Raw genomic sequence first — 57,671 nt, forward strand, 5'->3', positions numbered from 1 at the left:
CGGCATTGCCGGCATCGCGGACGCCGCATGCACCTGCACCTGCCAGTCGCCGCCGAAAACATGTGTCATCGCCGCGTTGATCACGTCCACCGCGTGCTGCGAACTCAACCGCTGAACGAGCGGCTGCGAGTCGTGACTCAGGATCAGGGTGCTGCCGTCGACCCCACGGACCGAGGCACCCGAGAGCATCACCTCGGTCACCTTGTTGGCGGCTCGAACCGCAGACCGAACCTCTTGCCACTTCGCCTGCACCGCAGCCAGATCGAGACCAGCGGTTACGACCTTGGGCTCCGGTTCGACCTGTGGCGCGGGCTCACCGTGATGATCGGGCTCCGGCTCGAAATCAGGTTCGGGTGGCGGGGGGACATCATCGAACGGCGATGCCGACTCGAGCTCCTGAACGGGCTCCGAGTCCGGTTCCGGAGCCGTTTCTGGCGCGGGCGCTTTCGATGGTTCAGGCGCGGTCGCTGGTTCAGGCGCGGTCGCTGGTTCCGACGCCGCCTCCGGCTCCGCCGCGACCGAAACCGGCTGCGGCACAGGCATGAGCGCTGGCTCGAGTTCGAGCACTGGCTCGGTTTCTGGCTCGAGTTCGAGCGCGGGCTCGAGATCGAGCACTGGCTCGGTTTCTGGCTCGAGTTCGAGCACCGGCTCTGGCTCGGGCTCAGGCTCAGGCTCGGGCTCGGGCTCGGGCTCGGGTTCGGGCTCCGGAACCGGTGCAGGTTCTACGACCGGTGCAGGTTCTACGACCGGTGCAGGTTCCGCGACGGGTGCGGGTTCAGGTTCCGGCTGCGGCGCGGGAGTCGGTTCGGGCTCCGGGGTGGGGGCCGGCACCGGTTCCGGGGTGGGCACCGGAGTCGGTGCAGGCGCCTGCGCGGCCTCCGGCTCCGATTCGGTGACGTCGTCCTGCGGTTTACGCTGCGACGGTCGGACAAACTTTGAGGGTGCCGCGTCGATCGGGGCCGCCGCCGGAGCCGCCGACGATACCGGCGAAGGCCCGGACACCGCGGACGCACCATCGGCCGGAGCGGCGATCACGCCACTGGCGAGCTGGGACTCGATGCGCTCGATCCGTTGCAGCACACCGGATTCCGAATCCGAGGAGGCCGGCAGCAGCATCCGGGCGCACATCACTTCCAGGAGCAGCCTCGGGGATGTGGTCCCGCGCATCTCCCCCAGTGCGTCATGGACGGTCTCGGCGAACCGGGTCAGTGTGCCCGCTTCGAGCCGGGCGACCTGGGCGACCATCTGCTCGACCTGATCGTCCGGGGCCTCGACGAGTCCTCGCTGCGCGGCATCGGGGACGGCGTTCATCAGGATCAGGTCCCGCAGTCGTTCGAGCAGGTCGACCGCGAACCGGCGGGGATCGTGTCCGGCGTCCACCACGGCCTCGACCGTCCCGAACAGCGCCGCGCCGTCGTGGTCGGCCAGTGCGTTGATGGCGTCGTCGATCAACGCCACATCGGTGACACCCAGCAGAGTCAGCGCCCGTTGATAAGTGACACCTTCTGGGCCGGCACCGGCAAGCAATTGGTCGAGAACACTGAGCGAGTCACGCGGAGAGCCGCCGCCCGCCCGGATCACCAGCGGGAACACCGCCGGTTCGACGGTGACGTGCTCGCTCGTGCAGATGCGTTCGAGCAGTCCGCGCATGGTCGCCGGAGCCAGCAACCGGAACGGGTAGTGATGGGTCCGCGACCGGATGGTCGGCAAGACCTTCTCGGGCTCGGTGGTCGCGAAGATGAAGATCAGATGCTCTGGTGGCTCTTCCACGATCTTGAGCAGCGCGTTGAAACCCGCGTTGCTGACCATGTGGGCCTCGTCGATGATGAACACCCGGTAGCGCGACTCGGCAGGCGCATAGAACGCCTGATCGCGCAGTTCACGGGTGTCGTCGACACCACCGTGGCTGGCGGCGTCGAGTTCGATCACGTCCATGTTGCCCGGGCCACCCGGACCCAGCGCGATGCACGACGAGCAGACGCCACATGGTGTCGATGTGGGCCCCTCCACGCAGTTCAGCGAACGGGCAAGGATGCGAGCCGACGACGTCTTGCCACAACCACGAGGACCCGAGAACAGGTAGGCATGGTTGATCCGGCCGGAGTTCAGGGCCACACCCAAGGGCTCGGTGACATGCTCCTGCCCGACAACTTCGGCGAAGGTCGCGGGGCGATAAGTCCGGTAAAGAGCCACGGTGCGAGACTACCGGCGAGGTACGACGGCCGCGGGGTCGGCCAGTTGTTGCCTGACCCGACTCGTGTGCTGATTACTCAGACCGACCACCGGTGTCCAGATCAGAAGCCGTCGCTAGTCGCGCAAACTGTCCCGGACCGCGACTTCGACCGGTTCAGGGGCAGGTTTCGGTGTCCGCAGCCTCCGGAACTCTGCAGGCCCCCAAAGAACCAGTGTCGCCAAAGCCGTGACCCCGAAGACCCACAGATACGGCTCGGATGAGAACCACCGCAGCCAGTCCGGGAACGGTGTCATGAACATGCCCGTCCCGTAGAACGGTGTGAATCCCATTGCGCCTGCGGGCAGGTGGTTGCGCCAGGTGAAGGCTGTGGTGAACAGCGCCGCCGGGAGCAACAGCGTCACCGGCAACATCCAGGTCCTCCCGGAGCGCCACGCCGCGATGGGCAGGTGGACCAGGTAGACGAGCAAGGGCACGAACCAGACCCAGTGGTGTCCCCAACTGAACGGGGAGACCGCGGTCGCCGTCATGCCGGTCAGGCACAGCGCCAGGAGTTCCTGCCCATGCCGATGCGCGAGGTAGGCCGCGCCCATCCCGACAACAACCGCGACGACCACCAGCACCGCCCACAACACCTGGTTTGGATTGACGGTTTTGAACGCCGTGGCGAGCGCGCCCTTGATCGACTGATTGCTTGGTGCATCGATCGGACCGACGCGTTCGGAGTTGATCACCCGATCGGTCCAGTACTTCCACGATTGCCCAGGTGTCACCAGGAACCCGAGAACAATCGTGCACACGATGGTGACGGCGGCAACCACAATCGCGCGCCAGCGTCGGGTGACCGCGAGGTACAGGACGAAGAAGCCCGGGGTGAGTTTGATGCCAGCCGCGAGACCGACGCCGAGCCCCTTGAGCCGACTGCCATCTGGCCGCAGCAGATCCCACAGCACGATCGCCATCAAGAAGACGTTGATCTGTCCGTACCAAATGGTGGTCCGAACCGGTTCGAGCAACGTCGAGCAGCACACCAGCGCCGCGGAGACCACCAGCAGCCGCCAGTCGACGCGGTAACCGAGGCTCCGAAATGACGCGACGATCACGTAGAACAGGGCCGCGAAGATCAGTGCGGTCCACACCAACTCGGCCATGGAAACGTCCAGCCAGGCAAACGGCTGGAAGACGATGGTCGAGAACGGGGTGTAGGTGTACAGCAGCCCGTTCGGCAGCATCGGGGCCTCGTACAGCGGTTGCCCGTGCATCAGGTGCAGTGCGCCCTGACGGTAGACATGCAGGTCGACCTGGTTTTCGAAGAGGCCGAAGACCTTGGTGTCCAGTGGGATGAAGGTGACCTGGACGTAGACCGCAAGCAGAGCAGCGACCACAAACCCGGCGAGCAACCAGGAACTGGTCGGGAAACGAAGACGCGTCGAAGAAGGCGTGGCGTCGTCAGTGGGCACTTCTCCGCCTTCCCCCAGCAGTGACTTCGCCAGAGATATTAGCCCGGCAGCACCCGTTCGGCCCTGCGGCTTGCCGTGAGGCAGATCACGCTGACGACAGCGACCACCAGGAACATCCAGTTGTAAGGGTCGTAGGTGAACCACCGGAGCCAAGTGATCCCGAACTTGTGGAACAGTCCGGTGAAGTAGCCGTCGGGTAGAACCCGCTCGATCTGCAGCACCGGATGGTCCCGGTAGGTACGCCAGACGAAGGTGGTGAGCAGCATCGCCAGCGCACCTACCGCGGCGAGGATCCGGAGCGCAGGCGTCCGCGCCGACAGCACCAGATGCACCACGATCACCAGCATCGGAACCACCCACACCCAGTGATGACCCCACGACATCGGCGACACCACCGTGCCCGTCATCCCGACCAGTGTGATCGCCAGCAGCTCGTGGCCGGCGCGATGGGCAAGTGAGGCCCCGACCATGCCGAGCACCAGCGCCGCCAGCGCCAGCGTGCCCCATACGAGGATGTTCGGGCTGTCCGTCTGCCCCAGGTTCGCCAGGGCGCCGCGGATGGACTGATTGCCGACGGTGTTGGGAGCTCCCACCCGCTCGGAGTCGATGAACGTCCCACTCCAGTACTTCCACGAGTCCCGCGGCATCACGAGAAAACCGAGGACCACGGTTCCGACGAGTCCGGCACAGGCAACGACCACCGACCGCCAGTTCCGGTTGATCGCCAGATAGAAAACGAAGATCAACGGCGTCAGTTTGATGCCTGCCGCGATCCCGACACCCAGACCGCGCAGCCGACTGTCCTTTTCGCGCAACAGGTCCCACAAGATCAACAGCATCAGGAACACGTTGATCTGGCCGTACCACATCGTCGTGCGCACCGGCTCCATCAACGTGGAGATCAACACCAGCGACATCGCCATCGTCCGCACCGACCAGGTGATCCGATAGCCGAGATTCTTGAAGCTGAGCGTCATCACGAAGTACAGCGCGATGAAGATGCCCGCCATCCACACGACTCGGGCCATCTCCACGGTCATCAACGCAAACGGAACGAAGACGAACACCGACGCCGGGGCATACGTGTAGTCCATGACACCGACGAGCTTTGCCTCGTACAGCCGGTGCCCATCGATGACGGCCTGGGCACCCTGCCGGTAGACCTCGAGGTCGAGCTGGTTACCGAACAGACCCCAATAGGGTTCGTCCAGCGGGACCGCGAGGTGCTGTAGCCAGATCGCCAGCAGTCCGAGGACCACGGAGACCACCACGACGGCGGCGGGCCACGGCACGGTCCGCTCCGGACGGGGTTCTCCTGCGGTTTTCTCCGTGTGCGACCCTGCGGTGACGGACTCGGGGTCCATCGGATTGCGCTCGCTCAACGACCTGTCCGGTCACCACACGCGTGCATGGTCAGCTCTGCTGTTCGAGTAACTGCTCCGCCGACGCGAGCAGGACACAGGTCGCCACGCCGTCCATGGCCGCACGAAGCTCCTCGAGGCCGGGGAACGTCGGGGCCAAGCGGATGTTGCGGTCGTTCGGGTCTTTTTTGTACGGGAACGCCGAGCCGGCACCCGTCAGCGAGATCCCGGCTTCCTTGGCCAGCGTGATGACCCGGGCAGCGGTGCCGTCGATGACGTCGAGGCTGATGAAGTAGCCACCTTCGGGTTCGGTCCAGGACGCGACCTTGGCGCCGCCGAGCCGTTCTTCCAGGATCTGCAACACCATCGCGAACTTCGGCACCAGCAACTCACGATGCTTGGCCATGTGGGCCCGGACGCCATCGGCATCGATGAAGAAGCGAAGGTGACGCAGTTGGTTCAGCTTGTCCGGACCGATCGTCTTGATCGATACGTGGCGCTGGTACCAGCCCAGGTTCTCGGCGGACGAACCGAAGAACGAGACACCGGCTCCGGCAAAGGTGATCTTGGACGTCGAGGCAAGGACCAACGGCCGGTTCGGGTTACCCGCAGCGGCCGCGAGTCCGAGAACATCGATCGGGGCCGGGGGCTCGTCGACGAGGGTGTGCACGGCGTAGGCGTTGTCCCAGATGATGCGGAAGTCGGGAGCCGCGCTCTTCATCGACATCAGGCCGCGGGCGACCTCGGGGCTGTAGGTGGCGCCGGTCGGGTTCGAGTACGTCGGCACGCACCACATGCCCTTGATCTGGGGGTCCGATGCGACCAGGTCCGCGCAGAACGCGACGTCGGGACCGTCGTCGTTCATCGGCACGGTGATCATCTCGATCCCGTAGGACTCGGTGATCGCGAAATGACGGTCGTAGCCGGGCGACGGGCACAGGAACTTGATCGGGCCGTGCCCCCACGGCTCAGCGGAATCGGGGGTGCCGTGCAGAAGGCCGAACACGACCAGGTCGTGCATGATCTCCAGGCTGGCATTGCCGCCTGCCAGGAGATTGTCGGTGGGGATACCGAGCAGTTCGCCGAAGATCGCGCGCAGCTCGGGCAGACCGGTGACGCCGCCGTAGTTGCGGGTGTCGGTTCCGTTGCCGTCGCGGTAGTCGTCGGCACCGGGCAGTGACAGCAGTTCGGCCGACAGGTCGAGTTGCGCGGGGGACGGCTTGCCTCGGGTGAGGTCCAACTTGAGGCCGGCATCGACGAGCGCTTGATACTTCGCACGCAGCTCGGATTGGGTGGCGGTCAGCTGGTCAGCACTCATCGAGTGGAAATTCACTACGGCCTTTCCCGGAACGGCCCCGCCCCGGAACTGTGGTTGCGCGGAGGTACGCGCAGAACAGCGGATCTTCTCGGTAACAAAGTAGGGGACCCCGCGCACCCGGCAGAGCCCGCTGACCCTTGCTGCCTTCCGGCCCTGGGGGAGTTCACAGGATGCTCGCCGCGCGGGATCCAGAAACGAGTGTAGCGGGCCGACCGCAGAGAGCGAAAACTTACCCACTGAGCAGCCCGTTTTTGGTGAGTCCGCCTGTAGCCGGTAAGCTGCCGGACGGAGGATTCGCCTAGTGGCCTATGGCGCTCGCCTGGAACGCGGGTTGGGTTAATAGCCCTCAGGGGTTCGAATCCCCTATCCTCCGCCAGAAGGTCGAAACATCGAGATCGCCCCGCATTTCCATGCGGGGCGATCTTGCTTTTCAGGGGGCCTCGACCGTCCCGGCAAACGGATGGGTCAGGTGTCGTTCCTGGCGCGTGATGGCTGCACCCGTTTGGGTTCACCCGGCATCTTCGGATAGCTCGGCGGATACGGCATGTCCCCCAATCCATCTCGTTCATCTCGCGCCACCAGTTCGAGGAGTGGTTCGAGACTGCTGCGATGAGAGTCGATGTCGGACATCGGATCACCGCGCTTGGCCAACAAGGCCGGGACAGTGGCGATGGTGCAATCCAGCGGATCGACGTCAGAGAGCTCATCCCAGGTGACCGGTGTCGAGACCGTTGCCGTTGGGGTGCGGCGGGCCGAGTAGCCGGCCGCCATGGTCCGGTCGCGCGCATTCTGGTTGAAGTCGACGAAGATCTGTTCCCCGCGCTCTTCCTTCCACCACGACGTGGTGATCGCCGAACTGTCACGGCGTTCGAGCTCCCGGGCCAGCGCGATGACGGCCCGCCGGGTCGAGATGAAGTCCCATTTCGGTTCGATCGGCACGAACACGTGCAGACCGCGACCACCCGAGGTCTTCGGATAGCCGTGCAACCCCAGCTCGTCGAGTAGCGGACGCAGTACGTCGATCGCCACCCGGCGCGCGTCCGAGAAATCGGTTCCGGGTTGCGGGTCCAGGTCGATGCGAAGCTGATCGGGGTGATCGTTGTCCGGTGCGATGGTGGGCCATGGATGGAACGTGATCGTTCCGAGGTTGGCGGCCCAGACGATGTCCGGTGCGCTGGTTGTCCGGATGGCATCGGCCTTACGCCCCGACGGGAATGTGATCGAGGTCGACTGCACGTGCTCGGGACGTTTGGCCGCGACCCGCTTCTGGTAGATCTCCTCGCCCTCGATCCCATCGGGGAAGCGCTGCAGGAACGTCGGGCGATCACGCAGTGCGGTCAACAGCGCACCCTGCAGTGCAACGGCGCGGTAGTACCCGACGAGATCGCGTTTGCGGCCACCGTTCTCACCGAGTTGCGGAAAGTAGATCTTGTCCGGATTCGACAGTCGCACAGGCGTTCCGTCGACATCGAGTTCCTCAGCCGGTGATCTGGCCATCAGTTCCGTCCCTCCAGTACGTCGAACAGGTCGTAGGTCAACGGCACCTCGAGTTGGTCGTAGCCGCAGCTCCCCGGCTCGCGATCCGGACGCCAGCGCACGAACTGGACCGTGTGGCGAAACCTTTGCCCTTCCATCTGGTCATAGCCGACCTCGACCACAAGCTCCGGACGGATCGGAAACCATTGTGCGGAACCCTTTTCCTTCCACCGGCTGGGTTCACCTTCGGCGACGTTGTCCGGGTCCAGGCGCATCGGTTCGAGCAGTTGCTGCAACTCGATCCGTTTGGCGTCGGAGAACGCTCCGGCCCCGCCGACCATCCGCAATTCCCCCTCGTCGTACAGGCCGAGCAACATCGAGCCGAGTCCCGTTCCACTCTTGTGGACGCGATAGCCGATCACCACGCAGTCGGCGCTGCGCTTGTGTTTGACCTTGACCATCTCGCGTTTGCCCGGGACATAGCGGCCATCAAGACGTTTACTGACCACTCCGTCGAGGCCGGCGCCCTCGAACTCGGAGAACCATTGGCGCGCCAGCTCGGCATCGGTGGTCACCCGGCTGACCCGGCAACGACCGGCGCCGGGTATCGCCTCGAGCAGCGCCGCCCGACGGACCGAGAACGCCTCGCTCGTCAGGTCCCGGTCCCCCACCGCCAGCGCATCGAAGCCGATGAACATCGCCGGGGTCTGCTCGGCGAGCATCGTCACGCGGGACTTGGCGGGGTGGATCCGGATCGACAACGCATCCCAGCTGAGGCGCCGGACGCCGCCCAGATCCGCCTGGACACCGATCTCGCCGTCGACAACAACCTTGTCGGGCAACTCATCTCGGGCCGCCTCGATCAGCTCCGGAAAGTAGCGGCCCAGGTCTTTGCCACCGCGCGACCCGATGACGACCTCATCGCCGTCACGGAAGATGATGGCACGAAATCCGTCCCACTTGGGCTCGTGCGACCACACCTCGGCGCCGGGTTCGTCAGGAATCTTTACCGCAGCCTTGGCCAGCATCGGCACCACCGGCGGCATCACAGGGAGGTCCATGACGGTCCATACTTCCACTTGTAGGCTCGTGGGGTGGACTATCGCGGCGGTGGACGGTACGCGCCGTCACCGTCAGGTGACCTGCACGTCGGTAATCTTCGAACCGCGCTGTTGGCCTGGATGTTTGCCCGAACCACCGGCCGGACATTTCGGATGCGGATGGAAGACCTCGATCGGGTGGCGGCCGGATCCGCGGAACGGCAACTCGCTGACCTCGCCGAACTCGGCATCGACTGGGATCCGCCGATCATGTGGCAGTCCCAGCGGCTCGCCAACTACAACAAGGCGATCGCTGAACTGCAGAGCCGCGGCCTCACCTACAACTGCTACTGCACCCGGCGCGAGATCCTGGAAGCGCCGTCGGCGCCGCACGGCCCCGCGGGCGCGTACCCCGGGATCTGCCGGAATCTGACAACCGCTGCGGAGCAGGCCCACCTCGACGCCGGACGACGACCGGCGATCCGACTGCGCGCCGACGTCACCGAGTTCACCGTGTCCGATGTGCTCAAAGGTCGGTTCACCGGCCCGGTCGACGATTTTGTGTTGCGCCGCGGCGACGGGATCCCGGCCTACAACCTCGCGGTGGTCATCGACGACAACGCGCAGGCCGTCGATCAGGTTGTCCGCGGCGACGACCTACTGAGTTCGGCGCCCCGGCAGAGTTATCTGGCAACAATGCTCGGGCTGACCCCTCCCTCGTACGCACATGTCCCGATGGTCTTGAACACCGAGCACAAACGGCTGGCCAAACGCGACGGCGCCGTCACCCTGGCCGATCTGGAGGTCGGCGGCGTGGACACTCAGCGTGTCCTGTCGCTGATCGCGAACTCGTTGAATCTCGCGGATCCCGGCGAGGCGGTCTCCGCCGACCTGATGCTCGCCCGGTTCGTTCCGGCAAGCCTGCCATCCGAACCGTGGATTCTCGATCCTGCAGACCTACTGCGCCGCTGACGCATAGGCGCTGGTCGACGGTCATTCAATCGGGATATCTATCGGTTCGGCTCTCGTTTCAGCCGACACTCCCGGCTTAAGGTCACTCATCAAATCGACAACCGACGGGGGCATACCCCGCGAGAGGACGTTCCCATGAGTGGCCCCCAGTACCCCGGATCCGAGCCGCATCCAGGCCCGAGCGCCAACCCTCCCCCGCTACAAAAACCGGGTTCCTACCCGCCACCGTCGAACGGCGGATCTCCCTACGGGCAACCGGCAGCCCCCTACGGCGGACCAGGTCCCCAGTACGGTCAGCCGGGGCCGCAACCCGGCCCCCAGTCCGGCCCCGGCACCGCGGCCGATGTGGGAATCCGCCTGGCCGCCAGGGTCATCGACTGGTTCATCGTCGCGATTCCGATGAACATCATCTACACGGTGCTGTTCTGGGTGGCCCCGTGGTTCATCGCACTGGCCGTGGGTTTCGTGCTGTCGTTCGCGGCGTTCGCGTATTTCGTCTACTTCGAGACCCGGCAAGAAGGCGCGACCGTTGCCAAAAAGCTACTGAAGCTCAAAGTTGTTGGTGCGCACGGCGGAATTCCGACAATCGACGAATCCGCCAAGCGCAACGCCTGGATGCTCGTCGGCGTCCTGGCCTGGTTGCCGGTGTTCTTCCTGCCGCTGTTCCTCGGCTTCATCTGGATCGGGCTGGCCGTCTCCATCGCCGTCACGATCAACAGCGACCCGCGCAATCAGGGGTGGCACGACAAGTTCGCAGGCGGCACCTCGGTCGTCAAGACCGCCTGATCACTTGGCCGCGGCGCCCGCGTAGTACCGGCCGAGGAACTCGTCCCGGAACTCGAAATAGTTGCCGTCGATGATGGCCTGGCGCGCCCGCTCCACCAGCGTCACGATGAAGTGTTCATTGTGAATGGTGCAGAGTGTGGCCGCCAGGCCTTCTTTGGCCTTGAACAGGTGATGAATGTACGCACGCGTGTATTGCGTTGTGTAGTTCTGCATTTCAGGGTCCAGCGGCGTGAAGTCGCGGCGGAACCGACTGTTGGTCACGTTGTAGCGACCATCGAGTGAATAGATCGCACCGTTGCGTGCCACGCGGGACGGCGAGACGCAGTCGAACGTGTCGATACCGCTTTCGATCGCGGTGAAGATGTCGTCGGGTTCGCTGATACCGAGCAGGTGCCGGGCCTTGTCGACCGGCAATTCCTCGTTGACCCACCGGACGATGGTGCCGAGATTCTGCTTCTCGAGTGCGCCGCCGATGCCGTAGCCACCAAAACCGCGGCCACCTTCGGCGACATCTTTTTCACTCATCGTCACCAGGTCGCGAGCCGCTTTGCGCCGCAAATCCTCGTACTGCGCGCCCTGGATGACACCCCACAGCGACTGCAACGGACGATGGCTGCGCTCAGAGGTGAGCCGATTGTGTTCGGCCAGACAGCGAATCGCCCACAGTCGGGTCCGCTCGAGTGAAGTCTCTTGGTAGGCGCGGGTATTCATCAATGTGGTGAGTTCGTCGAACCCGAAGATGATGTCGGCGCCGAGCTGATGCTGGATCTGCATCGAGACCTCCGGCGTGAACCGGTGGGTCGAACCATCGAGATGCGACTTGAACGTCACACCGTCATCGTCGACGCGGGCCAGTCGTTCCTTGCCCTCGGCGATGACGTCATCGTTCTGCATTCCGGTGAGGTCCATCGCGATGACCTTTTTGAACCCGGCTCCCAGCGACATGACCTGGAAACCACCGCTGTCGGTGAATGTCGGTCCGGGCCAGTTCATGAACTTTCCGAGACCACCGGCCTCGTCGATGATGTCCGGGCCCGGCTGCAGGTACAGGTGATAGGCGTTCGCGAGAACCGCCTGCGCACCGAGGTCACGGACGGCTTCCGGCACAACCGTTTTGACGGTCGCCTTGGTGCCTACCGGAACAAAGGCCGGCGTCTGGATGTCCCCGTGTGGGGTGCTGATCACACCGGTGCGGCCGAGGGTGCCGGGCAGGGTGGCCCCGACCGTGAAAGTACGGTCGGGGCCTTCGTCGATATCGCTCACCGCTGCATCCTCGCAGCCGGTGACCCTGCCCGGCAAAACAGACGCCTGCGCCGGGATCTGACGCGGGTCAGATCTTCACCTCGGCATCCGCCTCGCGGGACGCCTCCTCGGCAGCCAGCGTCTTGTTCAGCTTTTCGCCTTCGATGTCGACGTCGGGCAGAATCTTGTCCAGCCACTTCGGCAGCGACCATGCCTTGTCACCGAGTAGTGCGAGCACTGCCGGGATCACGGTCATGCGGATGACAAAGGCATCGAAGAAGACCGCTGCGGCCAGCGCGAAACCCATCGCCTTGATGAAGACCATGTCTTGCAACATGAATGCGGCAAACACCGAGATCATGATCGCGGCTGCCGCAGCCACCACCCGGGCGCTGTGACTGAAGCCGTCGACGATGGAGTCCTTGGCAGACTTCCCGTGCACGTAGGCCTCCCGCATACGACTGACCAGGAACACCTGATAGTCCATCGCCAGGCCGAACACGATGCCGATCAGGATGATCGGCAAGAAGCTGACCAGCGGTTGCGGATTGCCCACCAGCCCCAGGTCACCGTTGGTGAAGATCGCCACCGTGGCACCGAAGGTGGCACCGATGCTGAGAAGGAAGCCCAACGCGGCGGTCAACGGCACCAGGATCGACCTGAAGACGATCATCAGCAAGATGAACGCCAAGCCGACGACCACGATCAGATACGGGACGAGCGCCGACGAGAGCTTGTCGGAGACATCGATCTCGATGGCGGTCTGGCCGGTGACGCCGTAGGTCAGCCCGGCACTGTCGGTAACCCCGGATTCCATCCCTCGCAGTTCCTTGACCAGGTCCGTGGTTGCGTCGTCTCCGGCAGCACTGTCCGGGATCACCGAGATGATGGCGGTTTCGGTGTTGCTGCTGATGTCTCCGGGGCTGATCACGGCAGCCGAGACATCGTCTACCCCGCGGATCTGGTCGACCAGACCGTCGAAAGCCTCGATCCGCTGCGATTCACCCTCGACACCGCTGCCGTCGACGACCACCACAAACGGATTGTTCACGCCCGGCCCGAAGCCTTCGGAGACCATGTCGTAGGCCTGGCGCTGTGTGGTGCTCGGATCACCGTTGCCATCGTTCGGCAACCCCAGTTTGAGTCCGGTCATCGGGATCGTGATCAGCGCCAGCAGCACGATGCCACCGATGGCGAAGACAGCCGGGCGCCGGACGACCTGATTGATCCAGCGCTGACCGTTGTGGCGGCGAGCCGGGTCGTGCGGTGTCACATCCGGCGGGTTGAGCGACTTGATGCGTCCGCCGAACACCTTCTCGCCGAAGATGCCGAGGATGGCGGGCAGGAGGGTCAACGCGACGAGAACGGCGACCAGGACGGTGCCTGCCGCGGCCAGACCCATGGCTGTCAGGAACGGGATGTTGACGATGAACAGAGCCGCCAGGGCGATGAACACGGTGGCACCGGCGAACACCACTGCCGAACCGGCCGTGCCGACAGCTTTACCGGCAGCTTCGGCGCGGGTCTTGGACCGATGCACTTCATGCCGATACCGCGACAGAATGAACAGTGCGTAGTCGATACCCACCGCCAGGCCGATCATCGTGGCCAAGATCGGGGTCTCGGAGCTCAGGTCGAAGAAGAACGTCGCTGCGGTGACGCCCATCATGCCGATGCCCACACCGATGATCGCGGTGATCAGAGGCATGCCCCACGCCACCAGCGATGCGAAGGTCAGGATCATCACGATGGCACCCACGGCGACACCGATCAGCTCGGACGTCATACCCATTGCCGCCTGGGGCAATGCGGTGCCTGACATCTCGACGGTCAGACCACTGGCACGAGCCTGGTCGGCAATCTCATCCATCTGGGTCTGGGCGGTTTCACTGACGTCGGCTGCTGCCTCGACATCAAACGCGGCGCCCAACTGGACCATCGTGGCGTCGGCATTGATCGGCGAGGTGACCTGCGCGTCGGCCTGCGCCTCCTCCGGCGAGGTACCAAAGGTCTGCTCGTTGAACTGCACCACCGCATCGCGACCCGAACCCGGGTTCTGCTGCGTTCCGTAGGTGTCGAACGGATTCGCGATCGACTCAGGCGCCTTGACCCCGTCGAACTGCTTCATCTGATCGACCATCGTGTTGATGGCGGCCTGATACTGCGGGTCGGTCAGTTTGGCACCTTCGGGTGCCTGCACCACGTAGCTGATCGCGATGTTCTCAGAGAATTTCGGCTTCTCCGGGAAGGCCTCGACCATCTTGTCCTGGGCCTCGACCGAAGAGACACCGGGAATGGTGAAACTCTCCGAGGTCGGCTTCGACAGGGTCGCGGCGGCCACGCCCATCCCGACAAGCACCAGCAGCCAGATCGCCACCATCTTGAATTTGTTCAGATAGGCCCATCTGCCTATCCGGTAAAGATATGTAGCCACGTGCGGGGCTTCCTTCCATCGGGATTTTCGTTCAGGAGGTTTTGGGGTCAGGGATGGGCGGGGCCCGGCGCCGGTCCGGAAAAACCGGCCTTGGTCACCGCGAACGCCTCACCGAGGAACTGCCGCAGATCGTCGTGCGGAGCGGTTCCGTCGGTCCACATCTCCAGAGCCACGCGCAGAGTGCAGAGTGCGTTGGTGAAGACGAGCCGTTCGAAAAGCCCAAGCGCAGTTGTCGGGCCGCGCGCGGAGACGACCTCGGTGAACCGTTCCTTCTGCACATCGGTCATGTCGCTGTGCTCCTTGTGCGCGACCAAGGTCGGCTCGGTCTCGAGCAGTCGGATCAGCGTGGCGAACTGGCCCGGTACCGCGTCCGTGTCGCAGGCAATCTCAGTCAGCCCGTATTCGACTGCATCCCAAAGGGATTCGTCAGCCGGTCGGGATTCGATGTGGTCGGCCATCCGGCCGAGGACAACGCCGACAAAGTAGATGAGCGCATCCTCTTTGCCGGTGAAGTAGTTGTGAAAGGTCCGCGCCGAGACGCCGACCTCAGCCGCCACGGTGTCGACTGAAACCGACTCCAAACCACCATCAGCGGCATGACGGAGCACCGCGGTCGCCAAGGCGAGCCGCGTGGCGGCCTTCTTGGATTCACGAAGTCCCATTTGCTCCATGCAACCCACCGTACGGAAATTGCAGTGCCCTGCAAATTTTCTGCGGGGTGCAAAATTGATGAATAGGTCACACGCCAGGAGTGTTGGTGACCCCCGTCACCAACCGCGGAAGTTGGAGGCCTCTTGCGACTTTCGGCGAGCAATCACCAACGGTTCGCTACGGTTGGCGGCATGCGCGTAGCGATCTCCAAACTCCTCGGGGCCACGATTGTTGCCGGAGGTATGGCGATGGCGCTGACCGCCTGCTCCGACGACGATTCGGCACAATCTGATGACTCGGCATCGTCGTCGGCACAAGCGGTTGCCACCGAGACCTCGGCTGCGATCCCGCCGGCGACCGGCAGTGCGGCCGTTCAGAACTCGAACGCGCCCGCCGTTCCGGGCCCGTCGTTGCCGCCGGCAACCTCGATCCCGGAATCGAAACTGCTGCCCGACGTCGATGGCGCCCGTTGCGACACCGTGAACGGGCCGGACGGGGCGTTGCACGTCATCATCCTCGAAGGCAGCTCGATCGACTGCGCCGTGGCGATGCCGATCGCCGAGGAATACGCACCCATGATCGCGACCGGCAAACCCCAGCAGGTCCAGGGATGGGACTGCGGCCCCTCACAAACCCGCGGAGTGCTTTCCAGCTGCACCAGTGGTGCTGACACCATCTCATTTTCGATCGAATAGCCCACGGCGACTCCACCTTCACCTGGCGTCCACTTCGAAGCAGTTTAGAAATCCAATATTTTTGGAAACCCATCTACATCTGGTGTGGTCACGAAGCCCCTGTGCCCGCCAGAACGCACAAGATGAGGAGTATTTCCATGAATCGAATTGCGCGCACGACCACAGGTGTTCTCGCCGCTGTCGCAGGTAGCGCGGCATTGGCGTTTGCCGCGGCACCGGGGGCATCCGCCGCTCCGGTGTCCATCTGTCCGGCCCTACCTGGGCAATCAGCCACAGCCGAGGACTGCACGGCCGCTTCCGGGCCGACCGGATTGACCCTGGCCATCACGCTTGACGGTGGTAAGGCCTATGTAACCGGAGACAACTTCGCCGGACCTGCCGCCATCGCCATCGGTCCAGGAGCAGAGGTAAACATGGAAGGCGTGAATCCGGGTCTCGCGATCGGTATCGCCGGCCCCGGTGGCCAGGTCACCGTTGACGGAGTCAACCGTGTTACCTGCACAGATGGCCCCGGCTTCGCGGGTGACTTCCAGACGCTGACCGGTTGCTTCAACGACGGGACCATGCAGATCCCGCTGGGCTGACCGTTCACTTAGCCCTATCGCTCCATCCCCAGGTGCTCTATGTTCGAATTCGCCGCTGTGTGCGCTCGGATCTCCCGGAGCACAGGCATCTGGGGATGGAGGCACCGTGCTTCGGACAGTGTTCAACGAAGAGCATGAAGCTTTTCGCAAGGTGATTCGCGATTTCATCAATCGCGAGGTCGTTCCGGTGCACCACGAGTGGGAGGTGCAGGGTCATCCACCCCGGGAGTTCTACAACCGACTCGGTGAGCTGGGCATCCTTGGCATCGAGGCCCCCGAGGAGTTCGGTGGCGGCGGCTCGGACTCTTTCAAGTTCACCGCGATCGTCACCGAGGAGGCAGCCCGCGCCGGCGTCACGTTCGGCTCATACTCGGTGCACTCCAACCTGATCCTGCCGTACCTGGTCGAATACGCGACCGAGGAGCAGAAGAAGCGCTGGCTTCCCGGTTTCATCTCCGGCGAGATCATGACCGCCATCGCGATGACCGAGCCGGGGACCGGATCTGACCTGGCCAACATCGCCACCACTGCCAAGCTGTCCGAGGACGGCGAGTACTACACCCTGAGCGGTTCCAAGACCTTCATCACCGGCGGCGCACTCGCCGACCTCATCCTGGTCGTCTGCCGTACCGCGTCCAGCACCTCGGAGAACCGGCGGTCCGGGCTGACCATCCTGTGTGTCGACACCACGTCCGAAGGTTTCTCGGTTGGCCGCAAGCTCGAGAAAATCGGACTGAAGGCCTCCGACACCGCCGAGCTGTCATTCGACAACGTCCGGGTGCCGGTCACCGATCGCCTCGGTGAGGAGGGCGAGGGCTTCAACTACCTCACCCATAATCTCGCCCAAGAGCGCCTGACCATCGCACTGCAGGCTTCGGCCTCCGCCCAGGCAGCCCTGCAACACGGCATCAACTACGTCAAGGAACGCACCATCTTCGGTAAGCCGTTGGCGTCGTTCCAGAACTCCAAGTTCGTTCTGGCCGAGTGCGCCACCGACGTCGATGCCATCGTTTTGATGGCCGACCATGCACTCGAATTGCACGACCAGCGACAACTCAGCGTGCCCGACGCCGCGAAAGCCAAGCTCTTCTGCACCGAGGGCGCCGGCCGGGTCATCGACAAGTGCCTGCAGCTGCACGGCGGCTACGGATACGTCACCGAGTACCCTATCGCCCGCCTCTACGCCGACACCCGTGTCTCGCGCATCTACGGCGGAACCAGCGAGGTCATGAAGACCATCATTGCGAAATCCCTTGGTATCTAGCCAACTTCGTTCATCCATCAAGAACACCCTCAACTCAGGAGACAAGCGCAGATGCGTGATGCAGTGATCGTCGATGCCGTCCGCAGCCCGGTGGGCAAAAGGAACGGCGGACTGGCCGGAGTCCATCCGGTCGACCTGTCGGCCCAGGTTCTCCAAGCCCTGGCCGCCCGCAACAACCTCGACCCCGCCACTGTCGACGACGTGATCTGGGGTTGTGTCTCGCAGGTCGGCGAGCAGGCCGCGTGTATCGGCCGGTACGCACTGCTGGCTGCCGGATGGCCCGAAGAGGTTCCCGGTTTCACCGTCGATCGCCAGTGCGGCTCGTCGCAGCAGGCCGTTCACCTCGCGGCAGCCGGTGTCGTCGCCGGCCACTACGACATCGCCGTCGCCGGTGGCGTCGAATCGATGTCGCGGGTTGTCATGGGGGCCACGCGTGCCGGTGGACTCCACGGTGAGCCGTACGGCCCGATGGTCCGCGCACGGTATGACTTCGCGTTCAATCAGGGCATCGGCGCGGAGATGATCGCCGACGAATTCGGGCTCAGCCGTACCGATCTCGACCAGCACGCCCTCGACTCACACGAGCGCGCGGCCACCGCCATCGACGATGGCCGTTTCACCGACCAGATCGCACCGATCACGGTGACGGATGACGACGGGGCCACCACGATGGTGACCACCGACGAAGGTGTCCGCCGTGGCGGCACGCTCGAAAAGCTCGGTGCGCTCAAGACCCCGTTCAAGGAAGACGGCGTCGTATCGGCGGGTAATGCCTCGCAGATCTCCGATGGGTCAGCGGCACTTTTGGTGACCACCAGCGAGATCGCGGCGGCCAATGGTTGGACGCCGCTGGCACGCGTGCATTCGGTGGCCGTGGTCGGCGCTGATCCGATCACCATGCTCAAGGGCCCGATCCCGGCCACGGCAAAGGTTTTGGCGCGCGCCGGGATGTCGATCAACGACATCGGGACCTTCGAGATCAACGAGGCCTTCGCCTCGGTATCACTCGGATGGCTGCGTGCCACGGGTGCCGACTACAAACTGCTCAATCCCGAAGGTGGCGCGATGGCGCTGGGCCATCCGCTCGGCGGATCGGGCGCGCGCCTGATGACGACCATGATCCACCGCATGCGCGACAACGGGATTCAGTTCGGTCTGCAGTCGATGTGCGAGGGTGGCGGCATGGCCAACGCGACCATCATCGAATTGGTCTGAGCCGCCCCACATCCCTTGCGCGTGGGGGGTCATTCTCCGGTGAAGTCCCCCACGCGACGTTCGTTGAAGGCGGCCAGAGCTTCCCGATGATCCTCGGTCGGATGCGAAAGGGCCTGAAGGGCCGCGGACAGTTCCAGGAATCCGTCGAAGTCCTGCCTGCCCGATTCGCGCAGTAACCGCTTCGTGGCCCGCAGCGCATGCGGCGGGTTCACGGCGACCCGCTCGGCGAGTTCCCGGGCGGTGGCCAGCAGATCCTCGGGCTCGACGACCCGCGAGACCAACCCCCAGTCCAACGCCGTCGCGGCATCGACGCGATCGCCGGTGAACGCCATCTCGGCGGCCCGCGCGGCACCGACGGCCCGCGGCAACAGCCACGCGCCACCGTCACCCGGGATGATCCCGAGCTTGACGAAACTCTCCGCGAAGAATGCCTTCGTGGAGGCGACGCGCATGTCGCACATCAGCGTCAGGTCGCAACCCGCGCCAACCGCCGGGCCGTTGACAGCCGCGATGATCGGCACCTCGCACGTGTACACCGCGCGTGCCAGACGCTGGATCCCACGCCGGTAGCCCTGAAAGATCTGGTGCGGCTTTCCGCCGAACATGCCGTTGCGATCGACCATGTCCTTGACATTGCCGCCCGCCGAGAACGCACTGCCCGCACCGGTGAGGATCACCACGCGTGTCTGCGGATCGGTGTTCGCGATCTGCACCAACTCGACCATCCGGTCAACCACCTCATCCCCGGAGATCGGGTTGCGGCTCTCTGGCAGGTTCAGCGTCCAAGTGGTGACATGTCCCTCGGTCCGGGCAAGTACGACATCGTTTTCGGCAGTCATCACGCGATCCTATCCACGAGGCGATATTCCCCTTTTCCTCGTGCCTATCCGCGTGCAGCCGAATATCCGGTTAGCACACTTGCCAATTGCAATCGCGTTAAAATTGGCCAGCTCTGATGCGACGTCGCACCGCGCGGCGGGTCGTCCCTACAGGCGGCAACAAACGACCGTCCTAGAACACAGACACGTTGTCAGCGAACAGGATTCGAATGTTTGCATTCATCGCACGCGTCGTTGTCGGTCACCCGTGGCGAGTCATCGCGGGTTGGGCCGTCATCGCGTTGCTCATTATCGTGTTCTCGCCCAGCCTTGGGGACCACACCAGCGGTAACAATCAGGATTTCCTTCCCAAATCGTTCCAGTCGGTGAAGGCGCAAGAACTTGCCGACGAATACTTTCCCGCCTCCGCAGGCGCCACCGGCACGCTGGTGATCTCACGGACCGATGGTGCGCCACTGTCGACCACGGATCAGCAGACCGCCCTCGGACTCGCCGCCACGTTGCAGAACGAGAAGATTCCGGGCGTCACCGCGGTCACCGGCAGCGAAGAGTCCTTCTCGCCGGATGGAAAAGTGGCCGTCCTGCAAGTGTCCTTTGCCGGCCAGGCAGGCGCCGACAACGTCGATAACGCGGTGCCAAAGGTGCGCGAAGCCGCCCGTAAGGCACTCGATGGCACCGGCCTTCGGGCCGGCCTGACGGGCAACGCCTCGATCCTGGTCGACACCGACTCGGCATACGACAATGCCGAGAACATCATCACCATCGCGACCGTCATCGTCATCGTGCTCACCCTGGGCCTGGTCTTCCGCAGCCCGATCATCGCGGTGGTACCCATCGTCGTGATCGGCATCGTCTACCTTGCGGTTCGCGGCGTGACCGCCTTTGCCGCCGATCTGTTCGACTTCAAGGTTCCCAACACCCTCGATGCCATATTGCTGGTGGTTCTCTTCGGAGTTGGTACCGACTACATCGTGTTCCTGCTCTTCCGATATCGGGAACATCTGCGGCAGGGCGCCAACCACCATGACGCACTACTCCAGTCCACCAGGGTGATCGGACGGGTGGTCGCCTCATCCGCCATCACCGTGATCGGCGCGTTCGCCGCCCTGTTCCTGGCCAGGCTCGGCTTGTTGAATTCGCTTGCACCCGGGCTGATCATCGCCGTGGCGCTCATGCTGATGACAGCCCTGACATTGATACCCGCAATCTGCGCCCTGCTGGGCAAGTATCTGTTCTGGCCGCTGGGTCCGGGCACCGAGTCGAAGCGGTCGCCCTATGGTCCCATCAGTCGATTTGTCGGACACCGCCCGGCAATTGTGGTGGTGATCGTCGCCGCCGGGCTGATCGTGTTGACGATTTTCGCGCCGTCATACAAATCGACGTACGACACGCTCAACGAAATGCCCACCGACACCCCCTCTCTCGAGGCCTACGACACCCTCTCCGCATCTTTCCCCCAAGGCGCACTCAGCCCCACTCAGGTGTACGTCGAGACCGAAGGGCCGGTTCCACAGGACGACTTGGCCACGCTCAGCAGCAATCTCAGCAAGGTCCCCGGTGTGGCATCGGTGTCGGAACCCAGAATCAGTACGGACGGCACGGCAGCGGTGATGGATGTCATCCTGGTCGACGGACCCTATACATCCGGGGCACTCGATCTCGTCAAAGGTCCACTCAACAAGGCCGCCCAGAGCTCGATCCCCGATGCCGATGTGCTCGTCGGGGGCGAGTCGGCGACACTCGCGGACGTCCGCTCGCAACTCGATTCGGATAGCAAACGGGTCTTCCCGGTGGCCGTGGTGATCGTGGGCCTCATTCTCGGGTTGCTGCTGCTATCCGTGCTCGCACCACTCAACCTGCTTGTCTGCGTGGGTCTCACGTTCGGTGCCACCCTCGGAGCGGTTGTCATCGTCTTCCTGTTCGCCGCCGGACTCGACGGGATCGACTTCACCACCCCGATCGTCCTCTATCTGTTCGTGGTGGCCATCGGGACCGATTACAACATCCTGCTGAGCGAACGCATCCGAGAAGAGTTCTTGAACGGCCATCGACCTGCCGAGGCCGCCAGGATCGCCATCGCGGGCAGCGGACCCACGGCCGCCGCAGCCGGCACCATCCTCGCGTTGACCTTCGCCTCACTGATCCTCACCGGGCTGGACAATCTGAGAGAACTCGGGACCGGCGTGGCAATCGGTGTACTGCTGGCCTCTCTGGTGATGGCGCCGATATTGGTCCCCGGACTCTCGGTGTTGCAGAGGAGCGCATTCTGGTGGCCGACGAAACGATCCAAACCGCCTGCGGCCGACGCGGATGCAGATGCACCCGGCCCCGGAGGCGACGGACCGAAGTCGCCGAAACCTATTGTTCATTGACCAAATCCACAGGCTCCCCGACGAGTAGCATCGGCCCCGTGACCGAAACACCGGTACGCACCAACAATCGCCTGGACGCCAAACGTGTCCTCGTCTACAGCGACGACGCGAGCACCCGCAGGCAGATCATCGCTGCCCTCGGCGACTTCCCGCCCGACGGCCTCGACCCCTTCCTCTACGTGGAGGTGGCCACCGGCCCCGGTGTGATCCGCGAGATGGACGCCGGGAGCATCGACCTGGTGATCCTCGACGGAGAGGCGGCTCCGGCAGGCGGGATGGGTATCGCGCGGCAGCTGAAAGACGAGATCGTCGACTGCCCGCCGATCATCTTGCTCACCGGCCGTGCGGAAGATCGATGGCTGGCGTCGTGGTCGCAGGCCGAGGCCGTGGTTTCCCGCCCGATCGACCCCTTTGCGCTCACGAAAGCCGTGGTTGCGGTACTGCGTTCGCGCCCGTAGACCCATCTTTTGACCTCTCATCGTTCCCGTTTCCACAGTTCACGCTGTCCGGCTTTTTATGAGCGATCCAGATAACTGCGATTACAAATCAGCACGGCCGTCCCAGCCCGTAACGGTGTCGCCGCAGACCCGGCCGACGGTAGTGTGTGTTTCAGATCACACACGGCCCCCTGGGTGATCCGAGCACGAACATCGACCTTGCGAATCGGCCCTGTCCGAGCGTCGCCGCCCACTCCGCAACCACTCGCTGGGAAGGAGCAACACGCACACGTGAACCTGTATGTGCCGATATTTGTACTCGGCCTGATCGCAGTGGCATTCGCGGTCGGGTCAGCTGTTCTCGCGGGTGTCGTCGGCCCCCGCCGATACAATCGCGCCAAACTGGAGGCGTACGAGTGCGGCATCGAACCGATCCCAAATCCACTGGGCGGCTTGGGAACCGACATCGATTCGGGAAGTGTTACCAGGCAGCGCATCCCGGTGAAGTACTACCTGACCGCAATGCTGTTCATCATCTTCGACATCGAGATCGTGTTCCTGTATCCGTGGGCGGTCTACTTCGACTCGCTCGGCGTGTTCGGCCTGATTGCGATGGCGCTGTTCATCTTCAATGTCTCGGTGGCGTACGCCTACGAATGGAGGCGCGGCGGACTGAGTTGGGACTGATCGGCTCGAACCGAGCACGCTGCCCGAAAGAGAGTGTCCATCATGGGTCTTGAAGAAAAGCTCCCCAGCGGATTCCTGCTGAGCACGGTCGAGGGCCTGGCCGGGTACATGCGTAAGGGCTCACTGTGGCCGGCCACATTCGGTTTGGCCTGCTGCGCCATCGAGATGATGGCCACCAGCGGTGGACGTTTCGACATCGCCCGCTTCGGGATGGAGGCCTTCCGCGCCTCGCCCCGCCAAGCCGACCTGATGATCGTCGCAGGCCGGGTCAGTCAGAAGATGGCGCCGGTTCTCCGCCAGATCTACGACCAGATGGCGGAGCCGAAATGGGTTCTTGCCATGGGTGTTTGTGCATCATCGGGCGGAATGTTCAACAACTACGCCATCGTCCAGGGCGTCGACCATGTTGTCCCTGTCGACATCTACCTACCCGGGTGTCCCCCGCGGCCCGAGATGCTGCTGCACGCAATCCTCAAGCTGCACGAGAAGATCCAGGAGATGCCGCTCGGTGTCAATCGCGACGAAGCGATCCGCGCAGCCGAACAGGCCGCGCTGTCGGCCACCCCGACCATCGAGATGAAGGGGTTGCTGCGATGACTCCCCCGACACCAGAGAAGGACTCCGGACGCGAGGTGATCGGCACCCGTCGCGGCCTGTTCGGCGCGAGTGGCAGTGGTGACACCTCCGGGTACGGCCGTCTGGTCAGCCCGATCTTCATGCCCGAGCGCACATCCCGGCCATACGGGGGCTACTTCGACGACGTTGTCGACCAACTCGGCCGGGCTCTGGCCGCACGGGGAGGACCCGATGCCGACGAGGCCATCGAGAAGGTCGTGGTGTTCCGCGACGAACTGACCATCCACGTGCGCCGCGAACATCTACCGGCAATTGCCGGTGCGCTCCGCGACGAGCCCGGTCTGAGGTTCGAACTGTGTCTCGGTGTCAGCGGTGTGCACTACCCCGACGAGACCGATCGCGAACTCCATGCCGTCTATCCGCTGTTGTCGATCACCCACAACCGCCGCATCCGTATGGAAGTGGCTGCGCCGGACGCGGATCCGCACATCCCGTCCCTGTATGCGATCTATCCGACGTGCGACTGGCATGAACGGGAAACCTACGACTTCTTCGGGATCGTGTTCGACGGCCATCCGGCGTTGACCAGGATCCAGATGCCTGACGACTGGGAGGGCCATCCGCAACGCAAGGACTATCCACTCGGAGGTATCCCGGTCGAGTTCAAGGGTGCTCGCATCGCACCGCCCGACCAGCGGAGGTCGTATAACTGATGACCACGTACAACGCGACCGGACAGGATTGGGACGAGGTTGTCAGCGCCGCCACCGGCGCGGGCGAGGAGCGGATCGTCGTCAACATGGGACCGCAGCATCCGTCGACCCATGGGGTGCTGCGTCTGATCCTCGTGCTCGAAGGCGAAACCGTGATCGAAGCCCGCTGCGGTATCGGCTACCTGCACACGGGCATCGAGAAGAACCTCGAATTCCGCAACTGGACCCAGGGCGTCACGTTTGTCACCCGGATGGACTATCTGGCCCCGTTCTTCAACGAGACGGCCTACTGCCTCGGGGTCGAGAAGCTTCTCGATATCACCGACGCGATCCCAGAGCGGGTCAACGTCATTCGGGTGATGCTGATGGAACTCAACCGGGTCTCGTCCCATCTGGTGGCGCTCGCGACCGGCGGCATGGAACTCGGCGCGGTGACCGCAATGCTCTTCGGATTCCGGGAACGGGAATTGATCCTCGACGTCTTCGAGATGATCACCGGTCTGCGGATGAACCACGCCTATATCCGGCCCGGCGGACTCTCCCAGGACCTACCCGACGGGGCCGTCGAGAAAGTCCGCGAGGTGCTCCGCGTGCTACCCGGGCGCCTGCGCGACATGGAAGATCTGTTGAGCGAGAACTACATCTGGAAGGCCCGAACCCGAGGCGTCGGCTATCTCGACCTCACCGGATGCATGGCGCTGGGTGTCACCGGACCGATCTTGCGGGCCACGGGACTGGCCCATGATCTGCGTCGGTCCTCTCCGTACTGCGGCTACGAGAACTACGACTTCGACGTCATCACCGATACCGCCTGCGACTCGTACGGCCGCTACCAGATCCGGGTCAAGGAGATGAAGGAGTCACTCAAGATCGTCGAGCAGTGTCTCGACCGGCTTCGTCCCGGACCGATCATGGTGGAGGACAAGAAAATTGCTTGGCCAGCCGAGCTCACCGTCGGGGACGACGGTCTGGGGAACTCCCCGAAACACATCTCCGAGATCATGGGATCGTCCATGGAAGGTCTGATCCACCACTTCAAACTCGTCACCGAAGGGATGCGGATCCCACCGGGGCAGGTCTATATCCCGGTCGAATCTCCGCGCGGCGAACTCGGCGTCCACATGGTTTCCGACGGTGGCACCCGCCCCTATCGGGTTCACTTCCGGGATCCGTCGTTCACGAATCTCCAAGCGGTGGCCGCGATGTGCGAGGGCGGGATGATCTCCGACGTGATCGCCGCCGTGGCCGGGATCGACCCCGTGATGGGGGGTGTGGACCGATGAGCGCCGAACCGGTCTTCATCGACTTCGGTACACCGCGCGATGTGGCCGCCGAATCCCGGCGATACCCGGACGATGTGGCCGCTCGCCTGACCGGTGACGCGATACAGATCATCGCCAGGTATCCCAGCGCGCGGTCGGCTCTGCTTCCGTTGCTCCATCTCGTGCAGAGCGTGGACGGATACATCACACCGGCCGGAATCGGTTTCTGCGCAGACCAACTCGGTCTCACACCCGCCGAGGTCACGGCGGTGTCCACCTTCTACTCGATGTATCGGCGCGAAGAGACCGGCGACTATCTCGTCGGGGTCTGCACCAACACGTTGTGCGCCGTGATGGGCGGTGATCAGATCCTGGCCGATCTGCACGAACACCTCGGAGTGGAGGTCGGCCAGACCACTCCCGACGGCTCGATCACGCTGGAACACATCGAATGCAACGCGGCCTGCGACTACGCGCCGGTGGTGATGGTGAACTGGGAGTTCTTCGACAATCAAACACCCGGATCCGGTCGCGACCTGGTGGACGCACTGCGCCGGGGTGATCCGGTGACACCCAGTCGCGGTGCCCCACTGTGCACCTTCCGCCAAACCGCCCGGATCCTGGCCGGGTTCGCCGACCCTCGCGAGGGGTCCTCGGATGCGGCCGAACCTGGTGCTCCGACGCTGGCCGGGCATCGCATCGCCAAAGAACGCGACATGCAGGCTCCGGAGGAGGCCACGGCTTCTGACGAGGTCGCAGGCCCCGATGACGAACAGGCGGCCGCGGAGTCGACGGCCGACAAGCCTGCACCGGCACCGTCTGCAGACGTGTCTCCCGGAAAGGCGAGCTGAGATGCCTTTGACACCAGTGCTGTCCCGTTACTGGGACGAGCCCCGATCCTGGACCCTCGACGCCTACCGTAGCCACGAGGGCTATGAGGCACTGAGCAAAGCCTTGGCGATGGACCCCGACGAGCTCATCGCGACGGTGAAGGCCTCGGGCCTGCGCGGGCGCGGTGGCGCCGGATTCCCGACCGGGATGAAGTGGTCGTTCATCCCCCAGGGGGACGGCAAACCGCACTACCTCGTGGTCAACGCCGACGAATCCGAACCCGGAACCTGCAAAGACATACCCCTGCTGCTGGCCACACCCCATGTGTTGATCGAGGGCATCATCATCGCGGCGTATGCGATTCGGGCCTCGCACGCGTTCATCTACGTTCGTGGGGAGGTGATTCCGGTGCTGCGGCGCCTACAGACCGCGGTCGCCGAGGCCTATGAGGCCGGACTCCTCGGCAGCGATATCCTCGGGTCCGGATTCGACCTGGAACTGGTGGTCCACGCCGGGGCCGGAGCGTACATCTGCGGTGAGGAAACCGCACTGCTCGACTCCCTCGAAGGCCGACGCGGCCAGCCTCGTCTGCGTCCCCCGTTTCCGGCGGTTGCCGGTCTCTACGCCAGCCCCACCGTTGTGAACAATGTCGAGTCGATCGCCAGCGTTCCGCCGATCATCCTGCGCGGCAACGATTGGTTCCAGAGCATGGGCACAGAGAAGTCACCCGGTTTCACCCTGTACTCGCTGTCCGGCCACGTCACCACCCCTGGCCAGTACGAGGCCCCACTGGGCATCACACTGCGTGAACTGCTCGACTACGCGGGCGGCGTCCGGACCGGCCACCAACTCAAGTTCTGGACACCTGGCGGTTCTTCGACGCCCCTCTTCACCGCCGAGCACCTCGACGTCGCCCTCGATTACGAAGGCGTCGGCGCGGCCGGTTCGATGCTGGGTACCAAGGCATTACAGATCTTCGACGACACCACCTGCGTGGTCCGAGCGGTACTGCGATGGACCGAGTTCTACGCCCACGAATCCTGCGGAAAGTGCACGCCGTGCCGCGAGGGCACGTATTGGCTGGTCCAGATTCTGCGTGACCTGGAGAACGGCACCGGCACCGACGCCGATCTGGAGAAGCTCCTCGACATCTCCGACAGCATCCTCGGAAAATCGTTCTGCGCTCTCGGCGATGGTGCAGCCAGCCCGATCACGTCCTCCCTCAAGTACTTCCGCGACGAGTACATCGAACACGTCCACGGTGGCCGATGTCCTTTCGATCCGGCCAGGTCCACGCTGTTCGAACCGGCCGACTCCACGCTGTTTGACCAGGTAGGTGCCCCATGACCCTGACCAACAATTCGGCCCCGGGGTCGGCCGTGACCGATCTGGTCGCGATCACCATCGACGGCACCGAACTCAAAGTTCCCAAGGGCACGTTGGTCATCCGCGCCGCGGAGCTGATCGGCGTGCAGATCCCCCGATTCTGTGACCACCCGCTCCTCGATCCGGTGGGCGCCTGCCGACAATGCCTTGTCGAAGTCGAGGGCCAACGTAAACCCCTGGCCTCGTGCACCACCACGGTCTCGGACGGGATGGTGGTCCGGACGCAACTGACATCCCCGGCTGCGGAAAAGGCGCAGCGCGGCGTCATGGAGCTGCTGCTGATCAACCATCCCCTCGATTGCCCGGTCTGCGACAAGGGTGGTGAGTGCCCCCTGCAGAACCAGGCCATGTCGAGCGGGGCGGCCGAGTCCCGGTTCGAGGGCGTCAAACGTACGTTCCCCAAACCGATTCCGTTGTCATCGGAGGTCCTTCTCGACCGCGAACGTTGCGTGCTCTGTGCGCGCTGCACGCGGTTCTCAGATCAGGTTGCCGGTGACCGGTTCATCGACTTCCTCGAACGTGGCGCCCAGCAACAGGTCGGGATCGCCGAAGATGCGCCCTTCGAATCGTATTTCTCCGGCAACACCGTGCAGATCTGCCCGGTCGGCGCGCTGACCGGGGCGGCATACCGATTCCGGGCCCGCCCTTTTGATCTGGTGTCCAGCCCCAGTGTGTGCGAGCACTGCGCCGATGGCTGCGCTCAACGCACCGATCACCGGCGGGGCAAGGTGCTGCGACGCCTGGCCGGCGACGACCCCGAGGTCAACGAAGAGTGGAATTGCGACAAGGGTCGATGGGCCTTCACCTACGAGACGTCGCGGGACCGGATCACCACGCCGCTGATCCGAGACGCCGAGGGCAATCTGGTTGCCGCATCCTGGCCGCAGGCTGTTGCCCTTGCCGCGGCCGGTCTGAAGTCGGCAGGTACCCGAACCGGGGTACTGGTCGGTGGCCGGGTCACCGCCGAGGACGCCTACGCATACGCGAAGTTCGCCCGAGCGGCTTTGGGCACCAACAACGTCGACTTCCGAAGCCGGGCGCATTCGGCCGAAGAGGCGTCCTTCCTGGCTTCCCGGATCGCCGGCCGCCCGATGGCCCTGACCTATTCCGATCTCGAGAAGGCGCCGACCGTTCTGCTCGCGGGATTCGAACCAGAAGAAGAATCGCCGATCATCTTCCTCCGCCTGCGCAAGGCGGTCCGCAAACGTGGACTGACCGTGATCTCGATCGCGCCCTTTGCCGGCAATGGCCTGAGGAAGATGTCGGGCGGCCTGGTCAAGGTCGCGCCCGGCGGCGAACCTGCTGCGCTGGAGCAACTTCAGGGCTCCGACCTACTTCGTGAGCCGGGCGCGGTCATCCTGGTCGGCGAGCGGCTGGCCCAGGTTCCGGGAGCGTTGACCGCCGTGGGCGCACTCGCCGACGCCACCGGGGCATCGATCGGCTGGGTACCGCGACGGGCGGGTGAACGGGGGGCACTCGAGGTCGGCGCGATCGGTAACCTCCTGCCCGGTGGCCGACCGGTCCGTGACCGGATCGCACGCGCCCAGGTGCGCCAGATCTGGGGTACCGAGTTGCCACCTACGCCGGGGCTCGAGACCGCCGAAATCCTTTCGGCCGTCGCAGCAGGGGATGTCGAGGCGCTGGTGGTCGGCGGTGTGGAGCTCGCCGATCTGCCCGATCCCGACGCGGCGCTGGCCGCGCTTGTCGCCGCACCGTTTGTGGTGAGCCTCGAGATGCGGGAAAGCGACGTCACCGACCACGCAGACGTTGTGTTCCCGGTATCGCCCGTGGTTCGCAAGAGTGGCACGTTCGTGGACTGGGAGGGACGTCCACGCTCGTTCGAAGCCGCCCTGCCCAGTGACGGCGCGATGCCCGATCAGCGAGTCCTCGATGCGATCGCCCGCCAGATGGGCCGCGACATCGACCTTCCCGACGCGGCCAGTTCACGCGACGAACTCGGTCGGCTCGGGGCCTGGGACGGCGCCTTCGAAACACACTCTGCAACAGCATCTGCCTGCGTACCCGAGACCTCACCGGGACGAGCGGTACTGGCCGGCTGGCGAATGTTGCTGGACTCCGGGCGCCTGCAGGATGGTGAACCGCACCTGGCAGGCACCGCTCGGCGTCCGGTGGTGCGGCTGTCGGCGGCCACCGCTGCCGAAAACGGCGTTCATGACGACGAATTGGTCACGGTGAGCACCGAGCGCGGATCCATCACGCTGCCACTGGAGATCACCGAGCTGCCCGATCGTGTCGTGTGGCTGCCACTGAACTCCCCGGGCAGCTCGGTGTATTCGACCCTGGGACCGGCTGTGGGACAGTCCGTTCAGATCACTCCGGCAGCCAGGGTGGAACGCTCATGACCGACCTGTCCGCCTTCGGCCACGACGCGTGGTGGCTGATCGTCATCAAGGCCCTGGCGATCTTCGTCTTCCTCCTGCTGACCGTCCTGATCGGCATACTCGCCGAGCGCAGGGTGATGGCCTGGATGCAGACCCGCGTCGGTCCGAACCGGGTGGGTCCGATGGGTTTGCTCCAAAGCCTGGCGGACGGGGTGAAACTCGCACTCAAGGAAGGGATCATCCCGGCCGGGGTCGACAAGCCGATTTATCTACTCGCACCGATCATCTCGGTGGTACCGGCCATCATGGCGTATGCGGTCATCCCGTTCGGTCCCGAGGTATCGATCTTCGGGCATCAGACACCACTGCAGCTGACCGACCTGTCGGTGGCCGTCCTGTACATCCTCGCGGTCACGTCGGTGGGGGTCTACGGGATCGTGCTCGCCGGCTGGTCGTCCGGATCGACCTATCCCCTCCTCGGCGGCCTGCGGTCGAGTGCGCAGGTGATCTCCTACGAGATCGCCATGGGCCTTACCTTCGCCGCGGTCTTCCTCGACGCCGGGACCATGTCGACCTCGGGCATCGTCGCGGCGCAGGACGGCACCTGGTACGTCTTTCTGCTGCTGCCCTCGTTTGTGGTCTACGTGATCTCGATGGTCGGTGAGACCAACCGTGCGCCTTTTGATCTCCCGGAGGCCGAGGGTGAACTCGTCGGCGGCTTCCACACCGAGTATTCGTCGCTGCGTTTTGCGATGTTCATGCTCGCCGAATACATCAACATGGCCACCGTGTCGGCGCTGGCGGCAACCCTGTTCTTCGGCGGATGGCATGCACCCTGGCCGATTTCGATCTGGGATGGCGCCAACTCGGGATGGTTCCCGTTGATCTGGTTTGTGGCCAAGGTCTGGGGATTCCTGTTCTTCTTCATCTGGCTGCGCGCCACCCTGCCGCGGCTGCGCTATGACCAGTTCATGGCGCTGGGCTGGAAGATCCTCATCCCGGTCTCCCTGGCCTGGGTGATGGTCGTCGCCACGGTCCGCGCGCTCCGCAACGAGGGATACAGCAGCGCCACCGCCGTCATCAGCGTGGCCGGGGTGGTTGTCGCACTGGCCCTGATCGCGGTCCTGTGGAGAGTCTTCCGAGGCATGCGCGACCGCCGTCGCGCCGAACCCGAACTCGTCGAACGTATAGAACCGTTCGATGCCATGGCGGGCGGATTCCCGGTCCCACCGATCAAGGAGAGCAGCGATGCGTAACCCACTCGAGCCCCTGGCCGGTTTCGGTGTGACCTTCCTGTCGATGTTCAAGAAGAACAACACCGAGCTCTACCCCGAGGTGAAGAATCCCACGGCCGCCCGATATCACGGGCGCCACCAACTCAACCGGTACGCCGACGGACTGGAGAAGTGCATCGGCTGCGAATTGTGCGCCTGGGCCTGCCCGGCCGATGCGATCTACGTCGAGGGCGCCGACAACACCGAAGACGACCGTTACTCACCGGGCGAACGTTATGGCGTTGTCTACCAGATCAATTACCTGCGGTGCATCGGCTGCGGGTTGTGCGTCGAGGCCTGCCCGACACGCGCTCTGACGATGACCAACTTCTACGAGATGGCCGACGACAACCGGGCCGACCTGATCTACGGCAAAGACCAACTGCTCGCCCCACTCGCCGACGGTATGACGCCACCGCCCCACGCGATGGCACCCGGGAGCACCGACGAGGACTACTACCGCGGCAACGTCATCGGTGAGGTGATGCCGCCGAGCACGCCCCGGTGACGCCCCGCCGATGAGACCCGAAGGAGAATCGCAGTGAACAGCCTGTTGTCCGCATCGACACTTGCCGCGCAGCCGCTGACCGAGACGTCAACCGCTGAGGCGGTGCAGTTCTGGATCCTCGGCACGATCGCCGTCCTCGGCGCCCTCGGCGTGGTGTGCTCGGCCAAAGCGGTGTACTCGGCGGTCTTCCTGGCGATGACCATGATCATCCTTGCCGTCTTCTACATCGCACAGGGTGCGATGTTTCTCGGCGTCGCGCAGGTGGTGGTGTACACCGGCGCGGTGATGATGCTCTTTCTGTTCGTCCTCATGCTCGTTGGAGTCGACTCGACGGATTCACTGGTCGAAACCCTTCGGGGACAACGCCTCGGAGCAATCGTGGCCGGGCTCGGATTCGGGATCCTCATCATCGCCGGTGTCGGCAGCGCCTCGGTGACCGCCTTTGCCGGAGTCGAGGAGGCCAACGCGGGTGGCAACGTCGAGGGTTTGGCCGAGATCATCTTCATCCGATACCTGTGGGCATTCGAGTTGACCGGCGCGTTACTGATCACCGCCACCCTCGGCGCGATGGTGCTCGCCCATCGGGAACGACTCGTCCCCAAGGCAACCCAGCGGCAGATGTCCATCAACCGGTTCCGCGACGGTGAACGCGCCACACCCCTGCCCAATCCCGGTGTCTACGCCCGCCACAATGCGGTCGACATGCCGGCGCGCCTACCCGATGGTTCCTATTCCGACCTGTCGGTCAGCGACGTCCTCGTTCCCCGCGACCCGACCGGTCCGACTCCCGCAATCCGCGACACGGAGCGCCGATCATGAATCCGGAGAACTACCTCTATGTTTCGGTGCTCCTGTTCACCATCGGGGCCGCCGGTGTTCTGGTCCGCCGCAACGCCGTCGTGGTGTTCATGTGTGTCGAGTTGATGCTCAATGCCTGCAACCTCGCGTTTGTCACCTTCGCCCGCATGCACGGCAATCTCGATGGCCAGGTGATCGCGTTCTTCACCATGGTCGTTGCCGCCGCGGAAGTTGTTGTCGGCCTGGCGATCATCATGATGATCTTCCGCACCCGCCGCTCGACCTCGGTCGACGTCGCCGATCTGCTGAAACTCTGATCCGCCATGGACAAACTCGTCTGGGTCCTTCCGGCACTGCCCCTCGCGGGGGCAGCGGTTCTGTTGTTGGGCGGTCGGCGCACCGACCGATGGGGACATCTACTGGGCTGCCTGATGGCATTGGCGTCGTTTGTGTTCGGTGTCGTCTTGTTCCTCGACATGCTCGGCACATCCACCGACGACCGCTCGATGGATCAGACCCTGTTCACATGGGTTCCGGTCGGAGAACTGCAGGTCGACTTCGGGTTACAGCTCGACCAGCTCTCCATGTGTTTTGTTCTGCTGATCACCGGCGTCGGGTCGCTGATCCACATCTATTCCGTCAGCTACATGGCAGACGATCCTGGAAAACGCCGGTTCTTCGCATATTTGAACCTCTTTCTGGCGGCAATGCTGCTGCTGGTGCTCGCCGACAACTACCTCGGCCTGTACCTGGGCTGGGAAGGAGTCGGTCTGGCGTCGTACCTGTTGATCGGTTTCTGGCACGAACGGCCCGCTGCGGCAGCCGCCGCGAAGAAGGCCTTTGTGGTCAACCGGGTCGGCGACATGGGCCTGGCGATCGGCATGATGATCATGTTCGCGACGTTCGGCTCGGTTGGCTTCTCCGAGGTGTTCGGTGGCGCCGGAGAAGCCGGCGAAGGAACACTGACCGCACTGGGACTCATGCTGCTACTCGCGGCCTGCGGAAAATCAGCTCAGGTCCCGCTGCAATCCTGGCTCGGTGATGCCATGGAGGGCCCGACCCCGGTCTCCGCGCTGATCCACGCGGCCACCATGGTCACCGCAGGCGTGTACCTCATCACCCGCTCGGGACCGATCTTCAATCTGGCGCCGAATGCCCAACTGGGCGTGGTGATCGTCGGTGCGGTGACCCTGCTTTTCGGCGCGATCATCGGCTGCGCGAAGGACGACATCAAGAAGGCACTGGCCGCATCGACCATGAGCCAGATCGGCTATATGGTCCTCGCTGCCGGGCTGGGCCCGGCCGGGTACGCGTTCGCCATCCTGCACCTGATCACCCACGGGTTCTTCAAGGCCGGGCTCTTCCTGGGCGCCGGTTCGGTGATGCACGGCATGAACGACGAGACCGACATGCGCCGGTACGGCGGGCTGCGGACCCTGATGCCGATCACGTTTGTCACCTTCGGGCTCGGATACCTCGCGATCATCGGCATCCCACCGTTCTCCGGATTCTTCTCGAAAGACAAGATCATCGAAACAGCCTGGGCGGCAGGTGGTGCCAAGGGCATCATTCTCGGCACCGTGGCGGTGCTCGGCGCCGGGATCACCGCGTACTACATGACACGCGTGATGCTGTTGACCTTCTTCGGGGACCGGCGGTGGGCAGCCGACACGCACCCCCATGAGTCGCCGACACTGATGACCGCGCCGATGATCGTGCTTGCCCTCGGGTCGGTGGGAGCCGGCGGACTCCTGGTACTCGGCAGCTCGCTGCAAGACTGGCTGGAACCCGTTGTCGGAGAACACCACGGACACCTCGGTGTGCCGGTCTGGGTGATCACCGTCAGCACCCTGGCCGTGGTGCTCGTCGGGGTGGGGATCGCCTACCGCCATTATGCCGGGCGCACCATTCCCGACGTCGCCCCCGACGACGTGACACCGTTGACCGAGGCCGCCCGCCAGGACCTCTATGGCGACGCATTCAACGAGGAAGTATTCATGCGTCCTGGCCAAAAGCTCACCACTGCACTGGATGTGGTCGACACCAAGGGAGTTGACGGCGTCGTTCGCGGCGTTGCAACTGCGGTGTCGGCGTTCTCGGCAGGCGCGCGTCACCTCCAAACCGGTTTTGTTCGTTCGTACGCGCTGTCGGTCTTTGCCGGCGCCGCCCTTGTGGTCGCGATGATGATGGTGGTGAGGGTGTGGTGAGCGACGTTCCCTGGCTGACACTGTTGTGGGCGGTACCCGCCGTTGGCGCTGTCATCATCCTCAGCATGCCACCGCGGATGCGCGAGCATGTGAAGTGGATCGCCCTGGCCACCTCGGCGGTGGTACTCGCCATCGCCATCGGCCTCGCGATCGACTTCGACACCGGCGGCGCGCAGTTCCAGTTCGTCGAATCCAGGTCGTGGATACCGGCTTTCGGCGCGAGCTACGCGCTGGGAATCGATGGGATCGCGTTGGCTCTTGTGCTCCTGACGGCAGTTCTGTTGCCGCTACTGCTGATCGCCGGCTGGCATGACGCCGACCCGGAACGACGACGGGCCACACACCGCTACGTGGCGCTGATGCTCCTGGTCGAGGCGATGGTGATGATCTCGTTCACCGCACTCGACATCCTGCTCTTCTACATATTCTTCGAAGCCATGCTGATCCCGATGTACTTCCTCATCGCCGGATTCGGGAGTCCCCGCGAAGCCGGAGAACGCACGCGCGCGGCGGTGAAGTTCTTGCTCTACAACCTCGTCGGCGGTCTGGTCATGCTGGCGGCGGTGATCGGACTGTACGTGGTCACCGTGGATCACGGCGGTGGCACCTTCGATTTCCGCGAGATCGTTGCCGCGATCTCGTCGGGCGCACTCGACATCGATCCCACCGTGGCCAAGGCGCTGTTCCTCGGGTTCATGTTCGCCTTTGCGGTCAAGGCCCCGCTCTGGCCCCTGCACACCTGGTTGCCCGACGCGGCCGTTCAGGCGACACCTGCCGGCGCCGTGCTCATGATGGCCGTTGTCGACAAGGTCGGCACGTTTGCGATGTTGCGCTACTGCGTCCAGCTGCTTCCCGATGCCACAAGGTATTTCACACCCCTGATCATCACCCTTGCCGTGATCGGCATCGTGTACGGCGCGATCCTGGCGATCGGGCAAACCGACATGATGCGACTCATCGCGTACACGTCGATCTCCCACTTCGGCTTCATCATCCTCGGCATCTTCGCGTTGACCAGCCAGGGACAAGCCGGATCGACGCTGTACATGGTGAACCACGGGATCGCAACGGCCGCACTCATGCTCATCGCCGGCTTCCTGGTCACCCGGCGCGGCACCCGCAACATCGCCGACTACGGCGGGGTCCAGAAGGTCGCTCCGGTCATGGCCGGGACGTTCCTCGTCGCGGGGCTTGCCACCCTGTCACTACCGGGCCTGGGGCCCTTTGTCAGCGAATTCCTGGTCCTGATCGGCACTTTCACCCGCTATCCGGTGGCCGCGGTCTGCGCCTCGATCGCCCTGGTCCTGGCTGCCCTCTACGTGCTGTGGATGTTCCAGCGCATCATGACCGGACCGGTGTCGAAGGGCAACGAACGGATAGGCGACCTCAAGCGACGCGAGCTCATGGTCGTGGCACCGCTCATCGCCCTGCTGCTGGTGCTCGGCATCTATCCCAAACCTGTCCTGGACGTGATCGATCCCGCTGTCGGCCACACCCTGACCGTCATCGACGAACAAGATCCGGCGCCCGCTGTCGCCGTACCCGACGGAGGACCACGATGAACTCCGCTGTAGACGTGTTGCCGGCCCCGTCCATCGAATACGCCCAGCTCTCACCGATGCTGATCGTGTTCGGGGTGGCGGTGGTCGGCGTGCTGGTCGAGGCCTTTGCACCGGCCCGGTATCGCTATGGCGGGCAGCTGGTGTTGAGCATCGGAGGCTTGGCAGCGGCATTCATAGCTGTTGTGGCACTTGCCGGTACCAGTGCATCGGCAGCGGTGGGTGCCGTTGCTGTCGACGGCCCGGCGCTGCTGATGCAGGGCACCATCCTGGTCGTGTCGGCGTTGGTCATCCCGCTCATCGCGCAGCGGACGTCGGTCGGAGTTGCAGCGGCCGCCGGGGTGGGCACCGCCACATCGGGTGGACGAGGTGTCCTGGACGCGTTCACCTCTGCGGCGGCGACCGTACCCGGCAGCGAGAACGAGCACACCGCAACGCGGGCCGGGATCATTCAGACCGAGGTCTTCCCACTGGTCATGTTCGCGGTCGGCGGGATGCTGCTGTTCCCGGCATCGGACGATCTGCTGACGATGTTCATCGCCCTCGAAGTGCTGTCGCTGCCGTTGTATCTGCTCTGCGCGCTGGCCCGCCGACGTCGGTTGCTGTCGCAGGAGGCAGCGCTCAAATACTTTCTACTCGGCGCCTTTTCGTCAGCGTTCTTCCTGTTCGGCGCCGCGTTCCTCTACGGGTACGCCGGGTCTGTCCAGCTCGATGAGATCGCGGCAGCCGTCGACGCCGACACCGCCGATCGGACTCTGGCGCTGATCGGTGCCGGGCTGGTGTCGGTGGGGCTGCTCTTCAAGATCGGCGCCGTGCCCTTCCACTACTGGATCCCCGATGTCTATCAGGGCGCTCCCACCCCGATCACCGCCTTCATGGCCTCGGCCACCAAGATCGCTGCGTTTGGTGCGGTCCTGCGCGTCTTCTATGTCGCGCTACCAGACCTCAAAGATGATTGGCGTCCGGTGATGTGGGCGGTCGCGATCGCGACCATGGTGCTCGGTTCCGTTGTTGCGATCACCCAGACCGACATGAAGAGGATGCTGGCGTATTCCTCGGTGGCCCACGCCGGATTCATCCTCACCGGTGTGATCGCGATCAGCCGAGATGGCTTGTCGTCGACCATGTTCTACCTGGTGGCCTACGGCTTCAGCACGGTCGGAGCTTTTGCGGTACTGACGTTGGTCCGGGACGGTGCGGGCGAGGTGACCGCGATGTCGCGGTGGGCCGGACTCGGTCGCCGGTCACCGGTGGTGGCAGCAGTGTTTGCTCTGTTCCTGCTGGCTTTTGCCGGCATCCCGCTGACCAGTGGATTTGTCAGCAAGTTCGCGGTATTCGAAGCTGCCGCCTCAAGCGGAGCCGTACCGCTGGTGATCGTGGGTGTACTCAGCAGTGCGATTGCCGTGGTCTTCTACATCCGGGTGATCGGGTTGATGTTCTTCACCGAGCCCGATGCCGAACCCGATTCCGATGCCCCGACGGTGGTGGCACCCAATCTCGCGACCACCGTGACCATCGGAATCAGCGCCGCCGCCACCGTGTTGATCGGCATCTTCCCGCAACCGCTACTCGACCTCGCCGACAATGCCGCGGTGTTCTATCGCTGACATCTCGGACCGCCGGATAAAGTGGAACGTGTTCTATATTCTGGCCTGATGAGTAGTCCGAGCGCGGTACGGACCGTGGTGTGGGGAACCGGAAATGTGGGGCGGGCGGCGATTCGCGCTGTCGACGCCCATCCTGACCTCGAACTCACCGCAGTGATTGTGCACAACCCCGACAAGGTCGGGCGAGACGCCGGCGACATCGCCGACGTCGGCCGCAGCCTTGGGGTGATGGCCACAGACGATATCGAGAAGGCCCTGGCCGGGGCCGAGTCCGTCGTCTATGCGGCGTCCGGCGACATCAGACCCGATGACGCTCTCTCCGACATCATCCGGGCGATCCGGGTCGGTGCGACGGTGGTGAGCCCGGCGCTCTATGCGCTCTACGACCCCACCTCTGCCCCCGCGGAGCTGCGCGACCCCGTACTGGCCGCCATCGACGACGGCGGTGGATCCCTCTTCGTATCGGGCGTCGACCCCGGGTGGGGCAACGACATCCTGCCGATCCTCGCGAGCGGTTTGGCGTCGACCGTGGAACAGGTCCGCTGCCAGGAGATCTTCGACTACACAACCTACGACCAGCCCGACTCGGTGCGTTATCTCATCGGGATGGGGCAACCGATGGACTACGACCCACCGATGGTGGCGCAAGGTGTTCCAACGATGGTGTGGGGTGGACAGATTCGGCTCATAGCCCGCGCCCTCGGGGTCGAGGTGGATGAGATCCGGGAAACCCTTCTTCGTCGGCCACTGGAAACCACGATCGAAACCGCGCAGATGGGCACGTTCGTCGCGGGCACCCAGGGAGCTCTACGTTTCGAGATCCAGGGCATCACCGACGGTGAACCGCTGATCGTCATCGAACACATCACCCGGATCCACCCCTCCTGCGCACCGGATTGGCCGATGCCACCCGACGGCGGGGACGGCGCACACAAGGTGATCATCGAAGGACGCCCGCGGATAGAGATCAATGTCGAGGCGACCGATGAAGGTGGCAACCGTGCCGCCGGTGGAAATGCCACGGCGGTGGGCAGATTGGTGAACTCGATCAATTGGCTCCGCGCGGCCGGCCCCGGCCTGTACGACGCACTCGACGTTCCACTCACGCCGGCTATCGGCAAACTGAAGAGGAAGACATCGACATGAGAATCGACGTACCCGACGGCAAAGACCCGATCACCTACGTGTGGGGTGAGATGGTGCCGGCGATCGGTGGGGCGGCGGCCAACTTCTCGATGAAGGTCTATTCGGATTCCACGCTGGGACTTCGGGAATTCGAGGCGGCCCGCCTCCGGATCGCCCAGATCAACGGTTGCGTATTCTGCCAGGACTGGCGGACCGAGCGGGACGGCGTGAAGGTCGAACCGACCTTCGATGAGGCGGTCGAGAATTGGCGCACCACTGACGCCTTCGACGTCCGGACCCGTCTGGCAGCCGAGTACGCCGAGCGGTACGCCGTGGACCATCACGGGCTCGACGACGAGTTCTGGTCGCGGATGACTGCCGCCTACGACCAGCGCGAAATCGTGGAGCTGAGCATGTGCCTGGGTTCGTGGCTGGCGTTTGGTCGCCTCAACCATGTTCTCGGCCTGGACACCGCCTGCGTACTGCCGAACCACTGATTTCAGCGACTGCTGCCGCACCCGATCAACGTGGCAAAAGCAATCCGCGCAAAATCTTGCCGACGCCGAAGCCTTCGGGCGATCAGACCACCCAGGGAAGCCCGACTATCGATCGGAAGTCCGAACTGGCCAGCTTGATACGCCACCGATTTTTCTGCGACAAGACGATGGCATGGAGCCTGGCCCCGCTCTCCCTGACAAGGGTCGAGGGATCCATCGGCGGATTCGAGTAGTACAGGCGTTCGTCCACTGCAACCTTCTCCTATGCGGTCAGTCATCACCGAGCGAGCAAAGCAGGGGTTGCATTGGACAAGAATCAGGCTGTGATTCGATCCATACGACGTTCCCTCTGTGATGCAGAGCACAAGTGTAACGGGAAATCGGACAACCGCAAGACCACGGCGCCCAGGACCCCTGCCTGCAACAGTTCGGCACCTACTTGATGTCGGCCATACTCTTTCCGACGTCCGCCAGTGTCATCGGCTGACCGAAGTCGGTCGTGTACTTCAGCGGCGGGACATCGCAGCGGTAGAGGCCATCGACGTCCGGTCCGAAGTCCGCGGCTTCCCAGCCCTGGGGCCGTGCCACCTCGACGTTGAAGCAGGGCGACGGTGGGACCGGCTCGGAAATGTTCTGCGGCACATGCAAACCGCCACCGGTCCAGGCTGTCTCAGACCTGGCCGCCTCATAGACGCAGGTTCGGGTCAGATCGTCGCCACACGAGGCCGCCGCCTTCGCGAAGAGCAACCACGAGGACATGGCCCTGATCGCCGGCAGCGTCAACAGCGAGTCCGGGGCGTACTTCGCCTGCAGGGCAAGCAATTCCTTGATTGCCGGGGCATCACTGTTCAACGGTGCGTTGCCGCCCAAATCCAGATAATTGTTCTGCGCCTCGGCAGACGTACCCAGCAGGCCGATGAACTCTTCGCCATAAGCACTGTTGTTGGTGTCGATCCAATCGAGCTTGTAGTCCATCGAGGTCAGCACGGCTTCGAGTTTGGCCAACTGCCGGAACTCGCCGTACCAGATCAACCCCTTCACACCCTTGCTCTTGAGAGTTTGCGCATAAGGGGTCCAGTCCGAGACACCCATCGCCGGATACAGGTCGTTGTAGACGAAACTTCCACCTGCCGCCTCCACGGCTTCAACTGCCTGTTGGCCCATCAATTTGGTCACCGGTGAGTCCCCGTTGATGATGCCGACCGCGTTCTTCGACTCCGGATAGGCATCGTTGATGAGCCATGATCGGAATCCGTAATAGGGGTCGTATCCGGGCGTCAGGCTCGGATCGGCACTGATCTCCAGGTCTGCACCGGCGGAGGTGACTTGAGCGACCTGGGCTGTGAATGTCGGCAACCCGCAGGTCAACCGCTCCTTGACCCCGAGACCGTCGAGTCCGGCACCGCCACCCACAAGTGCGAAGTCGGTGGCGCAGGCCTCCACCATCTGCTTGCGGACATCCATCAGTTTGGCATCGCGGATGTTCGCAACGATCTCGCGACCGTTGATGCCACCCAGATCATTGCACCAGCTGGTGAATATCTTTGCGGCGGCGACGAATTCCTCGTTCTTGGTGAAACCGACATCCGAGAAGACCCCGACCTGAATCTGATCATCGGTCACCCCCTGCGTCGGTGAGCCTTTCGCGTCACCTTCCTGGCAGACATCAGTCAGATCGCCGAAACTGCTCGAAACAGTGTCGGCGGCAGCCGTACCGCCTCCACCACCGGCTTCCTCGGTACTGCCGCCGCGGTCGCTACATCCGGCCACAAGCAGCACGGATGCCATCAGGGCAATCACCATTCGATGACTTCTCACGTTCGTTATTCCTTTCATGTACACGGTGCTCATGTCCTTCGACCACCATTGACACCGATGACCTGGCCCGTGATGTACGACGACTCGTCCTGGCAGAGAAAGACTGTCGCGTTCGCGATGTCTTCGGGACGGCCGGCGCGCTTGACCGGGGTGATCTTGGCGAAGTGTTCCAGCGAGGCGGTGAAACGTCCTTCCGCTATTGCCTTCTCCAGTAACGGCGTCACCACCATTCCTGGCGGAACCGTGTTGACGGTGATGCCGTACCTGCCCAGCTCCAGCGCCAAACTCTTTGTCAGACCGATCAACCCGGCCTTCGAGCTGACGTAGGCCGCCATCTGCGACTGTCCGCCCTGCGCGCTGGACGAGGAAATGTTGACAACCCGTCCCCACTGCGCCGCCTTCATGTCGGGTAGCGCTTCCTGAGTACAGATGAACGGTCCGCGAAGGTTGATCGCCATCACGCGATCCCAGAACTCGTCTGAGATCTCATCGAACTTTCCGAACTGTTCGATCCCGGCATTGTTGATCAAGATGAGCACCGGGCCGAAGTCGAATCTCACTTGTTCCATTGCGGATCGGACCTTGCCGCGATCAGACACGTCGACGACGTATCCGTTGACCGTGGCCCCCGTTTCTCGCAGACGTTTGACCTCGAGTTCGAGCTGTTCGGCTTGGACGTCGAAGATGGCGACCTGCGTGCCGCGGGCGATCAGGCCCTCGGCAATGGCAAGGCCGAGACCCGACGCACCGCCGGTCACAACTGCGGTGGTTCCCTCAAAGGGCATGATCTGTAGTCCTTTCAAACACTGAATCGGATGAGCATTTTCTATTCCGCCCCAGCGGTGGACGGTCCCGGTCGAATTGCCTGTTCCGGGCAATGACTCTGGGCCTGACCCGCCAGTTCGGCGAGTTCGTCGGGAATCCGATCCATCACCACCTCCGCATAGCCGTCGTCGGTGAAGGCAAAGACCTCGGGGCAGGTGGCAACACATGCACCGTGGCCGGCGCACCGATCGGAGTCGACGTGCAGGATCACGAACCGTGACCGGCCGGACTGAACCCGATGTGCAAGCGGGTCAGGCCACGCAGAACGAACGTCGGAAGGTAGCTGTACCGGCGATCCCCGGGGGGACCGTGATGCTCCTCGTCGATCCAGATGTCAGCAGTCCGGTCGAGTAGGCGCTCCAAACTCACCACGGCCTCGGCCCGGGCCAAAGGTGCGCCCGGACAACTGTGGATTCCGCGGCCGAAGGCAACGTGGCTCCGCGCGTTCGACCGATCAACGTCGAATACGTCGGGTTCGGGGAACTTTCGGGGATCCCGGTTCAACGCCGCGTTGATCAGCATCAGGGTGGTCCCGGCAGGCAGATCGACTCCGCCGACGTTCACCGGGACCTTCGACAACCGGAAATCGCCACGCACCGGACTCTCGTAGCGCAGCGCCTCCTCGATGAATGCCGGGAGCAGGCTGCGGTCGGCCCGCAACCTGGCTTGGAGCTCGGCGTCCTCGGCGATCATCTTCACGGCCGAACTGAGCAGACGTACCGTCGTTTCCTGGCCTGCGGCAAAGAGATTCGCCGCCACGGCCACCGCATCGGACACCTCTGGAACACTCCCGTCCGGGAATGTTGCCGAGGCGACACCGGTCAGAACGTCGCCGCGCGGAGCACTTCGACGGTCCTCGATGTACTCGGTGAACTTCTCGTAGAGATACCCCAGCGGGGAATGCTCCATCGCGTCACCGGTGCTGCTCCCGATGGTCGTTCCACTGAGCAGTGCGTCGCGGAACTCGTCGTGCGAGGCCTCCGGAACGCCCAGGAGATCGGCAATGACAAGCATCGCGAACGGTGTGGCAAATCCGCCGTTGAATTCACAGCGGCCATCGACGAGCACCTCATCGAGCTGGCGATCCGCCAGTCTCCACATGAACTCCTCGTTCTCCTTCAACCGCTTTGGTGTGATCATCCGCAAAAGCAGCGCCCGGTGGGCGGTGTGAACAGGCGGATCCATCGTGGGCAGTTGATCATTCATGATCAGCTGGTGGCGATGCTTCTCGATCAGTTCCGAAATATCATCGCCCTCAAGGGGTACCGGGAAGCCGGGGAAAGGTCCGGCGACCGAGATGCACGACGAGAAGCGTGCGGGGTCGTTGTAGATCTCCAGGGCCTCTTCGTAGCCGGTGATCATCACCACGTCATGGTGGCTCTCTCGCCGTACCGGACATTCACTGCGGACAGCCGCGAGATAGTCGTACGGATCCGACAGCAGTTCGTTGTCGATGAAGAAGTCGACCTCATCGAGGTTCTCGGGTGCACTCACTCTGAAATCGTCACCCCCTCATAGCTACCGAACATGTCGCCCTCTGGCAGCGCCATCTGCAGATACACGTCGATATGTGTGACCTTTCCCGAGTCGTCGAATTCGTACACCGACACGGAGTTGACCACGCTCTTGAACTCCCCGATCGTGCTGCGCTCCTCGAGCTCCAGGAATACGGTGCTCCCGCTCTCGGTGACCCGCTTGAATGAGCAGTCCCAGTCGGCATTTCCGGCCCAGGCGGTCAGAAAGTTCACATAGTCGGTCCAGTTCATGACCTCTTTGAAGTTGCCCACACGCTCGAAGACGTCAACCGCGATCAGGTCAGCAAGGGGAGCCCAACTATCGACCGAAAACCCGGGCTCCTTAGCTGCTCCTGCCACGATCCCCTTTGTGACGAGACCGTATTCCAAAGCCTTGCGCGATAGCCCGGTGTAGTTGTCGATAACATCATTGACGTCCTTCAAAGACACTGGCATTTCTTCTCCAATTCGAGGCATTTCAAAATTCACAGACCGGCGATGTGTTTGTTCAGAACAGAGTGGAAGTGGGATACGACGATTTCCTCTCTGACCAAGGACATGTACTTGAGCCCTTTGTTCCTCAATCCGCGCTGCTGCCTGGGCATCTGCTCGTAGTCCTGCTGCAGCGCAAGGAAGTACTTGTAACTGCCGGGTTCATCGACCTCGACCAGCTCTGCCTTGTACACATCTCGCAACTCCTCCGGCAGCCACATGAAACTGGCCACGTGCCAGATGCACCTGTTGGGATCGCCGTCGGGATCAGGGACCGCCATGACCACATGCGCCTCACCTGCCCGAATTGTCATGAAGAAGTTCGGGAACAGCACCCAGCCGTGGTTGTCACTCATCTGTGCGTCGGTGAGCCCACTGACATCGAGCCCCATGCCGGTGAAGGTGTCGCGGGTGGCCTGCTGCAAGATCGTCCGGCCGGTCACCCCTTCCGGGAAGCTGACTTTCCCATCCGCATCCTGGTAGGCGCTGACCAGCTCATCAAAGCGCGGCAATACCGCCGCGGTTCCCGGGAAGGTTTCCGGGAGGGCCTTGATTCCCATGATCTCGTCATCCGCAGAGATCGAGTTGGCAACATCAAACGGCGCGCAGGCCACGCTGTGGTTCTCGAAGAACCGGTACCGACTCGTTTTTGGGTCCAGCGCAATGACATTCAGCAGTTCGGGATGGATACCTGAGATGTGGTAGCCCTCCTCGAAGGCGTCCATGACAACTTTCCAGTTGCAATTGATCCGCTCTCGCACGTTCATGACCGTGGTCATCTCTTCGAGTGCGTACGGCTCCAGCAGCTTGGAAACCTTCGCGCCGAGATAGTCCGACAGCGGCGCAGCGTCGGGGTCAGGATTGAGAAAGATGAAGCCGCCGAAGGTATCCACCGGCACCGAGACCAGCGACAGGTCATCCTTGTCGATGTCACCCTGCGCATTCTCGCGAAGCATGCCGCGCAGTTTGCCTTCCAGGTCGTAAGACCACAGGTGGTACTGACAGAGGAATCCACGCTTGGCGTTTCCGGTGCCTTGGCACAACACATTTCCACGATGCCGGCATGCGTTCACGAATCCGCGAATCTGGTCGTCCTTGCCGCGCACGATGATGTAGGTCTGGTCAAGGACCTTGTATTCCTTCCAGTCGCCGACATTGGGCAATTCGCTTACGCGACCGGCGAATTGCCAGACCTTCATCCAGATCTTGTCGCGCTCCTGCTCCTGGAACTCAGGAGAGGTGTACTCGGAGTTCGGAATCTCGGTGGGAAATCCATGGGACTCGTACTCGGCAAGCCCGCGGGCCTCGTCGACCCATTCTCCGGTCCTCGCTGTTTCCATTTGTTCAGCTCTCTTCGTCGGTGGTGGCAGCCGAGCGGTCCGAGCGACATCGATACGCGAGTGCGGTCATCGCGCGCCACCAGTTGGCCGGTGCGCACTCTGTGAACCTTCGTGGCGAGATGTCGATCTGAACGTGGGCTGACGTGTTGTGGCCGGGATCAGGGGTGACTGTGATCCACAGCACTATTGTACAAAGTTGTACATAAAGCGCAAGAGTGTTCTTGAGTGAGTGTTTCCGCAGGTGAGAAGGCACTTATCCAAGAAGAAGACCACCCGCGGTGGAACCGCGGGTGGTCTGGACTTCGGGTCGGGCCGACAGCGGCCCAGGGCATCTATCCGCCGTTGGGCGGCACGATGCTGGAGACGACCAGCTGCAAAAAGGGGCGGTAGAGGTCTTCGTCGTCGACGCTGCTGTTGAGTGTCACTGCATCATTGGTCGCGATGATCACATGAGCCAACGTTTCAGCCGGAATGGTCAGGGTGGCGCCGATCCGCGTGACATCCCTGGTGATGTATTCGCCCAAGGACCGGATCGCTTCGAGCCGCTGGGCCGCAACGCGCTCGCGGGCATCGGGATTGCGCAGCAAGAACAGAGTGAACTCGTATCCAAGCGCGGCCCGATCCGGACCGTCTTGACTCAGGCTCAGCTCGCGCCAACGGTCCGCGAGGACATCGAGATTGAGATCATCCAACCGGTGCAGGGAAGCGATCAGGTCGGTGAAGCCATCCAGGAACCGCTCGCGACTACGCTGGATGACGGCGAGAAAAAGCTCGGACTTGGTACCGAAGTGTGAATAGATCGCACTCCTGGTGTACCCCGCGGCTTCCGCGATGTCCTCCAGCGGCGTGGAGCCAAAACCCTTGCGCGCAAACAGCTCTTCGGCCGCATCCAACAAAAGACCACGAGTGTGTTCGAGACGTCGCTCGCGTGTCCAACGTTCGACCATTCGCCCATCCTCGCATACGAACAGGTGACCGATCGGAACCCGCCACACGCCACCCCTTGACACGTCACAATGTGACCCGCATCATAGGCAGTCGATTGATCAATCGATCAAATCGTGTTGCCTCCCCTCTCCGACCCACGCCAGTCGCGGGTCGATCGACAACGCAAAGGCGTTCAATGGCAAAGAAATTGGTGATCGGGGCCAGCGGCTTCGTTGGCTCGAACGTGACCAGGAAACTGGTCGAACGTGGCGAGGACGTCCGGGTGATGCTTCGCAAGACCAGTTCCGTGAAGGGCATCGAGGACCTGGACGTCGAGCGATGCTATGGCGATGTCTGGGACGTCGAGGCCCTGCGCACCGCGATGGCCGGGTGCGACGTCGTCTTCTATTGCGTTGTTGATGCGCGGGCGTGGCTGAGAGATCCGGCGCCGCTGTTTCGCACCAACGTCGACGGATTGCGCAATGTTCTCGATGTCGCGGTCGACGCCGACCTCGAGAAGTTCGTCTTCATGAGCACCATCGCGACACTCGCGGTACGCACCGACGGCATACCGGTCACCGAAGACGATCCGTTCAATTGGTATGACGAAGGCGGCGCGTACACACAGTGTCGGGTCGACGCAGAGAACCTGGTGCTGAGCTATGCCTCGGACAAGGGACTACCTGCGGTTGCGCTCTGCATCTCCACCCCGTACGGCCCTCTCGACTGGCAGCCGACCCCGCACGGCGGCATGTTGGCAAGGATCTCAGCCGGCAAGGCACCGTTCTACTTCCGCGGTCTGCGGCACGAGGTCGTCGCGATCGACGACGCCGCCGAAGCCATGGTGCTGGCGATGCACCATGGCCGTAATGGGCAGCGCTACATCATCTCTGACACATACATGACCTCGCGCGAACTGCACACCCTGGCAACAGCGGCCGGCGGGAAACGGGCCCCGTGGCTCGGATTGCCACTGCCTGTGGTCTTGGCAAGTGCGTCAGCCCTCCAGGTGATCGGAAAACTGATCCGGCGAGACATCATTTTCGTCAGACGGGCGTTCAACATGTGGGACTACATGTGCGCACTGGACCACAGTAAGGCCGAACGCGAACTCGGCTGGAAGACCACGCCATTCGAGGATTCGGTACGTAAGGCCGTCACCTTCTACCGCGCAAACAACATCGGCTGATCCCGCCCCGAACGCACTGAAAACCAAGAAATCCCCCCACCTGAAAGATGGGGGGATTTCTATGGCGGTGGCGGAGGGATTTGAACCCTCGGTACGGGGTCACCGTACACAGCATTTCGAGTGCTGCACCTTCGGCCGCTCGGACACGCCACCGCGGAAGACATTACCGCAGCGGTGGCCTAGGACTGCAATCGGCTGGTCAGGGCCGGTTTTTGCAGTCTGCGCCGACTTCTAGTGGCCGGTGAGCTTGTTCTTGAGGTCGTCTGCCTTGTGCTTGACCGCGTCGGCAGCATCGGTGACCTTCTGCTTGGCGCTCGCGCTGGCCTGGTCGCCTTTGCCTTCGGCCTTCAGCTCGTCATCGCCGGACAGGCTCCCTGCGGCCTCTTTGCCGCGGCCCTTGAGATCTTCTGCCTTGTTTTTTGCATCGTCGCTAACACCCATGACAATCCTCCCTCTGAAGTTCGATCAGATGGCCGTGTTCTTCGGCATGCAAGTCGCATACCCAGCCGAGGGGTACCCGTAAACACCCGGGTACCAAATTCCAACGTGCCACCTTCGGGTTGATCTGGCCACCGTCCGGCCGTCACAGCAGGCCGCGAATGTGATCTGACCAACCGACCACGCCGGTTCGACGCCCGTTTCAGGTAGATCGCGAGCCGGAAGCAGTTCAGGAAGGTCTGTGGGCGGCGAAGAAAACGCGCAGCACTTCGGCGCACCTGTCCTCCAGGACACCGCCACGCACTTGTGGCCGGTGGGTGTTGCGACGGTCGCGGACGACGTCCCACAGCGATCCCACAGCGCCCGTCTTGGGCTCCCAGGCACCGAACACCAGCCGCTCCAACCGAGCCAGCGTGATCGCGCCCGCGCACATCGTGCACGGCTCGAGAGTGACGGCGATGGTGCATCCGGTCAGCCGCCAGCCATCGCCCAGCACAGCGACAGCCGCACGGATGGCAAGGACTTCGGCATGCGCCGTCGGATCAGAGGTGGCTTCACGTGCATTCGCCGCGGAGGCGATCACACGCCCCTCGGAGTCAAAGATCACCGCACCCACCGGGACATCCCGCGGATCGGCCTGTGCGGCTGCGGCGAGCGCGGCCTCGATCAACTGCTCATCGGTGCTCATGCTCGCCCCAGGGGTCTAATGACCCAGATGCTCAAGGGTTTTCGCCAGCTCGTCGGCAAAGCCCAACCGCGCTGCGATCATCCCGATCTGCTCATCGGCATAAAGGTCGGTGTCGCCGACGATCACACTCATCACCGAGTCGGGTAGTCCGAGGTCCGAGAGGATCGCGAGATCACCCTCTTCCCACGGCTCGATGTCGGCGAGTTCGTCGGGATCGATGTCCGGGATGTCGACGTTGAGGACTTCGAGCACATCGGCGGCGATGTCGTAGTCGATGGCCGCGGTGGCGTCAGAGATGAACAGCTTGGTTCCCGACGGCGACGGACGCACAACGATGAAGAACTCGTCGTCGACATCGAGCAGGCCGAACACCGCGCCCGCACTACGCAGGCCACGCAGGAGGTTTTCGGTCTCCGTCAGTTCACCGAGGGAGTCACTGTCCAATGCGGTGAGGGTCCACTTGCCGTCCTCTCGGACGACCGCAATGGCAAACCCATCTACTTCATCCGCGCGCGCACCAGCCATAGCGGTCACGGTAGCGGGCGGCGCGGGTAAACCCAACTCCCTTGACCAGCGCCACCCGGCATTGCCGGAAGCCGCAATATGCGAATCTGAACAGGTGACACACACCGCTCCGACACATCGGCCACAAATCTGCGTTCTCGGCCTCGGCCTGATCGGCGGTTCCCTCCTCCGCGCGGCGGCGGCCGCCGGTCGGACCGCGTTCGGATACAACCGGTCCCAGGAGACGGTGGACGCCGCCGTCGCCGACGGCTTCGACGCCTCGTCCGATCTGGTCGCGACGCTACTCCGGGCCGCGGACAGTTCTGCTCTGATCGTGCTGGCGACCCCGGCCCCGACGATCGACGCACTGGTCGGACAAGTGGCCGAGCACGCCCCGGACTGTCCACTGACCGACGTGGTCAGCGTGAAACAGCCGGTTGCCGACGCGGCGCACGCCCACGGCCTGGCCCACAGGTTCGTGGGTGGACACCCGATGGCCGGCACGTCCGAGTCCGGATGGCCTGCCACCGACCCCGAACTGTTCACCGGCGCGGTGTGGGTGGTCGGAACCGATGACGGCGCCGATCCGCAGGTCTGGCAGACCGTCGCGCGCCTGGCTCTCGATGTCGGATCACGGGTGGTCGCGGCGGCCTCCGACGAACACGACCGGGCCGTTGCCGGGATCTCGCACCTGCCGCACCTGACGGCCGCGGTCACCGCCGTCGTCGGCGCGGGTGAGGGCGAGTTGGCCTTGCGATTGGCGGCCGGGTCGTTCCGAGACGTCACCCGCGTGGCCGGGACCTCGCCGACGGCCCAGCGGGCCATGCTCGAGGCGAATTCGACTGAGCTGCTGATCGCGCTCAGCGAGACCATCGATCGGCTGACGTATGCGCGCGACCAACTGCGCGACGAAGGCACCGTCGAGACACTTGTGGCCGACGGGCATCGGGCCCGCAAACACTACGACAGGGTCAACGGAGTCGACGGACCGCCGACGTCGGTGTCCATCGGAGCGCCCGGCTGGGAGGCCGAGCTGCGCAACGCGGCCCGCGACGGGGCCATCTGGACCGGCTAGTTCTGCAAGCGTGAAGTCGCGTGCCCGGTATCAGATGCGCTCGGCCAGGCCCGGATAGTCACGGACGAATCCGTTGTCGTCGACGGTGATGGTGGCCTGTGCCATCGGCGAGACGATGTCGATACCGGCCTCGCCCGGGGTGTACTGCAACGATTCCGCCGAGAACTCGCCAGACGGAATATAGAGGTATGCCACCGGCACCGTGGTGGGAGCCGTGGACGCCTTCTGTAGTCCGAGGCGACGGATCGGCAGCGCGTTCAAGAACGGGCTCAACGCCAGATCGACATCCTGGGCACCGCCGAAGTCGCTGCGCTGCATACCGCGAGCGGTCTGGACCAGCCACACGTCCTGCCCATCACGCGTGATGGAGATCTGGGTGTCGCCACCGGCCCGCACCAGGTGCAAGGAGAGTCGCTTGGTGAGACCGGCGTCCGTGGTGATCAGGTCGTAGGAAGCACTGAATGCCTCGTGATCGGCGGTGGCCGCGGCGATGATCCGGCCATAGGCCTTGATCCGTTTGCCGGTCACCGTCACCCGGACCTGCTCCAGGCGTTCGGCACCGATGCCACGCCAGGTCATCATGGTCTTGAAGTCGCCATTGCCTGCCACCGTGGGCGCAGGCTCAGCGGGCACTTGGGACACGTCTGGGGAACTCACGACTCCACGGTAGGCGACCGGGTTGTCGGTTATCGACCCAACCGGGGATAAGTTCCGATCAGACCCTCAACACGTCGCCCGGATCGGGCTCGAGCGGTGCTCAGGCCTGCGGCGGATTCAATTCAGAACGGTAGGTATGTGTGAGGTAGGGCAGGACGATGGTCCCGGTCTCATCGGCCACCTGTCCGGCCAGCACTTCGACCTCCGCCAATATCCGGGCCCGGTCGGTGCCGGTGGCGGTGATGACCGCGCTACGCGAGGCCACCATGGCCATCAATTGTCCGGCGGTCAATGTGCGGTCCCATCGAAAGACCCGGTGTACCAAGGCGCCGAATCCACCGCCCAGTTCGGGTACGCCTGCGGCCACATACCGTTCGGCTTCGCTGGCCGCCACGATCGCGGTCAACTCGCGCACCCACGGCACGGATTCGTCGCGGATGTTCCAGATCAATCCCACCGTGCCGCCGGGCCGCAGAACCCGCTCTGCCTCGGCCACCGCCTCGTCTGGACGGACCCAATGCCACGCCTGACCGAACACGAGTGAGTCAGCGGTGTTGTCCGCCAACGGGATCTGCTCGGCCGTTCCGGACAGCGCGCGCACCGTGGGCAGTTGCGCCCGCAATTCATCGAGCATCCCCGTATCCGGCTCCACCGCGTACACCGTCCGACCCGATTCGATCAGCGATGCGGTGAGTTTGCCTGTGCCGGCACCGATGTCAGCGACGACCCGCGCGCCCGGGTTGAGCAGTTCGACGACGGCCGCGGCCGGATAGTCGGGTCGTCCCTGACTGTACGCACGCGCCTGTTCCCCGAATGAGGTCGACATCTGCGCGCGCTTGTCCGGATCGGTCACGAGTTCTGTTGCCTCACCAGTCCAGACTCACACAAGCCGCCAGCGGGCCCGTCTCCTCGGAAACCGTTTTCGAACCGACCTTGATCGTGCACGTGACATCACTGCCATCGATTGCGATCGCACCGAGAACAAGAGGCTCGTCCGGATTTCCTTCGAACGACTTGGTCCACGGCATTGTCGGGTCGTCGTCTGTCTGCTCGACACCTTCGGCATCTGTGTAGGTGATCACGAAGGCATTGCCGGTGACCTCATATGTGACGTTGCCCGACAGCTCTTCGCTTGTGGTGGTGGTTTTTGTTGTGGTCGTGTCGGTTTCGGTCTCATCGGCCGATGTTGCGGTCGATGTGGCGGTCGACGACGATCCGGCGGTCGAATCGTCATCGTCGTCGCCGGACAACGCCACCGCTGCGAATATGCCGCCAAGGACGAGCACAAGAACGGCCACAACAGCCGCAATGATCAGTGCGGCCTTCTTGTTTCCGCCATTGCCCGGAGGCTGACCACCGCTTCCGTAGCCGCCGTACGGCGGCTCACCATAGGGAGGGCCGCCTCCGCCGTACGGTGCGTTCGGGTATTGCTGGCCGTAGTCGGGTTGCTGGCTGTAGGCGGGCTGGCCACCGACAACCGGCCGACCGTACTGGTCCCCGCCGGACTGATCGCCGTATTGAGGGCCACCGTATTGATCGCCACCGTATTGGGGTTGCCCGTATTGCGGGTCCTGACCGTACTGAGGCGCCTGGCCGTATTGCGGATCCTGACCGTACTGAGGCGCCTGCCCATATTGCGGATCCTGACCGTACTGCGGCGCTTGGCCGTACTGAGGATCTTGCGATGGCATCTGGGTGGTGCCGCTCGGCCCTTGGCCTTGCTGGTCCGGTGGCGCGCCCCAATATGGTTGCTGCGGCTGCGCAGGATCCTGCCCGCCACCCCAAGTCGGCTGGTCAGGATTCTCGGGATCGTTTCCGTTTCCGGGACCCATGCGTGCACTCCTCACGTCGGTGGTCAGGGTTCAGACATTACCGGCGCTTGAAGTTTGTGCCGTTGCCCAGCCGATGCGGAACAACTCCGCCACCTGGATCAGACGGTGGCGCAGCTACCCTCGACCGGCAGTCCGGCCAGCCGGTCGCGCACAAATTGCAGGCCAACGGGGTAATCGGCGACCACCGGAGCGAGGTGGTTGTTGCCGCTACCCGGATTGATCGCGGGAATCCGGTCGGTGTTCAGGACGACGTTCGCACCTCGGGCACACCAGTCGCGGACCAGCGCAACGGTCTGCGCATAGGGAATGAAGTCGTCGTTCTCCGCACCGGTGACCATTATCGGCGCGGCTGGTGTTCGGCGGCCGATCCGCTGTTCGTCGGCCACGGCCCTGGCCACCGGCAGGTCCGCGATCACCTCATCGAGCCGGCGTCCGTCGGTGGTCCATCCGGCGGTGCTCTGTTTTCCGTACTCATTGCGGGAGTCGAGCAGGCATTGCTGGGCGACATCGGCGAGCACGGCTCGACCGTGGTCGTTCAGATGCGCATCCAATGGGTCGCGCAATTCCGGGTAGCGCGCCAGAAATCCGTTGATGGTGTAGCCAATTGCCGCCATCAGCCCGGTGCCGTCGATATGCCGTTGCACCGCTACGAGGTCTGCCGGTGGCGAACTCGCATATCCGGCAGCGATATTCAGCTCCGGCGCATACTCCGGCGCAAGCTCGGCCGCGGCTGCGGTGGCAGCTCCGCCCTGCGAATGCCCCCACAGCACAACCGGACCGGTTCCGGGAGACGCTGCGCGCGCCCCGTCGAGCATCGCGTGCGCGGATTCCGCACGGTTCGCATAGGTGTGCACGCCGGGGGTTCCCAGCCCCACATAGTCGGTCACGAAGACCCGGAATCCCTGCGCGAGAAAGCTCGCGGCAAAGAATCCCTCATAGTTGGCCTGGATGCTGGTCTCGCCGCCGATATCGGTTGTCCCGAATCCCTTTTCGAAGTTCTTCGACGGTGCGCACTGATCGCCCTGACCCTGTGTTCCGGGTCCGATCACCACCAGTGGCACCCGGCCAGGACCGGTCCACGCCGCATCCGGTTCGAGCGAGGTGCCTGAGACGAGGATCGGTGCACCGAAGGTGTCGGTGGTCGAATAGAGCACCCGATGTCCCGAGCCCAGCCCACCAAACGGCACCAGCGCCTCACGTCGCGCAACCGTCCCCGGGTCACCCGGCGTCACCGAGCTCGTGTCGTAGAAGTCCGCCGGCGCAGCGACAACCGGCGGTGCCGCGGTGATCACCCCGGCGGCGGCGATGGTGAGCAGGACGAACAGGGCACCGAAACGTCTGGGCTGCGACACCCGGTGGACGCTACCGGTGAACACCGCCCGCCGGAAGAGAAATGTTCACGGTGATCATTTCGGGGCCACCAGACCTGCGAGGAACTCCACCAGCAGCTTGGCGGTGACCTCACGCGGCAATGCCTCGACGGCCGCGAGCACGGTCGCCATGTCGAGCTCGCCGTCGCCCTGCGGGTCGAGCCCGGCCGCGGCCAGCGCCTCGCCGACGGCAGCACTCGGCAGTGCCAGAATATCGGTCACCGCCAGGTCCTCACGGTCGATGGCGGCGGCAAGTTCTCGCAACGCCTCCGGCGGCCCGGCAGCTGGCTGTCCCCGCACGGCGTCGGCCCCGTCGCCGAGAGCCGCGACCAGCTCATCGAGGACGGCTTCGGTCACCGGGGTCACCGTGAAGTGTGTGGTCGCAGGCAACACCGAGCCATCGGCCTGGGTGAACGATGGCTGCATCTGCAGGGTGAATCCGCGTTCACGCACCGCATTTGCCCACCGGTGCGGATCCACCGGCGCTGACGCGGCAGTGTCCGCAGCGACCGCGAAGACCGGACCGATCGGTTCTCCGACCACGCGCAGTCCGTCGATACTCTCGATCGCCTCGAGCAGCGCGGCCGTGCAACGCCGGATCCCCGCCACCAGCGCGGCATAACCCTCGACGCCAAGTGTCTGGGTGATCGCCCAGGCCGCGGCCGTCCCCGCCACCGACTTCGAGCCCAGGAGCGTCGGGTTGACGACCGGGTAGCCGGGCCAGTCGGTGATTCCGAAGTACTGGGCCCGGTGTCGGTCGCGATCGCGGTGAAGCAGCAGTGATGCACCTTTGGGTGTGTAGCCATATTTGTGGAGGTCCGCAGAGATGCTTGTGACCCCTGGTACGCGAAAGTCCCAGGGTGGCACCGGTATGTCATCGGTCTCCCACCAGGCCAGGGCGAATCCACCGAGGCAGGCATCCACATGCAGCGGAATACCCTGCTGCGACGTCACTTCCGCAACGTCGGCGACCGGGTCCATGGCTCCTGTTGGATAGTTGGGGGCCGAGACCACCACCAGGACCGTGTCCTCACGGATCGCTGCGGCGATGGCGGCAGCGCTCACCCGTGTGGTGTCGGGGTCGACCGGTACCCGGATCAGCTCCAGCGACAACAGCTCCGCAGCTTTGACAAAGGCCGCGTGCGCCGTGCTCGCGATCACCAGCGAACCGGTGCCGCGGGGACGGGCAACATTGTCACGGGCCGCCTTGACCGTCAGCAGGCAACTCTCTGTACCGCCGCTGGTCACCGTTCCGACCATGGTGTCATCACCATGGAATACGTTGCGCCCGAATGCGATCAACTCGCGCTCCATCACCGCGACCGAGGTGAACACCGTGGGGTCCAGGCCGTTCACCGGCTGCACCTGGCGACCGGCATCGGCGGCTATCCGGTCGAGTTCGGCCAGCCCGCTGTCGTAGACGTAGGACAGGATCCGGCCGCCGTGGGTAGGTGCGTCGTGTGCCCGCAGGTCTTCCAACCGTCGTAGCACTGACGCACCCCGGTCTGCGATCGTTTTCTCCGGCGCCATCAGTTCCCCTCCTTCACCGTGGTGTCGCGATAGCCGCGGAGCACCCACAGACTTCCGGCGACCAACGCGGTGGGCAGCAACGAGAATGCGAGCGCCATCGCCGTGACGGCCGAGTCGGGTTGTGGGACTGGATCGTCCCCGTCCGACGAGACGAATCCGAATACCGCGAGGATCCCGAGGAACACGGCCGGGCCCAGTGCCAGGCCCGCGGTCTCGGTGGCGGTCCACACACCGGCGAGAGCGCCACCCCGCTCGCGACCACTCCGTTGCGCATCCTCGTCAATGACGTCCGGCAGCATTGCCAGCGGAAACGCCTGCATCCCGGCGTATCCCACCCCGGCGAGGCCGACCACCGGATACACCCACAAGCCCGGTACCCAGACCAGCAACGTCAGCAGCATGGTGGCGCACATGAATATCGCTGAGGCCCAGACCAATCCGGTCATCTTTCCACGGGCATGGGCCAGGCGATACCAGAGCGGCATCACCAACAGTGCGGGCGCGACCAGTGCTGCGAACAGGATGCTCAGAGCGCCTTCGTTGTCGAGCACATAGGTCGCCACATACTGCGCACCTGCCAGCATGACGGCCGTTGCCAGCGCCTGGATCACGAACACCGTCACCAGCACTCGAAACCGCCGGACGTCGCGCAACGCATCGAGACCATCCCGGTAGGCCACCCAGGTGGAGGTTTCCGGCCCGGACTTCGTCGGTGGCAATGCTTTTCGGGCCGCTCCGAGTGTCGCGGCAAGCATTCCCGCACAGATCACTGCCGCGACCACGGCAGCCATCACGAGGTAGCCCGCGGCGTCGCCGCCGAGACCGTCACGGATCGCCGGACCACCGGCGCCCACCAACAGAATTGTCAAGGCCAAAACAGCGATGCGCACCGAGATGAGCCGAGTGCGTTCGTGGTAGTCGGAGGTGAGTTCTGCAGGCAGTGCGATGTAGGGAACCTGGAAGAGGCTGTAGGCGACCGCAGCCAGCAGGAAGGCCACCAGCACCCAGATCGCACCTGCCGCCGGTCCGAGGACCGTCGGCACCGAGAAGATCGCGATGAACAGCAACGGCAGGGCAAGTGCACCGATGAGCATGAGCCGCACGCGATTACCGTCGCGGCCCACCATCCGGTCGCTGATCGCTCCGATCCAAGGATCGAGGAGCACGTCGGCGATCTTCGGGATGATCACCACCAGTGAGGCCACCGCCGCGGCCACACCCAATGTGTCCGTGAGGTAGTACGCAAGTACCAGTCCTGGCAGGACACCAAACCCGCCTGTTCCGACACTGCCTGCGGCATACCCGGCAACCACGCCGCGGTCGAGGCCGGGAACACGGGTCTCTGGTCGCACGATCACGCTCATACAGTAGGCCCTGAAATCGGTATGCGGTTGCCTGATTCCCCTGCTGATCGGCGGGGGCGGCGGTAATATCGGGTGGCTCGACGCTCAGCCTTTCCCATTCATTGCCAAACGATGGAGTTCACTGAGATGTCAGACGACGACCGCGGAGTGATCACTCCCGCCTATACCGGCCGCTTTGCGGTTTCGGGCATACCGGCCCTGCGGATGCCCGACGAATCGATGGATCCTGAAGTCACGTATCGATTCATCCACGACGAACTCATGCTCGATGGAAACTCTCGCCTCAACCTCGCCACCTTTGTCACCACCTGGATGGACCCCGAGGCCGAGAAGCTGATGGCCGAGACGTTCGACAAGAACATGATCGACAAAGACGAGTACCCGATGACCGCGGCCATC

Annotated in this window: 53 protein-coding genes, 2 tRNA genes and 1 other RNA gene (2 of these 56 running past the window's edge); 28 read left to right on the forward strand and 28 right to left on the reverse strand. The window is 63.7% G+C overall.

Translation table 11 applies throughout. From position 1 onward, the window contains the following. The 5 genes from AC1TPF_RS01165 to ffs all read right to left on the reverse strand — a co-directional run. Nucleotides 1–2,193, reverse strand: partial view of a DNA polymerase III subunit gamma and tau gene (locus tag AC1TPF_RS01165; RefSeq protein WP_482142289.1) — the 5' portion only. Its footprint begins 294 nt before the window's first position; 2,193 of the gene's 2,487 nt are visible here — the first part of the coding sequence; the start codon lies at nt 2,191–2,193; the stop codon falls past the left edge of the window. Nucleotides 2,194–2,307: 114 nt separating this feature from the next. Next, entirely contained in the window at nt 2,308–3,651 is a 1,344-nt protein-coding gene (locus AC1TPF_RS01170) for a glycosyltransferase 87 family protein (RefSeq protein ID WP_482142291.1), read from the reverse strand. A gap of 38 nt (nt 3,652–3,689) precedes the next feature. Further along, nucleotides 3,690–5,033: a glycosyltransferase 87 family protein gene (locus AC1TPF_RS01175; protein WP_482142292.1), complete on the reverse strand. Its 1,344-nt coding sequence runs from the start codon at nt 5,031–5,033 to the stop codon at nt 3,690–3,692. Between the two features lie 31 nt (nt 5,034–5,064). Beyond that, entirely contained in the window at nt 5,065–6,345 is a 1,281-nt protein-coding gene (locus AC1TPF_RS01180; protein WP_482142294.1) for an aspartate aminotransferase type Ic, read from the reverse strand. Nucleotides 6,346–6,427: 82 nt separating this feature from the next. Next, an RNA gene (gene ffs / locus AC1TPF_RS01185) (signal recognition particle sRNA small type) lies at nt 6,428–6,524 on the reverse strand. Between the two features lie 93 nt (nt 6,525–6,617). Between ffs and AC1TPF_RS01190 the strand changes: the two genes are divergently transcribed. Further along, nucleotides 6,618–6,706 (forward strand) — tRNA-Ser (locus AC1TPF_RS01190). 89 nt (nt 6,707–6,795) lie between these two features. Here AC1TPF_RS01190 and AC1TPF_RS01195 read toward each other — a convergent pair. Continuing rightward, complete coding sequence (locus AC1TPF_RS01195; protein WP_482143983.1) at nt 6,796–7,830, reverse strand: DNA polymerase domain-containing protein; 1,035 nt, start codon at nt 7,828–7,830, stop codon at nt 6,796–6,798. Beyond that, nucleotides 7,827–8,867, reverse strand: coding sequence for an ATP-dependent DNA ligase (locus tag AC1TPF_RS01200; protein ID WP_482136993.1), 1,041 nt, complete (start codon nt 8,865–8,867; stop codon nt 7,827–7,829). Before AC1TPF_RS01200 ends, AC1TPF_RS01195 begins: the two co-directional genes overlap by 4 nt. Before the next feature lie 33 nt (nt 8,868–8,900). On the opposite strand from AC1TPF_RS01200, the gene gluQRS reads away from it, so the two are divergent. Continuing rightward, nucleotides 8,901–9,818 (forward strand): tRNA glutamyl-Q(34) synthetase GluQRS, encoded by a 918-nt coding sequence (gluQRS, locus tag AC1TPF_RS01205; RefSeq protein ID WP_482142296.1) that lies wholly within the window; start codon nt 8,901–8,903, stop codon nt 9,816–9,818. A gap of 135 nt (nt 9,819–9,953) precedes the next feature. Then, nucleotides 9,954–10,604, forward strand: a complete 651-nt coding sequence (locus AC1TPF_RS01210) for an RDD family protein (protein WP_482142298.1) — start codon at nt 9,954–9,956, stop codon at nt 10,602–10,604. Here the strand turns inward: AC1TPF_RS01210 and tgt are convergent, their stop codons facing one another. From tgt to AC1TPF_RS01225, 3 genes are all read right to left on the reverse strand, one after another. After that, on the reverse strand, nt 10,605–11,867 hold the full coding sequence (tgt, locus tag AC1TPF_RS01215) for a tRNA guanosine(34) transglycosylase Tgt (protein ID WP_482142300.1): 1,263 nt from the start codon (nt 11,865–11,867) through the stop codon (nt 10,605–10,607). 67 nt (nt 11,868–11,934) lie between these two features. After that, entirely contained in the window at nt 11,935–14,280 is a 2,346-nt protein-coding gene (locus AC1TPF_RS01220) for an MMPL family transporter (protein ID WP_482142302.1), read from the reverse strand. A 47-nt stretch (nt 14,281–14,327) separates the two neighbouring features. After that, nucleotides 14,328–14,951: a TetR/AcrR family transcriptional regulator gene (locus AC1TPF_RS01225; RefSeq protein ID WP_482142304.1), complete on the reverse strand. Its 624-nt coding sequence runs from the start codon at nt 14,949–14,951 to the stop codon at nt 14,328–14,330. Between the two features lie 171 nt (nt 14,952–15,122). On the opposite strand from AC1TPF_RS01225, the gene AC1TPF_RS01230 reads away from it, so the two are divergent. The 4 genes from AC1TPF_RS01230 (at nt 15,123) to AC1TPF_RS01245 (ending at nt 18,689) form a co-directional block, all read left to right on the forward strand. Next, nucleotides 15,123–15,626 (forward strand): hypothetical protein, encoded by a 504-nt coding sequence (locus tag AC1TPF_RS01230; protein WP_482136987.1) that lies wholly within the window; start codon nt 15,123–15,125, stop codon nt 15,624–15,626. A gap of 137 nt (nt 15,627–15,763) precedes the next feature. Beyond that, a complete protein-coding gene (locus tag AC1TPF_RS01235; RefSeq protein ID WP_482136986.1) occupies nt 15,764–16,210 on the forward strand; it encodes a hypothetical protein in 447 nt (148 codons plus the stop codon). Nucleotides 16,211–16,316: 106 nt separating this feature from the next. After that, a complete protein-coding gene (locus AC1TPF_RS01240; RefSeq protein WP_482136985.1) occupies nt 16,317–17,474 on the forward strand; it encodes an acyl-CoA dehydrogenase family protein in 1,158 nt (385 codons plus the stop codon). Between the two features lie 51 nt (nt 17,475–17,525). Further along, a complete protein-coding gene (locus AC1TPF_RS01245; protein WP_482142306.1) occupies nt 17,526–18,689 on the forward strand; it encodes a thiolase family protein in 1,164 nt (387 codons plus the stop codon). Nucleotides 18,690–18,718: 29 nt separating this feature from the next. Here AC1TPF_RS01245 and AC1TPF_RS01250 read toward each other — a convergent pair whose 3' ends face one another. Continuing rightward, nucleotides 18,719–19,528: a crotonase/enoyl-CoA hydratase family protein gene (locus tag AC1TPF_RS01250; protein WP_482136983.1), complete on the reverse strand. Its 810-nt coding sequence runs from the start codon at nt 19,526–19,528 to the stop codon at nt 18,719–18,721. 209 nt (nt 19,529–19,737) lie between these two features. On the opposite strand from AC1TPF_RS01250, the gene AC1TPF_RS01255 reads away from it, so the two are divergent. The 18 genes from AC1TPF_RS01255 to AC1TPF_RS01340 all read left to right on the forward strand — a co-directional run bounded on the left by AC1TPF_RS01255 (nt 19,738) and on the right by AC1TPF_RS01340 (nt 39,709). Further along, a complete protein-coding gene (locus AC1TPF_RS01255; RefSeq protein ID WP_482142308.1) occupies nt 19,738–21,900 on the forward strand; it encodes an MMPL family transporter in 2,163 nt (720 codons plus the stop codon). 38 nt (nt 21,901–21,938) lie between these two features. After that, nucleotides 21,939–22,358 (forward strand): hypothetical protein, encoded by a 420-nt coding sequence (locus tag AC1TPF_RS01260; RefSeq protein ID WP_482136981.1) that lies wholly within the window; start codon nt 21,939–21,941, stop codon nt 22,356–22,358. Between the two features lie 270 nt (nt 22,359–22,628). Then, complete coding sequence (locus tag AC1TPF_RS01265; RefSeq protein WP_482136980.1) at nt 22,629–23,024, forward strand: NADH-quinone oxidoreductase subunit A; 396 nt, start codon at nt 22,629–22,631, stop codon at nt 23,022–23,024. A gap of 42 nt (nt 23,025–23,066) precedes the next feature. Further along, a complete protein-coding gene (locus tag AC1TPF_RS01270; protein ID WP_482136979.1) occupies nt 23,067–23,621 on the forward strand; it encodes a NuoB/complex I 20 kDa subunit family protein in 555 nt (184 codons plus the stop codon). Then, nucleotides 23,618–24,313, forward strand: a complete 696-nt coding sequence (locus tag AC1TPF_RS01275; RefSeq protein ID WP_482136978.1) for an NADH-quinone oxidoreductase subunit C — start codon at nt 23,618–23,620, stop codon at nt 24,311–24,313. Before AC1TPF_RS01270 ends, AC1TPF_RS01275 begins: the two co-directional genes overlap by 4 nt. Then, nucleotides 24,313–25,596 carry an NADH dehydrogenase (quinone) subunit D gene (gene nuoD, locus AC1TPF_RS01280; protein WP_482136977.1) on the forward strand — a complete coding sequence of 428 codons (1,284 nt, stop codon included), beginning with the start codon at nt 24,313–24,315 and terminating at the stop codon, nt 25,594–25,596. The genes AC1TPF_RS01275 and nuoD overlap by 1 nt, the downstream gene beginning before the upstream one ends. Further along, the gene (gene nuoE / locus AC1TPF_RS01285) at nt 25,593–26,426 is read left to right on the forward strand and encodes an NADH-quinone oxidoreductase subunit NuoE (RefSeq protein ID WP_482142310.1); all 834 of its coding nucleotides are present in this window, start codon (nt 25,593–25,595) and stop codon (nt 26,424–26,426) included. Before nuoD ends, nuoE begins: the two co-directional genes overlap by 4 nt. Nucleotide 26,427: 1 nt before the next feature. Beyond that, a complete protein-coding gene (gene nuoF, locus AC1TPF_RS01290; protein ID WP_482142311.1) occupies nt 26,428–27,753 on the forward strand; it encodes an NADH-quinone oxidoreductase subunit NuoF in 1,326 nt (441 codons plus the stop codon). After that, on the forward strand, nt 27,750–30,155 hold the full coding sequence (locus AC1TPF_RS01295) for an NADH-quinone oxidoreductase subunit G (protein ID WP_482142313.1): 2,406 nt from the start codon (nt 27,750–27,752) through the stop codon (nt 30,153–30,155). The genes nuoF and AC1TPF_RS01295 overlap by 4 nt, the downstream gene beginning before the upstream one ends. Continuing rightward, a complete protein-coding gene (nuoH, locus tag AC1TPF_RS01300) occupies nt 30,152–31,390 on the forward strand; it encodes an NADH-quinone oxidoreductase subunit NuoH (RefSeq protein ID WP_482136973.1) in 1,239 nt (412 codons plus the stop codon). The genes AC1TPF_RS01295 and nuoH overlap by 4 nt, the downstream gene beginning before the upstream one ends. After that, nucleotides 31,335–31,916 carry an NADH-quinone oxidoreductase subunit NuoI gene (gene nuoI / locus AC1TPF_RS01305; RefSeq protein ID WP_482136972.1) on the forward strand — a complete coding sequence of 194 codons (582 nt, stop codon included), beginning with the start codon at nt 31,335–31,337 and terminating at the stop codon, nt 31,914–31,916. The genes nuoH and nuoI overlap by 56 nt, the downstream gene beginning before the upstream one ends. Before the next feature lie 42 nt (nt 31,917–31,958). Then, complete coding sequence (locus tag AC1TPF_RS01310) at nt 31,959–32,735, forward strand: NADH-quinone oxidoreductase subunit J (RefSeq protein WP_482143985.1); 777 nt, start codon at nt 31,959–31,961, stop codon at nt 32,733–32,735. Further along, nucleotides 32,732–33,031, forward strand: coding sequence for an NADH-quinone oxidoreductase subunit NuoK (gene nuoK, locus AC1TPF_RS01315; RefSeq protein WP_482136971.1), 300 nt, complete (start codon nt 32,732–32,734; stop codon nt 33,029–33,031). Before AC1TPF_RS01310 ends, nuoK begins: the two co-directional genes overlap by 4 nt. A 6-nt stretch (nt 33,032–33,037) precedes the next feature. Beyond that, nucleotides 33,038–34,921 (forward strand): NADH-quinone oxidoreductase subunit L, encoded by a 1,884-nt coding sequence (gene nuoL / locus AC1TPF_RS01320; protein ID WP_482142314.1) that lies wholly within the window; start codon nt 33,038–33,040, stop codon nt 34,919–34,921. Further along, nucleotides 34,918–36,483 carry an NADH-quinone oxidoreductase subunit M gene (locus AC1TPF_RS01325; protein ID WP_482142316.1) on the forward strand — a complete coding sequence of 522 codons (1,566 nt, stop codon included), beginning with the start codon at nt 34,918–34,920 and terminating at the stop codon, nt 36,481–36,483. Before nuoL ends, AC1TPF_RS01325 begins: the two co-directional genes overlap by 4 nt. Continuing rightward, complete coding sequence (gene nuoN, locus AC1TPF_RS01330; protein WP_482142318.1) at nt 36,480–38,087, forward strand: NADH-quinone oxidoreductase subunit NuoN; 1,608 nt, start codon at nt 36,480–36,482, stop codon at nt 38,085–38,087. The genes AC1TPF_RS01325 and nuoN overlap by 4 nt, the downstream gene beginning before the upstream one ends. 48 nt (nt 38,088–38,135) lie before the next feature. Then, nucleotides 38,136–39,233, forward strand: a complete 1,098-nt coding sequence (locus AC1TPF_RS01335; protein WP_482136967.1) for an NAD(P)H-dependent amine dehydrogenase family protein — start codon at nt 38,136–38,138, stop codon at nt 39,231–39,233. Next, nucleotides 39,230–39,709 carry a carboxymuconolactone decarboxylase family protein gene (locus AC1TPF_RS01340; RefSeq protein ID WP_482136966.1) on the forward strand — a complete coding sequence of 160 codons (480 nt, stop codon included), beginning with the start codon at nt 39,230–39,232 and terminating at the stop codon, nt 39,707–39,709. Before AC1TPF_RS01335 ends, AC1TPF_RS01340 begins: the two co-directional genes overlap by 4 nt. Before the next feature lie 435 nt (nt 39,710–40,144). On the opposite strand, the gene AC1TPF_RS01345 is transcribed toward AC1TPF_RS01340, so the two are convergent. The 7 genes from AC1TPF_RS01345 to AC1TPF_RS01375 form a co-directional block, all read right to left on the reverse strand. Continuing rightward, on the reverse strand, nt 40,145–41,512 hold the full coding sequence (locus tag AC1TPF_RS01345; RefSeq protein WP_482137327.1) for an ABC transporter substrate-binding protein: 1,368 nt from the start codon (nt 41,510–41,512) through the stop codon (nt 40,145–40,147). A gap of 44 nt (nt 41,513–41,556) precedes the next feature. After that, a complete protein-coding gene (locus AC1TPF_RS01350) occupies nt 41,557–42,312 on the reverse strand; it encodes an SDR family NAD(P)-dependent oxidoreductase (RefSeq protein ID WP_482136965.1) in 756 nt (251 codons plus the stop codon). Nucleotides 42,313–42,353: 41 nt separating this feature from the next. Continuing rightward, the gene (locus AC1TPF_RS01355; RefSeq protein ID WP_482136964.1) at nt 42,354–42,563 is read right to left on the reverse strand and encodes a ferredoxin; all 210 of its coding nucleotides are present in this window, start codon (nt 42,561–42,563) and stop codon (nt 42,354–42,356) included. Beyond that, a complete protein-coding gene (locus tag AC1TPF_RS01360; RefSeq protein ID WP_482142319.1) occupies nt 42,560–43,846 on the reverse strand; it encodes a cytochrome P450 in 1,287 nt (428 codons plus the stop codon). The genes AC1TPF_RS01355 and AC1TPF_RS01360 overlap by 4 nt, the downstream gene beginning before the upstream one ends. Then, nucleotides 43,843–44,322: a hypothetical protein gene (locus tag AC1TPF_RS01365; protein WP_482136962.1), complete on the reverse strand. Its 480-nt coding sequence runs from the start codon at nt 44,320–44,322 to the stop codon at nt 43,843–43,845. Before AC1TPF_RS01365 ends, AC1TPF_RS01360 begins: the two co-directional genes overlap by 4 nt. A gap of 29 nt (nt 44,323–44,351) precedes the next feature. Then, nucleotides 44,352–45,698 (reverse strand): aromatic ring-hydroxylating oxygenase subunit alpha, encoded by a 1,347-nt coding sequence (locus tag AC1TPF_RS01370; protein WP_482142321.1) that lies wholly within the window; start codon nt 45,696–45,698, stop codon nt 44,352–44,354. A gap of 332 nt (nt 45,699–46,030) precedes the next feature. After that, nucleotides 46,031–46,645 carry a TetR/AcrR family transcriptional regulator gene (locus AC1TPF_RS01375; protein WP_482136960.1) on the reverse strand — a complete coding sequence of 205 codons (615 nt, stop codon included), beginning with the start codon at nt 46,643–46,645 and terminating at the stop codon, nt 46,031–46,033. 176 nt (nt 46,646–46,821) lie between these two features. On the opposite strand from AC1TPF_RS01375, the gene AC1TPF_RS01380 reads away from it, so the two are divergent. Continuing rightward, entirely contained in the window at nt 46,822–47,814 is a 993-nt protein-coding gene (locus tag AC1TPF_RS01380; protein ID WP_482136959.1) for an NAD-dependent epimerase/dehydratase family protein, read from the forward strand. A gap of 62 nt (nt 47,815–47,876) precedes the next feature. On the opposite strand, the gene AC1TPF_RS01385 is transcribed toward AC1TPF_RS01380, so the two are convergent. The 4 genes from AC1TPF_RS01385 to AC1TPF_RS01400 all read right to left on the reverse strand — a co-directional run bounded on the left by AC1TPF_RS01385 (nt 47,877) and on the right by AC1TPF_RS01400 (nt 49,465). Then, nucleotides 47,877–47,967 (reverse strand) — tRNA-Ser (locus AC1TPF_RS01385). Nucleotides 47,968–48,045: 78 nt separating this feature from the next. Then, on the reverse strand, nt 48,046–48,255 hold the full coding sequence (locus AC1TPF_RS01390) for a CsbD family protein (RefSeq protein ID WP_482136958.1): 210 nt from the start codon (nt 48,253–48,255) through the stop codon (nt 48,046–48,048). Nucleotides 48,256–48,481: 226 nt separating this feature from the next. Next, the gene (locus tag AC1TPF_RS01395; protein ID WP_482142323.1) at nt 48,482–48,940 is read right to left on the reverse strand and encodes a nucleoside deaminase; all 459 of its coding nucleotides are present in this window, start codon (nt 48,938–48,940) and stop codon (nt 48,482–48,484) included. A gap of 15 nt (nt 48,941–48,955) precedes the next feature. Then, nucleotides 48,956–49,465, reverse strand: a complete 510-nt coding sequence (locus tag AC1TPF_RS01400; protein WP_482136956.1) for a tRNA adenosine deaminase-associated protein — start codon at nt 49,463–49,465, stop codon at nt 48,956–48,958. Nucleotides 49,466–49,559: 94 nt separating this feature from the next. Between AC1TPF_RS01400 and AC1TPF_RS01405 the strand changes: the two genes are divergently transcribed. Continuing rightward, on the forward strand, nt 49,560–50,519 hold the full coding sequence (locus AC1TPF_RS01405; protein ID WP_482136955.1) for a prephenate dehydrogenase: 960 nt from the start codon (nt 49,560–49,562) through the stop codon (nt 50,517–50,519). A 30-nt stretch (nt 50,520–50,549) separates the two neighbouring features. Here AC1TPF_RS01405 and AC1TPF_RS01410 read toward each other — a convergent pair whose 3' ends face one another. The 6 genes from AC1TPF_RS01410 to AC1TPF_RS01435 form a co-directional block, all read right to left on the reverse strand. After that, nucleotides 50,550–51,101 carry a putative glycolipid-binding domain-containing protein gene (locus tag AC1TPF_RS01410; RefSeq protein WP_482137326.1) on the reverse strand — a complete coding sequence of 184 codons (552 nt, stop codon included), beginning with the start codon at nt 51,099–51,101 and terminating at the stop codon, nt 50,550–50,552. Nucleotides 51,102–51,276: 175 nt separating this feature from the next. Beyond that, nucleotides 51,277–52,029: a class I SAM-dependent methyltransferase gene (locus AC1TPF_RS01415; RefSeq protein WP_482142324.1), complete on the reverse strand. Its 753-nt coding sequence runs from the start codon at nt 52,027–52,029 to the stop codon at nt 51,277–51,279. A 13-nt stretch (nt 52,030–52,042) separates the two neighbouring features. After that, nucleotides 52,043–53,008, reverse strand: coding sequence for a hypothetical protein (locus AC1TPF_RS01420; RefSeq protein WP_482142326.1), 966 nt, complete (start codon nt 53,006–53,008; stop codon nt 52,043–52,045). A 98-nt stretch (nt 53,009–53,106) separates the two neighbouring features. Next, entirely contained in the window at nt 53,107–54,360 is a 1,254-nt protein-coding gene (locus AC1TPF_RS01425) for an alpha/beta fold hydrolase (protein WP_482136952.1), read from the reverse strand. A gap of 54 nt (nt 54,361–54,414) precedes the next feature. Continuing rightward, nucleotides 54,415–55,908 (reverse strand): pyridoxal phosphate-dependent decarboxylase family protein, encoded by a 1,494-nt coding sequence (locus AC1TPF_RS01430; RefSeq protein ID WP_482142328.1) that lies wholly within the window; start codon nt 55,906–55,908, stop codon nt 54,415–54,417. Next, nucleotides 55,908–57,266 (reverse strand): MFS transporter, encoded by a 1,359-nt coding sequence (locus tag AC1TPF_RS01435; protein ID WP_482142330.1) that lies wholly within the window; start codon nt 57,264–57,266, stop codon nt 55,908–55,910. The genes AC1TPF_RS01430 and AC1TPF_RS01435 overlap by 1 nt, the downstream gene beginning before the upstream one ends. A gap of 132 nt (nt 57,267–57,398) precedes the next feature. Between AC1TPF_RS01435 and gad the strand changes: the two genes are divergently transcribed. Next, nucleotides 57,399–57,671, forward strand: partial view of a glutamate decarboxylase gene (gene gad, locus AC1TPF_RS01440; protein WP_482142331.1) — the start only. The gene runs 1,098 nt beyond the window's last position; only the first 273 of its 1,371 coding nucleotides appear in the window; it begins with the start codon at nt 57,399–57,401; its stop codon lies beyond the right edge, outside the window.

Source organism: Williamsia sp. Y853, from assembly GCF_056786495.1.

Bases quoted from the DNA above. Each gene is read 5' to 3' on its own strand.
- AC1TPF_RS01200 (WP_482136993.1), bottom strand. From the start codon at position 8,867: ATGGACCTCCCTGTGATGCCGCCGGTGGTGCCGATGCTGGCCAAGGCT.
- AC1TPF_RS01210 (WP_482142298.1), top strand. From the start codon at position 9,954: ATGAGTGGCCCCCAGTACCCCGGATCCGAGCCGCATCCAGGCCCGAGC.
- AC1TPF_RS01225 (WP_482142304.1), bottom strand. From the start codon at position 14,951: ATGGAGCAAATGGGACTTCGTGAATCCAAGAAGGCCGCCACGCGGCTC.
- AC1TPF_RS01230 (WP_482136987.1), top strand. From the start codon at position 15,123: ATGCGCGTAGCGATCTCCAAACTCCTCGGGGCCACGATTGTTGCCGGA.
- AC1TPF_RS01235 (WP_482136986.1), top strand. From the start codon at position 15,764: ATGAATCGAATTGCGCGCACGACCACAGGTGTTCTCGCCGCTGTCGCA.
- AC1TPF_RS01245 (WP_482142306.1), top strand. From the start codon at position 17,526: ATGCGTGATGCAGTGATCGTCGATGCCGTCCGCAGCCCGGTGGGCAAA.
- AC1TPF_RS01250 (WP_482136983.1), bottom strand. From the start codon at position 19,528: ATGACTGCCGAAAACGATGTCGTACTTGCCCGGACCGAGGGACATGTC.
- AC1TPF_RS01255 (WP_482142308.1), top strand. From the start codon at position 19,738: ATGTTTGCATTCATCGCACGCGTCGTTGTCGGTCACCCGTGGCGAGTC.
- AC1TPF_RS01270 (WP_482136979.1), top strand. From the start codon at position 23,067: ATGGGTCTTGAAGAAAAGCTCCCCAGCGGATTCCTGCTGAGCACGGTC.
- AC1TPF_RS01275 (WP_482136978.1), top strand. From the start codon at position 23,618: ATGACTCCCCCGACACCAGAGAAGGACTCCGGACGCGAGGTGATCGGC.
- nuoD (WP_482136977.1), top strand. From the start codon at position 24,313: ATGACCACGTACAACGCGACCGGACAGGATTGGGACGAGGTTGTCAGC.
- nuoE (WP_482142310.1), top strand. From the start codon at position 25,593: ATGAGCGCCGAACCGGTCTTCATCGACTTCGGTACACCGCGCGATGTG.
- nuoF (WP_482142311.1), top strand. From the start codon at position 26,428: ATGCCTTTGACACCAGTGCTGTCCCGTTACTGGGACGAGCCCCGATCC.
- AC1TPF_RS01295 (WP_482142313.1), top strand. From the start codon at position 27,750: ATGACCCTGACCAACAATTCGGCCCCGGGGTCGGCCGTGACCGATCTG.
- nuoH (WP_482136973.1), top strand. From the start codon at position 30,152: ATGACCGACCTGTCCGCCTTCGGCCACGACGCGTGGTGGCTGATCGTC.
- nuoI (WP_482136972.1), top strand. From the start codon at position 31,335: ATGCCATGGCGGGCGGATTCCCGGTCCCACCGATCAAGGAGAGCAGCG.
- nuoK (WP_482136971.1), top strand. From the start codon at position 32,732: ATGAATCCGGAGAACTACCTCTATGTTTCGGTGCTCCTGTTCACCATC.
- nuoL (WP_482142314.1), top strand. From the start codon at position 33,038: ATGGACAAACTCGTCTGGGTCCTTCCGGCACTGCCCCTCGCGGGGGCA.
- nuoN (WP_482142318.1), top strand. From the start codon at position 36,480: ATGAACTCCGCTGTAGACGTGTTGCCGGCCCCGTCCATCGAATACGCC.
- AC1TPF_RS01335 (WP_482136967.1), top strand. From the start codon at position 38,136: ATGAGTAGTCCGAGCGCGGTACGGACCGTGGTGTGGGGAACCGGAAAT.
- AC1TPF_RS01340 (WP_482136966.1), top strand. From the start codon at position 39,230: ATGAGAATCGACGTACCCGACGGCAAAGACCCGATCACCTACGTGTGG.
- AC1TPF_RS01345 (WP_482137327.1), bottom strand. From the start codon at position 41,512: ATGGTGATTGCCCTGATGGCATCCGTGCTGCTTGTGGCCGGATGTAGC.
- AC1TPF_RS01350 (WP_482136965.1), bottom strand. From the start codon at position 42,312: ATGCCCTTTGAGGGAACCACCGCAGTTGTGACCGGCGGTGCGTCGGGT.
- AC1TPF_RS01365 (WP_482136962.1), bottom strand. From the start codon at position 44,322: ATGCCAGTGTCTTTGAAGGACGTCAATGATGTTATCGACAACTACACC.
- AC1TPF_RS01370 (WP_482142321.1), bottom strand. From the start codon at position 45,698: ATGGAAACAGCGAGGACCGGAGAATGGGTCGACGAGGCCCGCGGGCTT.
- AC1TPF_RS01375 (WP_482136960.1), bottom strand. From the start codon at position 46,645: ATGGTCGAACGTTGGACACGCGAGCGACGTCTCGAACACACTCGTGGT.
- AC1TPF_RS01380 (WP_482136959.1), top strand. From the start codon at position 46,822: ATGGCAAAGAAATTGGTGATCGGGGCCAGCGGCTTCGTTGGCTCGAAC.
- AC1TPF_RS01390 (WP_482136958.1), bottom strand. From the start codon at position 48,255: ATGGGTGTTAGCGACGATGCAAAAAACAAGGCAGAAGATCTCAAGGGC.
- AC1TPF_RS01395 (WP_482142323.1), bottom strand. From the start codon at position 48,940: ATGAGCACCGATGAGCAGTTGATCGAGGCCGCGCTCGCCGCAGCCGCA.
- AC1TPF_RS01400 (WP_482136956.1), bottom strand. From the start codon at position 49,465: ATGGCTGGTGCGCGCGCGGATGAAGTAGATGGGTTTGCCATTGCGGTC.
- AC1TPF_RS01410 (WP_482137326.1), bottom strand. From the start codon at position 51,101: ATGATGACCTGGCGTGGCATCGGTGCCGAACGCCTGGAGCAGGTCCGG.
- AC1TPF_RS01420 (WP_482142326.1), bottom strand. From the start codon at position 53,008: ATGGGTCCCGGAAACGGAAACGATCCCGAGAATCCTGACCAGCCGACT.
- AC1TPF_RS01430 (WP_482142328.1), bottom strand. From the start codon at position 55,908: ATGGCGCCGGAGAAAACGATCGCAGACCGGGGTGCGTCAGTGCTACGA.